Below are 57,671 nucleotides of genomic sequence, written 5' to 3'. Positions count from 1 at the left end.
GCGTGTTGCTGTAAATAGGGCTAGTCTATTAGGTACTTTTTGCGTTGTCATGGCGCATCACCTCCCTTTTAAGCTATTTCGAGCTTAAGGATATTTCCCCATATTGCATCACGACTTACCCTAATATAGGTTATACTAATTATGAATATCTTACCATTAACGATATTAATATAAATTATTGCAATTAACCAATTGCTTAACGTGAGGGTGAATAAAATGTTTGATTATCACAATTTAAATGACGTCGAATTTGAAGATCTATGTAAAGATGTAATGGAGAAAAAACTCTCCACTTCCTTGCGTTTATTTTCGAGGGGAAGAGATGGTGGTATTGATTTAACAGACAATACTTACACACATAATATTATCGTGCAATTCAAGCATTACATTAGAAGTAGCTATTCCAATTTACGAACGTCTCTAAGAAATGAATGTGGATGGTCACAGAGTTGTTCATTTGGTCATTTCTTTCATAGCTTCATTTCACTTCAGTAATCCTATAATAATTGATTCACACAAATATCTCATCAATAACATGTACACGTGAGTCAATAATTAGCTCTATACCCAAGAAGTAACCGCACTGCTCCAACCGCCTGCACGCGTTGCTGTTTCGAAGATTACACCTATTATTGAAAAATCTATGATGCATTTCATTCTTCTCTCGTTGCATATCTCCTATCAAATTTAGCTTTATTCCACCCACTCAACTACTTCCTGTGCGCATCGACGTGTCTTTTCAGCTGGGTCATGTAATCTATAGCCAAAAGCAGCCATAACAGAAACACCAAAATGTTCAGGGTCCATTATTCCTTCTGCAACTAATACATCACTGATCTTCTCTCTATTAAATCCTTCAATTGGGCAAGAATCGATACCAACCCATGCGGCAGCAGTCATCATGTTTCCTAATGCAATATAAGTTTGACGGCAGGCCCATTCGAACATCACTCTCGGATCATCTTCAATCGCAAACCCTGTTTTCAAAAAATGGTCATAGGTGGTCTGCTTCCCCTGTGCAGTTTCGGGTGACAACTTCTGAACACTCTCCATCATTCCCTGAATATAATCAGAACTTGCAACCATATCTTTCGGCAATCTTGACAGAATAATCATAAAATGACTTGCTGTTGATAATTGTCTTCTAGCGCCTGAAGCATACTCCGCTAACTTAGCACGAACGTCCTTATTTTGCACAATGACAAATTTCCAAGGTTCAAAGCCATACGAGCTTGGAGATAATCGACCTGTCTCTAATATGTACTTAAAGTCAGCATCACTTATTTTCTTATTAGGATCAAAATCTTTAGTGGCGTGTCGAAATCGGAACGCCGATAGAATCTCATTTTTCTTTACGTCTATATCACTCAATATATAAACTCCTTTACTCATTCTTAAGTTTCACGCTTCAACAGCTATATTATCACATTTTTCAAAAAATACATTTGTTATACCTCATCACTTTGATCATCTGAATCACTCAATAGCTCATGAAGTACCATCTTCTTATTTTTGAGAAAATGCTCAAATTCAATCTTTTCATAGTCCCTATGCGTATCATAACAACGCAGCACACAGCTCGGTTCCTTATTTTCAATTAAATAAGTGGTGTTACTCCGGCCTCCTATTCCCTCTCGGATGGAACACCTCCTCTTTCTCCTCAATAAGAAAAGTCGATCTAAAGATCGACTTCTTACAATACGATTTACGATTTGATTTATATGATTTTTCGAACAAAAAGGATGCTATTGCCGTACAATGCGGCTGTTTGTATGATTTTTCACACAAGTTTGATCCAATGTATGATTCATACAACCTTATATACGTTTTTTCACACAAAGTTCCACCTCATTTCGAAACCACATCATTAGATATCAATATTGCGGACATTCGGCCGAATATGCTCTTGATGTTTATCGAAAAAGATTTTTTTTAAGATGTTCGAGTCCATATCTCCATTCTAATAAAATATATACTTTCTTATATTTCAAAAAACTCCCGCTAGCATAAAGCCGCGGAAGCCTCTAATTAATTGAATCACCTTTAAACGAAAACATATTCTCCTTCACCAATCTGAATGGTCTTCCCTTTTAGTGCTATCGAATCCGTTTCACAAATCACCTGCTTGAATTGGTTCTCGTCTCCTTGTACGAAAGCAAACGACTTATCACCAATCGTAAGGCTGAAGGTATCGCACTCTGACTCCGTCACAGGAAGTCCGAATATCGTCCCCCAATGTTTAGCGGTAGCTGCAGGATTGGAGACGTGGAATACAGCGCGCACGATTTCGACATGCCCCGCAGGATGGGGCTGGATAACTCCAGATGATGTTAATCTTTCCAATCTCTCTGCATCTGTTCCGCTCCATTGAATGATGAACGGATAGACCAGTCCCTCAAAGTCGCCATCAATAGTCATCATACGCCACTCTATTAATCTGCCCTCGTTATCTAGACGCTTACCATCGATTATAGGAGATAATGATAAGCCTGCTACTTTGAGGGAAGCAGCTATTTCTTCAATATCATCCGTCCGGATAACTACTCTGCTTAAGATTTCATGCTCCGGTAAAAGTCTTACCGCATCTTTCACCACAAGATTATGTTCCGTTGCCTTTGCTAACTCTAGGTTCTCAATGCCCAGAAATTCGAGATAGGTTAGCCCAAAATAGCTTAAGGCATTGTAGGTTCCCCAATCTTTATGCGAACCTCCCTTAAAAGCAACCAAACCATGATCTCCGAAGATTTCAACCGGTTTGGCCAGATCATTGACGTAGTGCACTAAATGATCCCATTTCACCGTTGCCATCATTATTTCACTCCCAGCTCAGTAGTACGCTTTACGGCTGCTAGTACACTTCTTTGCAAGCCGGCTGCGAAATCACTGTTGTTCAATTCGTACAAGCCATGCATCCCGACACCACCAGGTGAATTATTAATATCAAGAAGTTGTCTTGGATGCAGCCCTGTCTGCTGCAACATAGCTACCGATCCCATCATATTCTCCAGTGCAACCTTCCAAGCTTGCTCACGCGGTAGTCCGGCAAGCACACCTGCATCCACAAGAGATTCAATGAAATAATAGATATAGTTAGGGCCAGCCACACCAAATCCAGTGAAAACATCCATTAATGCCTCATCCAAATATTGTACCTTTCCAAATCCGAGTAAGAAATGCTCCACTTGATCACGAGTCGCGTAAGCATTTAACGCTACTCCGCTATATCCGTACCCTGTATCAGTCAATGTATTAGGAATGACCCGGATAATGGGCCGGTTAGCTCCAAAATAACCAGCTAACTGATCATTCGTCACACCCGCTACAATCGATACAATTGCAGCAGCAGATGAAGCGAATTGTTGGACGATTTGTCCAAGTGAAGTTAAATCATCCTGTGGGCGAACTGCAACTACAATTATATGTGCTGTAGACAAGCTATGCTCTTGCGAACTCCCCGTATCTACTCCGTATTGGGTATTCAAAAACTGGAGACGGGACTCATTAATGTCTGAAACACTGATTTGGTCAACGGATAGGGTGTTATTGGATATACATGCGCGAATGATAGCTTCCGCCATCTGTCCACCACCAATAAAATGAATCTTTTCTTTTGTCACTCCGTTCACTTCCTTCATTAATTGTTCTCCCAAGCTTCAGGCAGGATGAAACCATCATATTTCTCTATTCCAACAATATATTCTTCAAACTCTTTAGATTCATAAGCTGCTTTCAAGTCTTTAGCCCACTGAGAATCTTCATCCTTTTTATTAACCGATACGATAATTCTATGTTCCATGGGCGTATTTTCTATTTTCAAGGCATCCGTAATCTTTCTGTCCGAATTAGCAATATAATTACCGTTTACAACACCATAATCAACATCTTGAAGTGAAACTAGGATTTGTGCCGGGTCCAATATTTTGATATCAATATCATATTTATCCGATTCTATACTGTTAATGTTAAAATCAGCTACGCCTGCCCCTTCTTTAATTTTGACCCAACCCAATTCTTCCAGAATACGCAGTGCACGTTCTTGGTTCACCGGATCGTTCGGAACAGCTACGGTTGTACCATCTTTAACATCGTCTAGTGTCGTATGATTTACAGAATAAAGACCCTGTGGAGCACCTGGCACATAAGCGATTCCTACCATATCCGCATTAATTTCTTCGTTGATTGCCCCCATATACACTGTACTTTGGAATATACTTGCGTCAATAGAGCCTTCCTTCATCGCTGGATTAACCTGCATGTTTTGCGAGAAGGTTTTAATATCAACGGTATAACCTTGTTCCTCTAGGATCGGTAGAATCGATTGACGAAATTGTTCCTCATAGGTTCCCACACCAAATCCAAAGGTAAGCTTCTTCTTATCTCCAGTATTATCCGCTTGATTATTACCACAAGCTGTCAACACTGCTAGAACACCAATCATCAATACTATCATTAACTTTTTCATATCTTCTTCTCCTATTCAAATACAGATTTTTTTAGTTGTTCCAACGCGTCATCCGTCACATTTAGTGGAATTGCGCAATTGGGAGAAAGAATAAACGGCTGATCTTTCATTAACGTCAATGCTTCTTCAGCCTGCTGCTTAATTTCTGCAATATTGTTTACAGCAAACAACCCATGATCGACTCCACCTACTTTAGTCGCTTTAAGGTTTGCATCTAAACCTGGGTTCCCCTCGGCTATAGTATCCCAACTGATCCCATCAATCCGATAATCGTTGAATTTCTCAGGTTGGGCATGGGCACCGCAAGTATGAAGAATGTTTTTGCCATAGCTTGCGGCTTCTAAAACGATAGAATCATAGGGTCTCGAGAACTCATCAAACATAGCTTCATCGAATAATCCTGGGTGAGCTGTGCCCGTCACTGCGTAGAACAAACCGTCAGAACCTGCTTGCTGCAGCTCTTGTACATAATCAGCTAACGTTAATGAAATCGCATGTAACGCATGGTGTGCTGCCGCTCGATGTTCCTTAAACAAGGATTCCAACGTTACAGGGTGCTCAATGCCAAACACCGTTTTTGTAACATAAGCAGAACGGCCTGCAATAAATAGCAATACAGTTAATGGTGAGAACACCGTTTGGATTAGAGGCGTATCTGGTAAGCCTTGACGAATTTGCCTAACCGCATCTAAATGCTCTGCCAAGGGTGCTGTATGTGCAGCCTTTTTGACTTCTAGATCCCATAAATTAGCCGCTGCTTCAATGACAGTCGTTTGCTGCCTCGGAAATACGGTCTCATAATCCGTAAAGTCGTATTGATTACCCCATGCTTCCGCTAAATAAGTCGCTCTTGGATTAATCTTGACCCAGTCCCAATCATATTTTTTCGTAAAAGAAATTGTAGTTTGTGCTAAATCATCAGCATTTTGTTCTTTGTCGATAAAATGGCGCCATCCACTCACAATTGGACGATCTGCTCGTTCTCCCGATAAAATCGCTTTAAATCTATCTTGCTTGCTCCATTCACTCATCTGTCGATTCCCTCCTAGAATATATAATGGCTAGTAACGGCGAATTTTTCTAGCTAACGTGTTGCCTAAAGATTGAATGCCTTGCACTAAAATAATAAGAATAATTACGGTAGCTACTACGACAACAGTGTCAAATCGTTGGTATCCATATACGATAGCCAAGTCGCCGACGCCGCCGCCCCCTACCGTTCCGGCCATTGCAGTTGCACCTATCAAACCAATCGTCGCAGTTGTCAAAGACAGGATTAATGATCCAACGGCCTCTGGCAACAAAAAGTACCATATGACTTGAAACGGAGTAGCTCCCATCGCCTCAGCAGCTTCAAGAATTCCTGGGTTCACTTCAAGCAAGGAGTTCTCTACCAAACGTCCTATATAAGGTGCGATATAGATAATGAGCGGTACGATCGCTGCGCTTGTCCCAATCGAAGTATGAACAATCAATCGTGTGAAAGGCACAATCGCAACTAGTAGAATAATAAAAGGCAAAGAACGAATGATGTTGATAATCGGATTTAGTATGGCGTAAAGCGCTTTGTTCTCCAACACCCCACCAGGACGAGTGATTACAAGAAATATCCCAAATGGGATCCCTATCAGGGAGCCCACAAACAAGGAGATGCCTACCATTTGAATCGTTTCTATAATCGCCTTCATAAATTGCTCACCTGTTACTGTTGTCGAAAACATTAGATTCTACCTCCTCTACGCCTACTCCATTTCTTGTCAAGAAAGATAAAGCATTGTTAATCTCTGATGTCTCACCATCGAATTGAATAATCACTGTTCCCAATGTTGTTTCTTGAATCTCCGTCGTATTCGCAAATAAAATATTGACCTTTATATCATAGGAGCGAATCATCTCAAACAGGATAGGTTCAGAGGCCCTTTCCCCCACAAAATTAAGTTTATAAATCAGACTTCCGGGTTCTGTTTTGATGGATTTTTGTACGCTTGGTGTAATGCTATTTTGAATAACCGTCTTCACGAAATTTTGCGTAGCCTGATGTTTGGGACGTCCGAATACATCGAGAACGCTTCCTTGTTCAATAATCCGGCCCTCTTCCATCACCGCCACCTTGTTACAAATCTCTTGAATGACAGACATTTCATGTGTAATGATCATCACTGTAATGTTATATTCAGCATTGATTTTCTTTAAAAGCTGTAGAATAGAATGTGTCGTCTGTGGATCTAAAGCAGATGTCGCTTCATCACAGAGAAGGATAGACGGATTCGAGGCAAGCGCTCTGGCAATTCCGACACGCTGTTTCTGTCCACCTGATAATTCACTCGGATAACTCCCCGCTTTGTCACTTAATCCAACAAACTCAAGTAGCTCCAGTACCCGCTGGCGTATTTCATTTTTATTCTTTTTTAGTAGAACGAGAGGGATCGCTACATTATCAAATACTTTTTTAGATTCTAATAGATTGAAATGTTGAAAAATCATGCCTATATTCTTCTTAGCAGCTCGTAGCTCTTTATCGTTGTATGTTCCCAAATCATGCCCAGCAACCATCACCTGTCCTTTAGTGGGTCTTTCCAAATAATTGACTAACCGAATTAATGTGCTTTTCCCCGCACCACTATAGCCGATAACTCCAAATATATCGCCCTTTTCGACCTTTAAATCGATCCCTTTCAGCGCATCAATAGTGATCCCTTTCCGAGTGAATGTTTTGTAAACATTCTTTAATTCAATCATTTACATTCCCCCCAGTCATATTTAGGATTTAGGATTCTCTATCAGCTTCAACAGTGCTTGTTCTGCCAATGATGCAAAATATTTAGCAGCTGGTAATATCGCAGCCTCATCAACATCGAATCGAGGGTGATGCAAAGCATAGGCCGGTCCGGTTCCTATATTTACAAAAGCACCCGGTATCCGCTGTAAATATAATGAGAAATCTTCTCCTCCCATTTGCGGTGGGATATCGTGTACATCATATCCAGCATGCAAGGCGATTTCTTTAGTAAAGTCAGCCCATTCGCCATCATTTATAGTTGCTGGTGGACCTGGATACCAATGCAATTGTGCCTCTGCTCCAGCTGCTGCAGCAATCCCTTCAATTATTCGAGTCATTTGGATGGGAATGAGGCGACGAATCTCTTCATTATGAGTTCGAACCGTACCTTCTAATTCAACCTTTTCCGGTAATACATTCCATGTGAAGCCCCCGTTAATTCTGGTAACACTTAACACAATCGGCTCCATAGCACTGTTTTGGCGGCTTATTATGGTTTGTAACGCTGTAATGATTTGAGCCGCAATCAGAATGCTATCCACACCTTTTTCAGGAGTAGCAGCATGAGCGCCGACACCTTTTACAGTGATTTCAAACCGATCGACACCTGCTGTTAAAGCTCCCGTTCTTGTTCCAAACACACCTGTAGGTAAGTCTGGTGAATTATGTAAACCAAATATAGCAGCTACATCTTCGAGACCTCCTGATGCTAAAACACTTTCCGCTCCGTGTCCTGTTTCTTCTGCTGGCTGGAACAACACTCTAACCCTTCCAGGTAATTCACTTTCACGATCCTTCAACAAGAAGGCAGCACCCAAAATAGTAGCCGTGTGAAAATCGTGACCACATGCATGCATTTTCCCAGGAATCTCAGAGGCAAAAGGCAATTCAGTTTGTTCTTCTATCGGAAGTGCATCAATATCACAGCGAATGGCCACAATGGGACCGTCACCCTGTCCAATTTCTGCGATAAGTCCGGTTTGTAACGGGAGGTCTAGAATATGAATATGGGCATTTGTCAGCCACTTCCGTAGTTTCTCTGTCGTTTTAAATTCTTCATATGCTAGTTCAGGCTCACGATGTAAATTTCTTCGAACGTCTATTAATTGATTTGCTAAAGCTTGATCAACCTCATTTAGTGGATTCATAGGTGAAGTGCTCCCCTTTCGTTATGCTTCCAATTTTTCTTCAATCCCTTTAATACGCTCGAGCGCAGTAGATAGACTGCTTAAAATGTGATCACGCATGGCTTTTTCTGCACCATCTTCATTTTTGTCAGCTATCATTTGCAAGATAAGATCATGTTCTACATCTGCCTGCGTGTTCCAATCCCCATGCATGGAGACGAATCGACAATAGCGAAGAGAATGATCTCTTAGTTGATTCAGAACTTTCTCGAATGTTGTAAGTTCACTGATTTCAGATAAATAATCATGGAACTCAAAGCCGTAGGATACAAAATTCTGACTGTCGCCAAGCTGAAAGGATTGTTTCATTTTTGTGATCAACGTCGTTAAATTGACAATATCCTTATCTGTAGCATGCTTAGCTGCACTTCTTGCAATATAGCCTTCAAGCATGCTGCGAATAAGAAATATTTCTTCAACCTCTTTAAGGGTTACTGAAGCTACCCGTAGCCTTCCATTCGGCTGCCGCACGAGAAAACCCTCGATCTCTAATCTCTGTATTGCTTCTCTTAGTGGCGTGCGACTGACCCCGATTAGCGCTGCTAAATTTTCTTCATGTACAGGTTGATTCGGCTCTAACTCACTATCAATAATTTTTTCTTTTAATGCATAGTAGGTATTATCCTTTGACAACCTTCGTGATCGTATCACCATATCTTTACTACTCCTCATCAATCATCTGTGAGGTACGAACCCAACAATATATTTGTATAATTGTATACAATTATTAATTTGAAATTCAGTACCACTCTTTATCTTTACCACGTTGCTACGCCTAGCCTATATTACTTTTATAAAATCTAATATGTTGAATACATTGTTATTTGTAAATTTATTTCATCCCAATCAAGCTTTTTTATACTATATTCCTATTATTCCACCTAGTCAAGTGGGTATTAACAAATAAGTGCACTCTCAACATAAAAAAAACTACAACCACAAATGAAAAGTCCCCTATAGAATAGACCTTTTATAAGGTCTATTCTATAGGGGACTTTTTAAAGAATCCTTCGGGTTTCTTTTTACGACCCATTAATATTTTTGGAGGTGTGTCAGTTACCACTTGCATGCTGTATTAGTTACTCATCATCACTTTCATCATCTGAATCACTGAATAGCTCATGAAGTACTGACTCTCTATTTTCGAGAAAACGTCTAGTGATGATGTAGTGTAATGTATCTTCATACCTAATTTCCCCAACGGGGTGTTCATCGAAGTTAAGTATCTGTGCATCTGGGTAACCGAGAAGGATCGGAGAATGAGTTGCTATGATGAACTGGGCTTCATTTTCCAAATCCTTCATGATACGTAATAATGCTAATTGCCGTGCTGGTGAAAGTGCTGCTTCTGGCTCGTCTAGTAAATAGATTGCCTTTTTCCCAAAACGATTGTTAAAGAGAGACAGAAAAGCCTCACCATGTGATTGCTCATGTAAGGATAGCCCCCCATAAGATCTCAAACTCTCTGGCATAGTATCTAGATGAGATGCAAATTGATAAAAGGTTTCCGCTCTCAGAAAAAAGCCGTTTGTAATCTTGGGCATCCAAGACAAGCGTATATGATCACCTAGGACAGATTGAGCAGCATCTACCTCATAGGTGTTGTTCCTTCCACCACCTGCCGTATTAAACCCACATTGATAGGCTATTCCCTCTAGGATAGTCGATTTTCCTGAACCATTTTCTCCAACAAGGAAGGTAATATTGCTCTTGAATTCAAGAGTGTCCAGATTCTTTATAGCTGAAATAGAAAACGGATAGTCGCTATCGTTAATGTCATTTTTCCTCATAATCTCTAGACTTCGTAAGAACAAGATACCCTCTCCCCACCATTTTTCTGCCATGCAGAAAATATAATCATTGTAATATACTGATCTTCTTATGTTACCATAGTCGCCTTCTACAATTTTACATTAAAAAACCGACTTCTCTGTGAACTGCACCCCGATTGTTAGACAAAACTAACCATTGGAGGTGCAGTTTTTCTATGACCAAGTTCAGTACAGATCAAAAAAGACAAGCAGTCTGCCGTTATCTAAATGGAGTAGAAAGTCTTAAGACGATTGCGAAATCAATCGGTGTCCATCATTCCGTATTCATCAAATGGATTAAACAATATGAACATCATGGTGATGAGGCTTTTAAAGAGGGCTATACACTGTATTCTGTACAGGATAAACTAGACGTACTTCATTATATGAACGAGAATGGGACGTCAGCGAGAGAAACGGCTGCTATATTTAATATTGCTAGCCATAGTACCCTTTTAAGCTGGCAAAGAAGCGATGCATACTACAGTTTATATAGACATAGATGGAAGAGTGAGCCCTTTTTCAGAACAATGGACCATCGATCTGAATGATTGTGGCATACCGATTCACTATACAACCCTAGCTACATTGAGGCATCTGTTTACATGCATCCACCTTTGAGGTTCGAGTCTTTAACTAAACCATAAGATTCATCCTATTCTCGAGGCAGAAAAAAGACGTATGTTCTTATGACAGAACATACGTTTTTTTAATGTTTTTACGTAGTGAATATTTACAGTCTGCAGAGAAAATCCTCTTTAGAAGGAATCCTTATTTATGAAACTCGAACGATCGTTAACGCCGCACCTACACCGCCACCAAGGAGCGTTGCCGCACCTATTAGACCGAATAATTGCAATTGCACAGTAGTTCCTGCCCCTAGAACCGTTATAACGGTACTATTAAAGCTTGATAAGTTTATGAGTGGATTGACAATCGAAGGCGTCAATGCTGTGCCATTAATTAGAAGCTGTGAATTTACAGCTAAAGCTGCAGTCAGGTTGATTTGATAAGATATCATATACGTTCCAGCAGTTGGGATCGTGATGATTGTACTCGCTCCATTAATTGTTATTCCGTTTAAAATATGATCATCAGGAAGCGGAATACTAGTACCACCAAGGAGAACTGCAATTACTGCACCAGAAGTATTAGCAGCAAAAGCATTTACATCGGTAAAGACATCTCCCGTGGCTCCGGTATCACCTGTTGCTCCGGTATCTCCAGTTGCTCCAGTATCACCTGTTGCTCCGGTATCACCTGTTGCACCTGTATCACCTGTTGCTCCGGTATCTCCTGTTGCTCCGGTATCACCTGTTGCTCCGGTATCGCCTGTGGCACCTGTATCACCAGTTGCTCCGGTATCGCCTGTTGCTCCGGTATCACCTGTTGCTCCGGTATCACCTGTTGCTCCGGTATCGCCTGTTGCTCCGGTATCACCTGTTGCTCCGGTATCGCCTGTTGCTCCGGTATCGCCTGTTGCTCCGGTATCGCCTGTTGCTCCGGTATCACCTGTTGCTCCGGTATCACCTGTTGCTCCGGTATCACCTGTTGCTCCGGTATCACCTGTTGCTCCGGTATCTCCTGTGGCACCTGTATCACCAGTTGCTCCGGTATCGCCTGTTGCTCCGGTATCACCTGTTGCTCCAGTTGCACCTGTATCACCAGTTGCTCCGGTATCACCTGTGGCTCCGGTATCGCCTGTGGCTCCGGTATCGCCTGTTGCACCTGTATCACCTGTGGCACCTGTATCACCTGTGGCACCTGTGGCTCCGTCTGCTCCGGTTGCTCCTGTTGCTCCGTCTACTCCGGTTGCACCTGTTGCTCCGTCTACTCCGGTTTCACCTGTTGCCCCAGTCTCACCTGTTTCACCAGTTGCTCCAGTCTCTCCAGTTGCACCTGTTGTTCCGTCTGCTCCGGTTGCACCTGTTGCTCCGTCTGCTCCGGTTGCACCTGTTGCTCCATCTGCTCCGGTTGCACCTGTTGCTCCATCTGCTCCGGTTGCACCTGTTGCTCCGTCTACTCCGGTTGCACCTGTTGCACCGTCTGCTCCGGTATCACCTGTTGCTCCGGTATCGCCTGTTGCTCCGGTATCCCCAGTTGCTCCGGTATCACCAGTTGCTCCTGTTTCACCAGTTGCTCCGGTATCACCTGTGGCACCTGTATCACCTGTTGCTCCGGTATCACCTGTGGCACCTGTGGCTCCGTCTGCTCCCGTTGCTCCGGTTGCACCTGTGGCTCCGTCTGCTCCGGTTGCACCATCTGCTCCCGTTGCTCCTGATGCACCTGTTGCTCCATCTACTCCTGTTGCTCCATCTGCTCCCGTTGCTCCTCTTTCACCTGTTGCCCCAGTCTCACCTGTTTCACCAGTTGCTCCAGTCTCTCCAGTTGCTCCTGTTGCTCCATCTGCTCCGGTTGCACCTGTTGCTCCGTCTGCTCCGGTTGCACCTGTGGCTCCGTCTGCTCCGGTTGCACCTGTTCCTCCGTCTGCTCCGGTTGCACCTGTTGCTCCGTCTGCTCCGGTTGCACCTGTTGCTCCGTCTACTCCGGTTGCACCTGTGGCTCCGTCTGCTCCGGTTGCACCTGTTGCTCCGTCTGCTCCGGTTGCACCTGTTGCTCCATCTGCTCCCGTTGCTCCTGTGGCTCCGTCTGCTCCGGTTGCACCTGTTGCTCCGTCTGCTCCGGTTGCACCTGTTGCTCCATCTGCTCCGGTTGCACCTGTTGCTCCGTCTGCTCCGGTTGCACCTGTTACTCCGTCTACTCCGGTTGCACCTGTTGCTCCATCTGCTCCGGTTGCACCTGTTGCTCCATCTGCTCCGGTTGCACCTGTTGCTCCATCTGCTCCGGTTGCACCTGTTGCTCCGTCTGCACCTGTTGCCCCGTCTGCCCCGGTTACACCTGTTGCTCCGTCTGCTCCGGTTGCACCTGTTGCTCCATCTACTCCGGTTGCTCCTCTTTCACCTGTTGCCCCAGTCTCACCTGTTTCACCAGTTGCTCCGGTTGCTCCTGTTGGAACTATTGGTAAATTAATAGCGACGATTGTAGAACCTTGAGTAACCTCAATATCTAACGTCGTAGATACAAAGGATAATGTTTCACCCACTAACATCGTTGCTACATCACCCAGCGGACCTTCAATAATGAACAAAGGCTCTTGTGGATCAAATTCTCCAGTTGGACCTGTTGGGCCTGTTGGGCCTGTTAGACCCGTAGGTCCTGTTGGTCCTGTTGGTCCTCCAAATGGACCTGTAGATCCTGTAGGTCCTGTTGGTCCCAACAATGTAGGAGCAGACAGAACGGCTTCTAACTTATTCGTTAAGATCCATTCCTTTTTAATCGTTTCTCTTAGTGTGTCACGTACACTTTCATTTACATTTAAAAGATCTGCTATCGTTGCTCCAGGGCCAGTAATACCAGGTAATGTCCCCAGAACATATTGAAGCTTCTCCCCCTCTGCATTAATAATGTGACTCAGTCCTAATTCTTCCATCGCTATTGATGATAATAGCAACGTTATTGCATCGTCACGTGTTACTGAAATGCTGGGAGTAATATTCGGAATATTAGCTTGTGACATATTTATAACTCCTTTACTTGTGGGATGCTCTATCATATGTAAACTATCATTCTGTTGTTTGTGTTTTTTCCATAATGGGGAAGATATCTTCTTGGATACTAGATTTATATTTTAATCTTGTCCACTATCACTGGATGCACTATACTACTTTAGTTATTCACTCTTGAATTGCTCGTAATATAAGATCTAATTTATCCGTAAGAATCCATTCCTTTTTTCCAATTTCGCGGATTGTTTAGTTAAACCTAATTTGGATATATCTAATAGCTCATGAACGGCATTACGAAAGCGGAGATTAGAATTATTACGGAAGAGCCGATACTGTGCTAGCAAGTGCGACTGATTATAGCTAGCTGGAAGAGGACCATAATAGTTGATGATTTGTACACTACCCAACCAATACTTATTTTTTTTTACACATTTCGTAATAATTCAACACTTTCTCCCTCCACTTCTTCATCAGCATCAAGCCAGAGCACCCAATCTCCTGTGCTCTTCTCTAGACCATAATTACGTGCAGCCGCGAAGTCATCATTCCACTCGTAAGAATAGACTGAAGCATTGCGCAAGTCTTTCCTCTTCATTTCGTACGATCATACAGAGTGTCAACTTCTTAAGTTCCTCCGAATTATTATCCACGATTGTATATCCTCCCATTTATTCATAGTTCGACATTGAGAATAAGCAACACAAAATGAGTTAGAAATTAGAGACTCATGTAATACTAAATATATGTCTAGGGCAGTTTTCTGTTACTTATGACATTTGCTCATAGAGCACGGGGTTGTTACCAAGCAACAAAAAGAGACCTCTCACAAGTTCAATGAACTCATGAGAAGTCTCTCTGTGTGAATTGCCATTCAGAAGGAAACTGAGGCTGGATATGAATACCTTCTTTATTACCCTGTAGTCCAAATAGACCATCAATCAAACAGCGATAAACTCATGGAACGGTTCCTGTATTAAATAAATGGCTGGAACGTCCAGCAGTATGCGGAATTTGTCTATATGCACCTCTATAATAATTAGGTATGAATACAGCCAATTGACCTCGTCTAATAATGTACTCTGAATTGGGTCCTGGAATCATTTTTCGAAGTAAACGATAGGCATTATCCTTCTCTCCTACGGCGTACAACCCATAGATATAAAATGCTGCAGCGTGATTATATACCGCCCCATTCTCTGCGGTTCCTTGATGTTTCTGCGTTACTTTACCTACATCCTCTCGCATTGCTGTATAAGATGGTGCTAGCTTCTCAACTCCATAAGGTGTTTCTAATTGCTCCTTAGCAGCTTGAATCAGCTTACGCTGTTTCAATTCAGCATCCTCATGTAGAATAATACCATCCGGCATGGCACCGTTCACACTCTGTTGGCTTAACGCATCCCCTTTCCTCTTCCGCCCATTGACCAATGACTAATAACCTAAAAACCCAACCTCATTATCCATTCAACAAAGCGCTCCTTCTCCTCAAACTGCGGATAATGAGCTGATTCTTCAAATCGTACGAATTCCTTTACTGGTGCATCTAGTATATCGAAGTAATCTTTTGCCGATTCCATAGATGTCATGTAATCATATTGTCCCATAACAAAATATGTGGGTATTTCCAAGCGCTCAACAATATCGGTGATATGGTTTGTTAATACTTCCTTCATCAAGAATCGTTGTGAATTGGATATCCCCTTGATTGAGCGAATCACATCGAGCCCATTATTCTCAGGATTCAGCAGTAACCCCAAGTAATAATCTTTGTTATCGTTGATGAGTCTTGCTGAACCACCATATTTCTGAACAAGATTTCTGGGTGTGTACTCCTCCCCTCGTTCGATAGGGTCTCGAAGAAGCTCTAAACTTTCCACTTCATCCAAGTTTCCCGCTTGCTGTGCCTGTTCAATAGTGTATTCCAAGCTATCCAGTTCACTCTGAATCGTATCCGCCATTTGTCCTATTCCTATGTATGCTTTGAATTTATCAGGCGCTTTAGCAGCAGCCTTCATCCCAATATAAGTTCCGAACGAATGTCCAATCAGCAGAGCTTTATCTTGATCTAATTTCGTTGTAACATAATCTGTTAATGCCAGTAAATCATCAACAAGTAAATCGGTTGTCAGATTCGAATAGTCCTCAAAAAAATGATATGACTTCCCACTTCCACGTTGGTCATAATGAACGATAGTAAAATGCTGCTCAAGCTCCTCCTGATATTTTCTCACATACGGAATCTCGGAGACGCCTGGACCTCCATGTACAAAGATCATGATCGGATTGCTCCGATCGACTCCTCTAATCATGATCTCATGTCCTTCACCGTTGATTTGGACCTGATCTAGTACACTGATGCTGTTCTTGCCTTTAATTTGTGGTGTCCATGTAGGAAATACCAAACCTAGTACAGCTATTATAATGATGATAAACAAGCTACGTTTTAATATTTTTGACATCTTCCTGCGCATGTAACGGCTCCTTAAAGTTGGATAGTATCCATCTTTTTAATTTGTATCTAAGATATGTACTCTTACAGTATAATACATATTCAAAATATTGTACCCCCGCCGCAAGAGTTAATTTCCAGAAACGGGGATACGGTATTCAGACAAATATATTTAAGTCTGATGAAACGGTATTAGTTAACTTTGGTAAATAACCATTTCTGCGCGTCCGTTCCGTTGTCTGTCCACTGTTGGACCGCTGCGCCATCTGCCGAAGAAGATCCGGATATATCCATTGCTAATCCACTTACTTTGGAAATAAGCTTGTAATAGCCTCCTCCTACATCAATTATACTCCACCTTTGGGCATTGGAACCATTGTTTTCCCACTGCTGAAGTTGTACACCACTTGAGGTTGAGGAACTTGGCACATCCAACACTTTTCCACTGTGTACAGCCGTAAGCTTGTAGTAGCCATCTCCTGTACTTTCCACCTTGAACTTCTGATTGTTGGTACTAAAGTTGGTCCATTGCTGAATTTTCGCCCCGTTCGCTGTGGAAACATCCACTACATCCAGCACCTTACCACTGGTCTTGGAGCCTAAAATGTAAGTACCATCGCTGATAACATTTGACGAAGAACCTGCCTGATACACACGTACATAGTCAACCATCATTTGCGCTGGAAATGAGGTTGAACTATTGGGACTTCCGGGCCAATTTCCACCCACGGCTAGATTTAGAAGAATGAAGAATGACTTTTGGAATTCCTCCGTATTTCCAGTTCCATTCTCGATATAGAAGGCATTAAACTGGGTTCCGTCCACAAACCACTTTATATAACTCGAATCCCACTCAATGCTGTACACGTGGTACTGGGAAAAATCAAGATTTCCGGATACTTGTCCATATTCGGCGTGCCCATTGGCATCCCAGTGCACAGTGCCATTGACATTGGCGTTATTGTTTACACGTTCCATAATGTCTATTTCCCCACTTTTGGGCCAGCCCACTGAATCAACATTCGTTCCCAGCATCCAAAACGCCGGCCAGAGTCCCTGTCCTGAGGGCAGCTTGATTCTTGCTTCGATTTTTCCATGGGTAAAGCTTTTCAATCCCTGTGTCTTTATCCGTGCAGAAGTATAATTCATACCCCCATAAGATTCCTTTTGCGCCTTGATTACGAGATTTCCACCAGTAACCTGCAAATTCTGTGTTCGGTTCGTATAATATTGTAGCTCATTGTTTCCCCAGCCGCTGCTACCGGTACCAACTTCAGCCTTCCAATTTGCAGTATTCAGTGAAGTTCCATCGAATTCATCGCTCCATGCCAAATTCCAACTTGTAGCTGCATTTGATTCCGTAGTAGGTAGAAAAGTTATCAAGAGTATGAATACCAACAATAGACTTAGCAATTTCCCTCTTTTCAACATCATTTCCCTCTCCTTCTCAAATGAATTTTTTAATAACTTAGGAGCGTATGAGACAACACTTTGCTCATGATGAGCCTTTTAGACATCACCTCTCTTATTTCATGATTATTTCAATGCACGCCGCGCGGTCGCGCACTTGAAACCGGATTAATATGTTACGAAGCCTTAAGGTATGCAGAGAAGGTTTTCCATTGATTATTTCCCTTAATAGCTATAAATGATAGCGCTACCATTTCTGTCTTTACCTGATTATATACTTGTTCACCTTCTTTTCATACCTAAATTTGGCTATTATCCATTAAAAGTATCATTTTGATACTCATACCTTTCGAGTGAATGACTGCCTTACTAAAAAGACACTAACGAGGAGTTAGTGTCTTTAATGGTAATAAGCACGAGAATATTTCGAGTGGTATGTTACTTTCTTCAAAAGTTGTATTACTTCAGTCACGTTCAAATACTATAGCCCCTTAGGACAGCGCCAACATCGCGTTCATATCCTCTGCGGCTGAAGTAATCAACTTCAATCCAAAAGTCTCTACCAGAACATCCAGCACGCCGGGCGAAATGAACTCAGGTGGCTTCGGTCCAATGCGGATGTCCTTAATACCGAGGCTGAACAAGCCTAGCAGGATAGCAACTGCTTTTTGCTCAAACCAAGACAACACGATGCTGATGGGTAGTTCGTTCACGGTACATTCAAAAGCATCAGCCAAAGCCAGAGCAATTTTTACAGTAGAACCGGAATTGTTGCATTGTCCAAGGTCAATATAACGCGGAATGCCCGTATCTCCCACCGTGCCATAATCTACATCATTAAAGCGGAATTTCCCACAAGAAGTGGTTAAAATGACAGTATCGTTCGGCAAGGATGTCGCTAACTCACGGTAATAATTACCGCCTGGACCTGGTGCATCACACCCTGCGATGACGAAAAAGCGACGGATATGCCCGGCTTTGACTGCTTGAATGATCTCGGGAGCGAGTCCGATCACGGTCTCATGGTGGTATCCAGTCGTGAGAACACTCTCTGACTCTACATCTGCCGCAGCTAACGATAGAGCACGCTCAATTAGTGGAGAGAAATCGTCATCCATAATCTTCGCAACACCTTCTAGCCCCGCTACTTCATAAGAGAAGAAGCGATCCGCATACGTTCCTTTAATCGGCATTACACAATTCGTCGTTGCAAGAATCGCACCGGGAAAGCGCTCGAATAGTCTGCGCTGATCATACCACGCTTTGCCGATGTTGCCTTTCAAATGACTGTACTTCTTCAACGCAGGATACCCATGAGCAGGTAGCATTTCCGAGTGGGTATAGATGTTGATACCCATTCCCTCTGTCTGCCGTAGCAACTCCTCCAATGCATACAAATTATGTCCTGTCACCACAATACATTGACCTTCAATTTTATTCTGGCTGACTGTAATCGGCTGCGGAATACCAAAGCGATCTGTATGCGCGCGATCTAGCACATCCATGATCCGCACCGCTGCATTCCCGACCTTCATGGCCATCTCCAGATGCTCTTGCGTATTAAAGTTGGAATTGGTCAAGGTCATGTACAAGGCTTCGTGGGTGATCCGATCCACTTCTGGATCGCTATATCCTAACTGCCTAGCATGTGTAGCGTAGGCTGCAATCCCTTTTAACGCAAAAATCATCGTATCCTGCAAGCTCGCTATCGTTTCATTCTTGCCACACACGCCAACTATCGTACACCCACCATTCGGTGTCTGTTCACACTGGTAACAAAACATATCCATATCCTCCATATATCCATATAACTGGTATTTTCGTTGATATTCATAGCGTAACAGAGCTACAAACATAAGTTTGTGCTTACAATCACAAACTATAAATACACGCAGATGGAACTTGGGAAATTGTCGACCATCGTGGACTTTACCGATCGTTTCGATGGCTTGAGTAGGATGTTCCGTGGATTCCACTAATAATAGATCTTTGGGGATACGAAGACAGCATCTACTCATACATTTTTTTAATTTGTAGCTTAAGATATACGTAGAACAAGAGCACGAAATATGCAAACGAGACCGATAATGTTACAGCCGATTTCAATGCTGATTGCTTATCATAGTTCATAAGAGTAGTGAACGTTTCAACGGCAGGAGGCAGCACCCAGAACAGTAACGAGAATCCCGAACCTGCAGAATTAACTAGACCTTGCATCGCCAACGTTACGATTAATACCAAAAGCATCCCACTAATCGAGAGGCTTGTATTTTTCACAAAAGTCTTATTAAAGAATAGTGCTATGAGCATTCCTAACAGGGACATTTCAATATGGACTGCGAATGCTGTCAACCACTGCATCCATGTTACCGATTGATCAAACATATTCGTGACTATAGGATATACCATTGCAAATAAACTTAAGGAGGTACAAAGCAAAAAAATCATTACTGTTCTCCCGACTAGATAGGTTTGAATACTACCTGCATGCAAAGACGTAATCTGCTCCTGAACCTCATTCATTGAAGAAAGAAAACTGGAACATAACCAAGTAGAAATAAAATAAAGAAAGATTGAGGATATAGCATAGCTATCCATTACTGGATTAGGTCTATATGAATAAAGCATCATTACACCTATGAAGTAGCAAAGAAAAATCGGGAAATATCTATAGGATCGAAAATAACTCTTAAACAAAAATACAATCAAACTCACCGAAAATTCACCCCCTTTCCTCTCGATGATGAATAACCTTTCTTATGTCAGTGGGTTTATAATCTCGTTCTACTGAAAGGATGGAGTACTTCCGTTCTAACAGACAGTACAGCACGAAGTCACTATTTTCCTCTTTTACGATAAGTTCGTTGCCATTCTTTAACTTTTGAATATACTCTAGGGGCAACCAATCTGTGACTTCATTACTTTCTTCAGGTTTCGGGTTTGAGAACACTATTCTGACTGCAGATTCGATTTCTCGTAAGTATGGATTATCTGATTCGACCACTCCACTATTAATAACGATGACACGGTCAGCAATTTGATTCAGCAAGTCCGTTTCGTGGCAGGACATAATAATCGTAATGCCCTCTTGTTTAAAAACACTCAGCATTTCAGCCAGATCGCTCTGAGACGCAACATCCAATCCCGAAAGAGGTTCATCCAAAATCAATACGTCTGGATTGCCCAAAACAGCCTGCAACAAATTAACCTTTTGCGTCATTCCTTTAGAAAAATAGGCGATACTATGAGTTTCTCTCAAGTTGAATCTATCCAGTAGACCACCTATTCTTTCATTGAGATAAGGTTTAGAAAGTTTCTGTATCCTTCCCATTGTATATAGGTACTCTTCAGCAGTGAACTTTGGCTTAGGAAAGTGTTCCGGAGCAAACCCAACACGTAATGGAGAAGACGGATTATAGATCACTTTACCCGTAGAAGGACGAATAAGACCTGCAATTATCTTTAGCAAAGTGGTTTTACCCGATCCATTACACCCCAGAAATGCAATAGACTGATTGTTAAAAATGGAGAAGCTTATATCCTTGAGAATAGGCCGATGTTGAGTATAAAACTTATTAATATGATCAAGACGAATGATAGTATCCATTGGATCCCCCCATTAGAATATAACTCCCACCTGAATATTTATAACCCTACCTCATTCATAGAACGATTGATCGTTTTTAATTTGATTGTAGGTTCTGTCAAATTCATCAGTCAATCCTTTCTTATATTTGAACAAAAAGCAAGCCATCCCCTTGGCTGTATCTCAGGGAATGTCTTGCTTTCTTATGCTCTAAGTCTCGCGCGCTTTATCATGCTCTTACTCTGCCGTTATTGACGCTCTCATAGCATCGAGATCCGATCCTGGATACGTGGAAATAGTCTAAATGCATTCTCGTAGAATACCTTCTCATGATGCTGCTCCGGCACGAGCCGGCGGATGAATTCCACATATAGGTCGATCGGAGCGAGCGGCCAGTCGGTTCCAAACAACATTTTCTCGTAATGATCACAGTACACGAGCGCCCGGCGGAAATGGTCCATGTACAGCGGTTCGTTCATGAACCGTTCGAAATGGGGTCGATCACCGACGACAAGGCCAGACAAATCCGCATAGACGTTAGGGTTCTTGGCCACTACTTCGGCGGCATCCATCACCCAAGGATCACCCAGATGACAGATCATGAAGTTCAGATTGCGGTGCTCATAGGCCAATTCATCTACGGTAAGCGGATGGGAGTACTTGAGCAATCCGTTCATTGAGTAGGTATCGCCCGTATGGATTACCACTGGCATATCGTACTTAGCAGCCAATTCATAGATCGGCGTGTAGATTTTGTCATAGACGTAATGATGATAGTACCCGGCATATATCTTGATTCCCGCCACCTCGGGAGCTTGCAGCCTCGCTTCGATCAGGTCCAACTCCTCCAAAGCGTGCTTGCCCGCGAGCCTGTTCGGATTGATACCAACACATTCCATTAGGAATGGCGGAACACTGTCTTCCAAATCTAGGCCCATTGGGTTGGGTGAACTGGAATCGGGAAATGCCCCCTTCGTCTGCTCGCTGACACCCATTCCAATGCCGAGAATGACGTTGTTCTTGTCAAACTCCGCTTTGAGTCCTGTAGCGGTATAATTGACTTTGGAGAGATCGATCGCTGTTTGATGAAATTTGTCGATGTCTGAAAGATGAATATGGATATCAATAATCGGCATGTGCGGACTCCTCTTTGTCGGTAGGGCTTGTAAAGGTCAGCTTCAGAAAGTCACGGACATCCTCCAGATTCAGATCCATACGACCCAAGATTAGAAAAGTCGGCTGTGTCCAGGTGGTTTCCCCATTCTTAAGGGAAAGATGGTGATTCACGCTATGACAGAACACCTTGTTGTTCACATACGCTGATGAGTTCTGATTGTAATCACTATTCACTACATGCAGCATGTTCTGACGAGATACCGCGCCGATTCGTAAGAGTCCCTTGGACTGAAGATTGACTTCCAGATTCCCGAGAAGGAACTTCTCCTCTCCTGGGTTTTCCAACCATCCTTCGGAGAAGACAGGCGAAGGCTTGAAGAAATTATCGTCCGAGAGCGAATAATGCGGTAAAACTACGCCACTTTCATTGGTAACCGAATGCAGCACACAGAGAACAGGGACACCGGGCAGCATAAGGTAATGCTGGTTTATCGTGATCCCCCGGTTCGCTTCCTGCTTCTCGATGACTGTGGTCATTCGGAGTCCCTTCCAAATGTTTCCATGCACATCACTCCGCTCCGCCCAGGTCGCACTTCTTCGCTCCTGCTGTCGGCTAAAGCCACCTATGCCGTGGATACCCACGCCAAGTCCACCGTACCATGGATTCCACCAAGAACGCGGGGCCGCTTCCGGATACGAACTGTCCAACCATTCTTCGCCTTGATGCTTCAGGGAATGCACAACGCTACCGAATCCGGGGGCAGCCGCTATGGAGAGGACTCCGTTGTTCACCGTGTACACGGGACCTGTCGTACTTTCCTCTATCTCACAAACAACGCTTGACTCCGTATGAGGAAACCAAAGAGCCGACCGTTCCTGAACCCGATCCTCACCGCGATAGATGGCCCGGATCTTACAACCTGATTCTCCATTTCCCGGATCTTGCTTTTCCTCAGGGGAGAACTCAAAGCTTGCAGAACGAAGATCCTGCTCCCTTAACAACTTCATGTCGGCAACCTTTCGCTCCGTTCCCTCACCGTTTTGCACATACAGTTCCAAGCTACCTGCGAGCGGAACCATCTTTCTTTCGATAAGTTCTACGTTCAAAGGCTCAGCCACGAATGGATTACTACCGCCAAGCGTCAGTTCTAGATGATTCTCCAGCACGGGTACGATCGGATTCCGCAACTTCCGAGCGAAGGAACGGAAATCCCACCACTTGGCGAAGGTGTTCAGTGCAAATACAGTCGCCTTCGTCCGCACGACGGCTCCGCCGGAAATCCGACCAAGATCATGTTCCAGCCCAAGTGGATATTCCGGGCGAAGCAGCTTCAGGGAAGGGTCCCAACAAATACCGCAAGCGAAGTTCTTTTCCTTGTTGAACAGCCAGTTCTCCGTGATCTGGGCACTGTCCCAAAGATTCGGATCACTGGAATATGCGTCGCCCATATCCATATAATCGCCCTGATATGGCAAGATGAGTCGATTGCCGAAGAACCCGAAATTCGTCAGGAGATACATATTCTCTTCCAGCTCTTTGCTACTAGTGTTGCAGATTTCATGATGGAATTGGGCAATACCACTTGAGAACAACTTGGCGACCGACTTTATTTGCAGGCCAGGGAAGTCTCCCGATTCGTAGAGGGCTTCAAGAACTTGACTCTCCCCTTCCGAGTAGATCTTCACTTCTTTGGCCTGCTTCTTGGAGAATTCTTCTGCAAACGGTTTACCCAGCTTCGGATAGTTCCACCAGAAACTGTGATGCGAACCAGGATATTCGATCCACATGTTATTCTCGAGCTTGTTAAGATGGAGGGAGAATGCGCCGTTCACGGCGACCCATTGTTCCCCGCATTCCCCACCAAAGCGGCCGTGTGTTCCCTTCATCAGGACGGATAGCTTGCTTGTGAAGGAGACCACCTTACTGTCTGCCGGGACAGCCGTCACCTCAACCTCTCTCGAGTAGAGTCCGTAGGACCGCAAGGTCAAGGTTACCGGGATAGATGCTTTGCCCTTAGCTGGAACTGTGAAGCGTACCGCACGCTCAGCCCATTCCACGCATTCATCCTCTGGCCATTCAAAATCGAACTCCGCTTCCGAAGCAAAATTGTTCTCCACATTCAGATACAGCTCAGTCGGAATACCCGGATAAAGCTCGCTAACTGGTAGCGCTATCTTCATCTTTACCGGGAATTTAGGAGCGATACCTATACGGAACTCGGCTCGCTTACCACCAATAACCCATTGGCTCTTGACAACAGGATGGGTCTTCTTATCATTCTGCTCCTCCCGGACCGGATCAAGTTCGAATTCCCCCTCCACGATGACCGTTTCTCCTGGAGCGATTGTTTGAACAGTAGCCAGCGCAAATCGGATATTCTTATCGTCCTGCCCCATGATCTCAATCGCCAGCTCAGAAGCCGAACAGTTCTTGATGCGATAGCGAACCTTGTAGGCGCAACCGAACACAAGATCGTGATCATCGATTTCGGTGGAGATTGTATAGTCAGGCGTGTCGAGAGCTGTCAGTCCGCGACCTGTCTTTTCAAATTCCGCTCGCACGGAGACATCTCCCTTACTCCACGTGTAGTCAAAGTAGTCGAATCCACGCTCCCGACGACCATCCGGCTCGATGACGAGCTCGCGGGTGCTATCTGCATACCAATCCAGCTCTTCAAAATAAGGAGCGAGTGCTTCGGTTTGCAATACGGTCGGAATGAAGTTCATCAGGTGGACGTAATCTTCATTCTTTTCCCAGAAGAACCCACATTTCTTATACATGGGCACGGCTTTGGTGTTGCCAGCCCAAGTAAATAGATCCAGCCGTGGCCACTCCGCTTCCACTGTCTTGCGGACAGCATTCAAGATGAGATTACGACCAACCTTGTAACCGTGATAATCAGGTCGTACATTCAATAGCGGTACATACAAGGCCCCTTCGTCTTGACGATAGTGGGCGAAACTACAGAAGCCAATAACCTCTTTCCCATCGACCGCAAGAAACTCATGAAGATTGGACGAAATCTCCATCTCCCGACGTACAGTCTCCTCCGTACTCTGCTTGGTGCCACCTCCCCAACTTTCGTTGCTCAGATTCCACATATCAGCGATCGCTCCAGCGTAGGAAGGATCGTATTCAATAATGCGAATTTGTTCTACGGTATCATTTGTTGTCATTCTCTCATCTCCTTAGCTTCATCTAAAGGTATGTACTCTTCAAATTTATCCTCCACAAATGGAGTTGTGTTTCTCGCCACAGGTTACTCTGGCGAACTCTATAAACAATACTCATATCATACTATAAAATGGAAGTCTTTAACTACGGATAAAACAATTTAAAAAGAAATAGACCGCTCTCATCCAAGATAGCGATCCAAAAAGGATGTCATCGTTTTATCCTCTCAGTTACGGTATAGGTTCATATAAATGATGCTCATTTATTTTTACGTCTCAAATTCAGAACGGCCAATCCGAAACAAACAACCGTAGTTAAGATTAGATACAATATACTGGTCCAAGCGGTTACCTCATAATCTCCAAAATAATAGGTTACTCCCATCATTTTCTCAAATTCAATTAACGTCCCAGCAGGTGCTCCCGCGAAAGCTTCAGAGAGGGGTACATCCATAATGGCCTGGCGAAAAATCGATACGGCATGTGATACTGGAAATACTTTGATCACGAACTGGACTCCATCCGGCAAAGCACCAATAGGTAGGTATATCCCTGTTAGAAATCCGATCATTGTACCGATGACCGTACTAGCTGTAGCAAAGGCATTATTACTTTTAAAGAAGGAAACAACAAAAAATATGATAGCTGTATTCACAAAGGTACATCCTAGTATGAGTGCGATAACTTTGCCTAACGCCACTATGGACAGCAATTTCCCACCGTTTGTGACGATATAAATTTCTACTAATACAAGTGCCACAGCACTCATAATGCAACCGATCACAAACGCACTAATGACATATCCACCGGCAATACTGCTTCTTCTTACAGGCGAGGAATGAAAGTCCTTGTTAATTTTCTTCTCTCGATCGCTGACCAGCGTTCCAAAGGCACCCATTGTCGTTGTTACAGATGTCACTGCCAACAGACCAGCCATAATCCAACTATCCATAAGAAAGCGAATATCCGCTATGTCCGGATAACTTTTCGCCCACACATCTCCCAGAAACAATGCGTACAGACCAATAATAATAAACACAGCCAGCAGCGAAAAGAAGACGGCACTTTTATCCCTAAAAAAGAGGAAGAGATTTCGTTTAGCAAATCCTATCATGGTCTAATCTCCTTTCCAGTTATCCCGATAAAGGCATCATCCATTGTTCCATTTAACACTTCGAATCCTTTAATATACGGTTTACATTGTTCAAGAATCGGCAAAGCATCCAATGTGGAAGGGATTTTAATCGATATTTTATCAACGTTTCGGGTGAAATCGATCTGTGCTTCTGTCAGAAAATCCACTGTTTCTTCAATATCTATCGGAAATAGATTTAATTGATCGCTGGCATATGTATTTTTCAATTCTGTCGGAGTTCCTTTTGCCGCAATGCTACCATTGTCAATCACGACGACATAATCCGCATCGGCTGCTTCCTCCATATAATGTGTAGTCAGAAATACGGTCATGTTATTTTCTTTTTGTAGCTTTTTAATAATCTCCCACACATTTTTCCTCGTTTGAGGATCAAGTCCTGTTGTTGGTTCATCTAGTATTAAAATTTTGGGAGTATGGACTAGTGCGCGGGCAATATCGGCACGTCTACGCTGACCACCTGATAATTTACCGTAAGGACGGTTCAAAAACTCGGTTACGCCAGCGGCCTCTGCTGCTATTCGTACTGACTCAGCTAACTTCTTCCCTTTCGTACCATAGAACCCTGCCCGAATCTTCATGTTCTCTTCCACTGTTAACAGCGAATCTAATAATCCATCTTGAAATACAGTACCAATAGCTGAGCGAATCTTATCATCATCTTGGCCTAACAGGTACCCATCTATGGATATCGTGCCAAAGTCCGGTTTTAGAAACGTACAAATAATATCAATGGTTGTTGACTTCCCCGCTCCATTCGGTCCTAGAAAAGCGAACATCTTCCCCTTCTCAACGTAAAAACTGATATCCTTAACTGCCTGAACCTTGCCATATGATTTACTTAAGCCAGTCACTTCAATAATAAGCTCCATAACTAATTCACCTCTCATCCATCGTCATAACTCAACTTTACTACAAGTATAATCCATATATTTCCGTAAAAAAAGAGACTATAATCACCTTGCTTCAATATTTTATCCTGATTGGTGTCGTCCCCTACCCCATTGGGATTGAATAATAAGTCAGCAGGCTATCATTCTCATTTGAACACATCAAAAACTTTGCTTTCACCATCTTCATACTGGAAAATAACAATTTGTAAGTTTTTCATATTCCAGTCTGAGGAGCGTAGATATATAAATGAATGATCCAACTCTACAATTTTGTTACTCGTAAGATAGTGTAAATCGAAATATTTATCGTATTGCTCATTATAACCAGGAACGGGTTCAATAGTTGTAGGTCTATACATGCTTGATGGCTGTTGTCTAGTTCTTTTGATTACTCTAGTACTAATATCGTATTGATGAGTATATATAAAGTCATTATACATATCATCATTTCCAATAAAGATTGTTGTACCATCTTGCGATACAGATGCTAACATCATTGAGATGCCATATGACTTACTATGCTCATATGAAATTCGATTAGTAACTATTGAATCTTGCATATTATATACCACTACTCCAAATGTACCCTGCATAACCGCTATGTTGTTATCGGCATATAAAAGTCGGGGCATTTCGGCACCAATGTTCATTTGTTCAATATCAGACATGTCTACCGCTAATTCTTTAGCATTACTCTTAGGATTTGTAACTAGTGCAATTCCTACAATAATGACAGTTATCATTGATATAGCAATCACCCGAAAGGAAGATTTTTTGTAATTCAACACATTTTCAATCCGCCCTTTTACATTGCCCTCGCCAAATGCAAGCGGGCTTCCATTGAAAATATGCTTTCTGGTAGCAAGTGACAATAACGAATAAGCATAAGGCTTTTTAATATCTTCATTCATTTCTTTCAGTACCTGTTCATCACAGGAAAGCTCCATATCCGTACTCATTAACATAAACGCAATCCACACAAGAGGATTAAACCAATGTATGGATAATATTAAGAAGGCTACTATTTTAATGATATGGTCTTTTCGATGAATATGAGTCTGTTCATGTAGCAAAATATAGCCTCTTTCTTCAACGTTAAGTCCAACCGGTAAATATATCTTTGGTCTTATTAAGCCAAGCACAAATGGTGTTTTCAAATTCTTCGCTTCGAAGATATTCTTCTCTATTAATTGTGCACTTTTAAGCTGTCTTTTTAAGATAAAAGTAGATACCAGGCTATAAACAAGCAATGCTATTATTCCTAAGACCCAGACGTATGCCCCTATTTCTGTATAAATCTGTAATGGATTTACACTAGCGCCAATACTCGGTGCAGGAAGTGATTTACTTACAAAAGAATCAACTACTTCTATCCCGCTATTAATCTGTGGAGATTCCTGATAGATAATATCATGGGGGATAGGAACAGTATTCGTATTCCGTGGCATCAGACTAAACATACTTTCAAAAGAGAATGGAATGATAAGACGAAATGCCACCACACCCCAGAGTGCATATGAGATAAACTTCGGAGCTTTTTTGAGTGGAAACCTGATAAGTATCACCAAAAGGATAACATAGCTTGCTGTAAGGCTCATATTTAAAGCAGTAAGAAATAGTTCACTCATTGCTAAACCTCCTCATGCTCGTCAATCAATCTTTTCAACTCTTCCGCTTGATGCTTACTTAATTTCTTTGCTCCAATAAAAGTAGTTAGAAATTTAGGCAAGGACCCACCAAAGGTATCCTCAACAAAACGTATACTTTGCTTAGCGTAATATCCATCCTTTGTAATTAGAGACGAAACCACAGCATTTTCATTTTGAAAAATGTCCTTTTCACATAACTTTTTCAGTACTGTATATGTTGTTGACTTTTTCCATTTCATTTCTTTTTCACATAGCTTTACAAGATCGCCAGAGCCAATCGGCTCATTCTGCCAAATTAAATGCGCAAACTTTTCTTCACTTTCTGTTAGTTTATATTCTTTCATAATAAACCTCCTTGGTCTATATATTATCGACCTACTCTTAATCTAAACCTTATAGACCCAGATGTAAATGAGTATTATTATTTCCAAACAAGCAGAAACGGCTTGCCGTCCTTTTTTAAGGACGGTATCCGTCTCTGCCGAAATATAAGAAATAGAGTATCATGTGAAACTTATACTTCCTTATATTTAAAAAAAAGCGAATCCTATCGATCATAAGTTGACCGAAGACTTCGCCTTTTGGAAGTTAGCATCCATAAGCTCCTATTCATTCACAACATTTTTATTGTTAAGATTTTTAGCTGCTATCAATTTGTACTGCAGATTAAGTTCATCACGGTAACTGTCGATGTATTTCAATCCATAAACACCAGAAATAGAATACCCCATCAGAATATATTTTTTTTCACATCGATAGCCTGTAGCGCCTCGTGGATTTCCTCTGTGACGTTTTCAATCGTACGTTCATCCTCAATTATATCGCTTAGACCATAGCCTAATGGTTCGACTACCACTACACGATACTTAGAAGATAGCTCCTCCAATATTTTTGTATAGCAAATTCCAGGAGCAATATCTCCATAGCCCGGTATCCAAACAATAGTCTCCTCACCCTCGCCCACTGTATAAAGATTCATCTTTTTTCCTCTAACATCAACAAGCTTTCCGTAAGGTTTAATTTCCTCACTGTTAACGTTTCCTGCAGCATTAGAGGAGTCCAAATCCTGATTACCTGAACCCTTTGGAGCACAACCTACCATAGTTAGTATTATAGTAAGTATCAATCCAAGTGTAATTATCTTTTTCATTATTAATCTCCTATTTACTTTTTATTAGAGGTTGTTCAAAAAGTCACCTTTTTGAACACGCACTTTTAGTTTTATTTAATTCCAGTATAGCGTTCGCCTGATTTGTAAGATGTTTACTATGTGTATTTCCTTGTAACATAGTTCCATCCTCCTTTAATTACCGGTTCTTACCTTCCCTCCTTACTTTATAATCTTACTTTACATCCCCAATATGAAACCTATGACTTTTTGAATTCAATAGTAAATTTCATCAATCTACTTATCTTAGGCACACCAAAAAATCCCAGCTGCAGTTGAACAGCCGAGATTCTTATACCATCTTTTTATGCATTAACCTAAAGGTTTGTCAGAAAGAGCCCCCCTCGATAACTCTTGCACCGATAGGATCAGGTTTTCTTTGAACTGCACGAACTCCATGGTTTCTTGTTCAATTTCCTCACCAGTTTTCTTGTTGATATTTTGCATTTGATTAATTGAAAGTTCAAAGATTGGAGATACGATGTGATACAAAAAACAGCAAAAGCAAGGCTATACCTGAACGATTGAGGTCTAACCTCGAAGGTATAATTAAGAACGAAGATCTCTCAGTTGATGGAAGTCAGCTAAGGGATACATTCATATTTGCAAAGATAAAATGACTAATAAACAGTCATACAATGTTAACTTAACTATATTTGGATTCAACTAACGCAGAACGATAGTTCATCGGGTAAAAGAAAAAGAGGGGCTAATTCCCCCTCTTTACTATTTCCGTCAATATATCTCAACTATTAGTCTTTCCTGACCAACAGTGAACAGCACTCCACATGTGTGGAGTGCTCATATTTGACAAGCCGTCTGTGATTTTTAGCAGGGAAATCTGCCGCTGAACCACTTGTTATGGAATTCCCGCCTAATATTGTCACAAGCTCTTTCACTAAACCTTAATAGCTTTCCAGCAAGCTTCAAGAGTCTGTTGTATCTGATATTCATCTAAAGAATATTTACCTGCCAAATAACCTTTTATGACAGAGTTGATCATTCCAGTGAAGAGTTGGCAACATAATATGATATCCATTTCCCGAATAACACCCTCTTTTTGTCCCTGTTCAATGATTGAGAAAATTTCGATGGCCGAGGGATCTAGCCTATTCCTCAATTCTTCGGAGATATAGGGTGACTCGCAATAATTCTCAATAAACGAAAGTTCCTTGGGGTAGCTAAGTGCATAATCCATCGTGCTTTTTAGCATACCTTTTATTCTTTCATAGACAGTCAGACTGGGATCATTCCCCATCATAACTGCTTCTCCCATATGAGTACGAGCATTCATAAAGAGCTCACTAACCAATTCCTCTTTGCTTTTATAATAATTATAAAAGGTGCTAGAACCTACATTTGCCCTCTTAAAAATTTTCGAAAAGGTAACGGATTGCAAGCCCTCTTCAATAATTAAATCAAGGGTTGCAACCAAAATGTCTTCACGTTTAGTCATTTTGCACCTCACTAAGGAATTATTATTCTAATTAATTATACAACTTGATTAATAGCGTGTCAATTAAGGGAATGAATATTCCGTAAAAATAACGGTTATACGTTTAAAATCAACTATTTAACGTACAAAATCCATAAATTTAGAATATTTTTTCTGATTTCATTGACTTTTTTACATTTAATTCTTATAGTGGAGTAGAATAAATATTCCAACGGAGGGGATAAACAACACAGAAACTCAAATTTTATATCCAGGAGGTTTTAACAATGGTCGATTACAAAGGCAAGGTGGCACTGGTTACCGGTGCTTCAACAGGTATCGGCAAGGCATACGCTACGGAACTGGCTGCTAAAGGTAGCCATGTGATTGTGGTGGCGCGGTCGAAGGATAAATTAGAGACCCTGGCAAAGGATTTATCATCTAAATATGGTATAAAGGCATATGCCTTACCAGCTGATTTATCCAACCCAGGTGCGGCGCAACTGTTGGCTGAACAAATCGCCGAGCTTGGCCTGAACGTGAATATTCTGATCAATAATGCAGGTTTCGGTACACATGGTCGTTTTGAGGAGATTTCAAGCGAGCGGGAACTGGAAATGATTAATCTAAATGTATGTTCACTCGTAGATATGACGCATCAATTTTTGCCTTACATGCAGCATCAGAAAGATGGAATTATTGTGAATATAGCTTCGCTTGGTTCCTTTCAGTCGATCCCTTATATGGCTACTTATGCCGCCACTAAAGCGTTTGTTCTTTCCTTCACCGAGGCGATCTTTGCAGAAAACCGCCACCTTGGGGTACGCATCCTTGCTTTATGCCCGGGAACAACCAAGACAGAGTTTTTCGATGTGATCGGCACAACGGATATGCCAGCAATTAATGGCACTCCCGAGTCAGTTGTGAAAGCTGGTTTCCGAGGGATAGAGAAAGGCCGTAGCTATACCATAGATGGCACCTCAAATTATTGGTTGGCTCAAAGCAGTCGTTTTCTGACACGTAAATTTACTGCCATCGTAACCGAGCGTATGACGCGTCCAGCTTCATCTAAGACTGCCGCTTCAATACCAGCTTCGGGTAAATCCAAATAAGAGGTTGGGCGTGTGGAAACTCAAAAGTGAGTTGTATCACTATTATATTCTAGGAGGTAGAATGATGAATTCGAAAGCCATACAAAAAAGAACCCTTGGACGTGAGGGATTAGAGGTTTCAGCATTAGGTCTTGGAACTATGATGATGCCAAATAACGAGGAATCGGTTCGCGTCATTCATGAAGCACTGGATATCGGCGTCACTATGTTTGACACAGCGGATATTTATGGTGAATTTGCGCAAGCGCGGTTTGGAGAAAATGAGAAGTTGGTAGGGCGGGCGCTTAAGTCTAGACGGGATAAAGCGGTGATTGCCACGAAATTTGGTGTAACGCATACCCAGGGGCCCAAAGGTGATCGGGCGTATATCAAAAAATCCGTGGATGCCAGTCTTTACCATCTCGGATTGGATTACATTGACCTCTATTATCAACACCGCTACGATCCGAATACCCCTATTGAAGAAACCATTGGAACGATGGCCGACTTAGTCAAAGAGGGGAAAATTCGTTTTATCGGTCTATCCGAAGCACCTGCTGATATCATCCGTCGTGCGCACGCCGTGCATCCCATTACGGCAGTGGAAACGGAGTATTCTTTGTGGAGCAGAGAAGTGGAAGATGAAGTACTTCCGGTTCTCAAAGAATTGGAAATTGGTTTTGTACCGTATAGCCCGCTGGGACGGGGATTCCTGACAGGACAAATTAAAAAGTTCGAGGATTTAGCAGAGGATGATTATAGACGAAATTATGAACGGTTCCAAGGCGATAACTTCATTAAAAATATGGAAGTCGCAACGCTGATTGAAGAGATGGCTACAAAAAAAATGTGTACATCTGCTCAACTTGCATTGGCGTGGCTGCTCGCCCAAGGAGACTTCATTGTGCCCATCCCTGGAACAACGCGAATAGACCGGGTGAAGGAGAATCTTGGCGCTCTGCAGGTTCAACTTACTCCAGCGGATTTCGAAGAAATTGAACGTATCTCTCCAAAAGGTTTCGCTGCCGGGGGGCGTTTCTAAATTCAAAGTAGCCATTCACGCGCTAACATTGCTTATGAAAAAAACTCCTATATAGGAGTTTTTTTGATTTTTACAAATACGTTCAAGATAAGTCGCCAATTACTGTAGAAGCAGGTTCGAAGTACTGATAATAGAATCATCTCTACCTTGTAATGTTTCCATTTGAATAAATTATCTTTCGATCCCATACTGTTTTCCCAACCGATGATTTCCAATCCATTTTCGCCGCTTAGCCCACAGCATCAATGAACTGACATATAGGCGTGCTTGAGCAATACTGCCACACCTCATTTTCGTACCATCAATATTACGCACTCCACATGTGTGGAGTACTGTTCAGTGTTGGACAGGTTTATGTTGTGCCCCTAACTGTAGCATATAATAGAAAAACACTGATTATTATCTCAGTGTTTTTCTCGTTTTAATTTTTTAGTTAGCAATATCTTCTTCTGCCTTTGATATTTCGAATAGCTCTATTAAGGGTTCGTCGACCATAGTCCTGCGTGTTTTAATAGAACACGTGGATGAAGTTTTAACTGTGCAACCATTAATTCTGCCAAATCTTCTGCTTGCATCACATTTTCTGGATTGCCGTCTGTTAAATTTAACTCAACAGCCATATCTGTTGCAACCGTACTCGGTGTTAACGTTGTAACGCGAATATTTTTCTTACGCACTTCAAGCATTAATGACTCACTTAGTCCAATAACTGCAGCTTTTGAAGCCGCGTATGCACTTGTAGTTGGTGCACTTCTTTGGCCAGCTGTTGATGAGATGTTAATGATGTCGCCTGTGTTGCGCTCTATCATTTCTGGTAATACCGCACGTGTTGTATAGTACACACCTTTTACGTTGACATCGATAATATTTGTCCATTCTTCAGGCGTTAAGTCCATGAAGCTACCGAATTTTGCAATGCCGGCATTATTTACTAAAATATCGATTGCACCGAGCTCGCCACGAATTGATTCAACCGCTGCTGTGATAGAGTCTAAATCCGCTACATCCGCTGCCGCGATTGCCACCTTCACGTCATACTGTTTAAGTTCCTCTGCAACTTGTTGTAAATTTTCAAGCGTACGTCCAACAAGACCTACGTGAATACCTTCTTGCGCGAAAGCTATTGCTGTGGCACGTCCAATTCCACGCCCTGCTCCTGTAATTAACGCTACTTTTCCTGTGATTGTTTGCATGTTTTTTTGCTCCTTTAGATGAGATAGATTTATTATTGACGAAGTAGAGTGTATTAAACCAAGCAGAAACGGCTATGCCTTCCTTTTTCGAGGAGTTTATGCTTCCGATGCTAGCGATACTTCGTATCGCTTTAAGGTACCCGTCTCTGCCGAAATATAAGAAATAGAGTATCAAGAATCAATTTCATAATTACGCAACTCGATTTAGCTGGATCGGCGATTATGAAATTGATTCAAGTAAAACTTATACTTTCTTATATTTTAATAAAATAATAATTAAGTTTGATTCGTTTTATAAAACCGTTCTAGTGGTATAATTAAATACGCTGTTTCACTCAGAAATGCTTGCCTCCCAAAACAGATAAAGATTTGTCTTTAAGACTAACTTCATTCTACCTTCAATTCTCTACATTGTGAAGAACGCACTTTTTTGAGCGGAGGTTACCAAATGGTTACTACCTATGATAGAAATAGAAAAAGGAGTTAATACCCATGTCAGATACATTAAGAAAAGAGATCAAAAAGAGAATATTAAGTCATGATTATCATTGTGAAAAAGAACTTACCTTATCGATTATTAGTGGGAAATGGAAAGTTGTTATTTTGTGGCATTTAGGTGTAGAAGGGACACATCGATTTAGCCAACTTCAAAAACTTTTCCCGAAAATATCCCATAAGATATTAACAAACCAATTACGTGAATTACTAGAGGATGGAATTGTTCATAGAGAAGTCATTCCAGATATTCCCCCGAAAGTCGAATATTCAATGACTGAACTTGGGATGACGTTATTACCAATCGTTGAAATGATGTATGAATGGGGGAAAAAACGAATGGATCAAATCAAACTAGAATAACCATACATTACTAGTGTTCAAAGGCCACTGGATTTCAATCGGCATGAACTCCCGGAAGTTCAACACTTATCTCTAGAAAGCCGCCTACTATGGAAGCACTTGTGCTACCACCCAATTGCTCGGCTAGAAGCCTGACAATGGACAACCCTAGACCTGTGGTTCTGCTCTTTGCTTTATTGGCAGTAAAGAAACGTTCAAAAATCCGATTAACATCCAGTTCAGAAGTATTCTTCACGTGATTTCTAAACGATATGACCGCATTTTGCGCAGTCCGTATTTGTACCTCTATATCTCCATCGGAATGCCCGACGCAGTTGCGGATGAGGTTCTGAATAATTCGGTTGACCATTTCTTTATCAGCATAAGCAAACACAGGTACATTTCCCTCAATATGAACCGCTATATTGTTTTCTTCAAGCCAACCAAATACCAAAAGAAGACAAGTATGAGTTAATTGAACGCATTAAAAAACTTAGTGAAGAAAGAGATATATTTCACCTCTACAATAATATGTGGGATTTAGGACAAATCCACCTTGATTATTATCTTGGCGGTAAGGAATATAATGAAACGCTAGCGGAAACAGATGGACATGGGCGTTGGTTCGAATGGAAACAAAAATAATTAGTTCTCTATAATCACTTTTGGTAATTCACCAAATTGCTCTATATAGAGTGAACCAAAGTCTTCAAATTGCCATATGCCGTTATTTTGAGTCATGTGTACTTGTAATCTTAAATCTTGACCTAATGCATAAGCAACATTAGCAGTGAAAGTAAAGAAAAGTTCTTTGTTCTGCTCATCCATACGCACGTCACTAGTACCCCAGTAGAAAGGTCGAGAGTATTTCATTTTATTTTGTGTTATATACTGAAAGCTTTCTTTCTGCGATGCCTGTTCACTAACGCGCTTTAATAGATTCTTCCAAGATTCTTCGGTTGCATCAATAACATGTTGGCTGTCTCCTACTCCATAGAATAATATAACTTCTAACACTCTAGCTTGTTCTTCAACTAGTTGATCTATATTGAGGTAGGTTTCATTGATAATTTCAGCCTCTACTAGCTTTCCTATTTTTTCATCAAGATCGATTTTAAAGGTAAGTTGGTGTGCTTCAGGTGAAGGGCTAAATACTATTAAATGTTCGGAAGTATTTGAAGGTTGAAAATCACTGTGGACAGTCAGCTCTTCAAGTTCAGTTTCACCTTCCTCTGTATGAACGAGAAAATGTAATGGGAAAACATCCTTGTTTTCGGTGACAACAAAAACGCGAATATTCCTCGTTCGATGTTGATGTTTATAAAACTCATTTTGGTTTTCTCTCAGAATAAAGAGATCGAAGCCCTCGAATTCGATGGTTTCCCATTCCCAAGCTTTCACGTCTTCTTCTATATGTGTGGCTATTTGTGAGATTACATTCATATCGCCGTCCGTATTAGAATAAAGTACATTAAAGTTGCCAATATACCTCTTAGCGTTATCATTGGTTTGTAGCAAGGCTTCTCCGTCAGAGTGTAGGGTCAGTGACCCATATCTCGACTTTCCTTGAATCTGGAGATCTGTATACTCTTCTTTTTTGACGTAAATTTCAGATGGTTCTATCTTCTGCATTAATAGAGCCTTGGGAATTAAAATATCCTCATGTGGGGAACCTGACTCCGACTGTATTTTGTTCGAATTGTTATTGATCAGTTCTATCTCCTCTATGGAGGGAGTATTAAGGGCAACATCTTTACTACATCCAACTAAAATCGTAACAATTAAAATCAAGCTGATCCAGCCGAGTGAATTTCTTGATTTATACATGGTATCCCTCCTCTACTCCGTTAGAGTATCGATCTATTATTCATTTTATCATTGAGTGTCTTCGTCACTTCTGTATTCTAAAATATCACCAGGCTGACATTCTAAAGCCTTACAAATCGCCATGTTATTCACCTCAGACTATGAAGTCATTTTCTGATTTTATATCGATGGCTTCTTGTAAAAGCCTTTGAAGAACAGCAGCGAAGACCGCAATCACCATTGAAGCAAAAATAATGACCAATCCGATTACTATGATACCTGGAGCGTCGTCCATCTCTGCCATAAGATAAAAGAGTGGCATGCCTAGAACATACAAGATACTAATTGAGATTGCACAGTATTTGATAGTCTTTAATGCCTTTACAGATAAATCCGAAAAAGCTTGATTCTTATCAATATAGCTTAAAAGTTTAAAAGCTTGATACAGAGCAAAGTAAAAAGGTATCGCCGTTGCATACAAATCGATTAAAATGAGATATTTCAAAAAAGTCATATCTGGATACAATTCTACTGCAAAACTCGCTATCTCAGGCACCACAAATATGCACAAAGCAAGAACTGGAATTCCAATAAGAATAACAGCTATCTTTAAAAAGAGTGTTGTTCCTCGTTTCATAAAATGCACCTCACTAATTTATTGTTCATTTGACTTTAACATGGAATTTATCGTTTCACAATAAATTTTTACCGAATTGAATCATATTAGTGTTTTTTTGAACCTGTGTGTTTAGTTTCACAAAAAATATAGAGCATTCCTCATTACAAAGAAATGCTCCATGACTTTAAGCTATTCTATTAATAACTTGTTCAACTAACCTGTCGATCCATTGCTGTCGGCAAGTCTTCCCCTGATGTTTATCAAACTATTGTGTCCCGTTAGTTGAATGGTTTACTTAACTGTTCATTTTAGGTATTAATCTTATTCTTATACTTTCAAAAGCAGCAACTTTCTCCTGTACTTCTTGAGTATGAAAGTATTCCGCACTTCTTATCATGTAATCCTCGAAATAATCCAATAGTGCTTTGTTTTGAGAACTTTCGCTTCTTATTTTTTCAAGTACTCCAGTTATTTCAGCTATTATTTCTATCCCTTTCCGTTCTTCATCTTTTAATTTATTAAAGCTTAGATACAGTCTTTCATCTTCAACCGCAATCGAGTCAGAATTATTCTCATATAAATAATCAAAAAATGACGAAAAATTAGCAAGCATATCAAAGATGTTGGGGTTAGTACTTATGCTGCTAATTTGGTTATAGTTGTTATATGAAAATAACGGTCCATACAACAGCGTTAATTCTCGATGCATATTACTTAGTTCTTGAAAATCTCTCGCCAAATAATTAACTGGTCTTCCTACCTCGCCAAAGTATAATTTTCTATCAGTGATTACTTGAGTGAGTGACCTATCAATGGAACCAGTTTTATTATGTGAAAGATAATCACTTAAAGCAACGCTAACGGCAACCTCATAATTCTTTGTTTTTTTGTAATTAATTACATTCATGCTTACGGATATCATTAACAATGCAACGGCTAGTATGGCTACAACCTTGCAGATTTTCAAATATTCCGCCCCCTTATCTCTAATAACTTTGCATCTTCTTAACTTGTTCGAACCCTCTTGATTGTGACCAGAACCCGTTGTCGTTCATATCTTCACTTTTCTTATACGTTCACATTCACTGGAAAGTTCTGTTTAACTGCCTTGTGTCGATATTGAACTAATCTGCACGTTAGCGTAACGAAGGGCTGCCGTTTGGCAGCCCTCATGAAATTGAACTATCGTACCCTTTAGCTTAACCAAGAAATAGTATGGGGGGTCATTTTGCCAAAGTTCACTTTACCATCCATTCACCTATTCTTTGCTAAATTTTAATTCTGACTTATTACTAATTATTGTACCAGTGTTCATACCCTCAAATATTTCTCTCATTGAGCCAATTTTATCAAAATCGAAAACATGAATCGGTAATTGGTAATCTCTAGCGAGTATAAATGCTGACTGATCCATAACCTTTAAATTAAGATGTAAAATGTCGTTATAATGCAGTGACTCATACCTTTTTGCATCTTTATTAAACTTGGGATCTTGATCGTAAACACCGTCCACACCTTGTTTTGCAACAAGAATTGCTTCACAGTTAACCTCAATTGCTCTTTGTACCGAGGGATAGTCCGTAGTCACATAAGGTTGTCCATTACCACCAGCAAATATTACTATATACCCTTTCTCTAAATGATGAATCGCTCTTAATCTAATATATGGTTCTGCCACGGAAGTAACTGGTATTGCCGTCATAACACGTACTTCAGAACTTGTTTTTGCTTTTAAAACACCTCTTAGCATTAAACTGTTTATTACCGTAGCTAATGTTCCAATGTTATCTGCCTCTGCTCTTTCTATCCCCCAATTTTCTCCCATATTCCCTCTAAAAATGTTTCCTCCGCCTATAACAAGAGAAATTTCAACCCCGAGACTTAGAATTGTCATGATCTCATTTGCAATATGTTCTAATCTTTCTGGATCGAAACCAAACTCATTACTTCCAGCTAATGCTCCACCACTTAGTTTTATAAGAACACGTTTGTACCTCATCTCATTCACCTCCAACAAAATAAAAACACTAAAGCAATGACTGCTTTAGTGTTTTTTAAATAAAGGAATATGGTTTAACTGATCTAAAAAGTTGTTCGTCACAGACAACACCATATTCCAACACCTTCCATTTCTATTATTTATAATATAAGACCGTAAGACAAAGTGCAATATAGTTTTATTTTTGATAGGCTTTTATTTGTGTATGGCAGTGCATAGCTATTAAACTCTTCTGCCCGTTAGTTTAGAAAAAGCAGCCGATCACAAGAAGCCGCGGTTCTTGTAGCCGCCTGCCATCCTGGCACACCAATTTGGCCTAAACCGCGTAGAGAAGTCCGTTATCGATGAGCAGGAATGGCAATATCATAATCCGAATTACTCGGATGTCCTATTTTTAGATGCAGGTTTTGGATTATTTCCCTCTAAATCGACCACAAAAAAACAAGCCGGGCAAATCTCGGCTTGTTTAGGCGATCGTTTATTCGGAGTACTGTAGGGCTCCAACATATTTCCAGATCATTCATTGCTTAGGCAGCACTTTCAGGCGCTCAAACTCCTTGATGATTTGGGCATCGCCAAGAAATATGTTTTTTCCTCCAAGCTCGGAACCCATGGCCAGCTTATCCCCGGATGCTCTATGGATGCTGACCGAATCGCCGGTAGAAAAATTAACTGACATTCCATGGGAGAACGTTTCCGGAAATGTCCGGGGCAGCGTAACTTCAACGCCTTCTGCGGTGATTTTCTTGAGGATGCGGCAAACCGTTCGGATCCCTTCCTGATCCTGCTTATTCGTTCCGATCAGCGGTTTATACATGAGATCCCCATCCTTAATATCTACAGACACGACCGTATCGGTAGAGCATGAGGATGCCATCTCCTGAAAGCTGCGCTCCTTGGGAAGCGCCTTTCGTTCTTCTTCATAAGACGGTCGTTCGTAGGACAGTCGTTCTGATTGGCCGTTGTTGTTTTGGAACGGACTGAGATAAGCGAAATCCAAAACGCCGTACCCCACGTCCCCGCCAAAGCTCAACGAATCCCCAGGATATGGCGTCTGGTTGTCATGCGCATATGCCAAATCTTTTCCCGTCAGGAGCTTATCGGCAAGGAACACAGTAGAGCTGTCTTTCAGGTCGATAAGTGTCAGCAGGCCGCTGCGTTTGGGCCGGACTACCAGAAAATCGGTACCCACAGCCTGGACGCCGAACACGTCGTCCTGCTGGGTCAGCTCAGGCAGATCATACGTTGAGACGACTTTCCCTTCATCGTTATATACCAACACGATCTTGCCGTCCGTCAGGACCGTATATTCAATCCAGCCGTTTAGATCATAGACCTGATAATACGACGTATTTGGCTCATACCGTTGGTCATAAGACGCATGTTTCTGCTCGACGATCCGGTTATCGCGGATCAGAAGAGTGTAGACTTCATAATGGGGATGGGGACTGGCATATCTATCCTCTAATGTCAGCACCGTATTCTTACCTTGCCTGCTAAGGTACTGAACAATAACCGTACCCTGCAACTGCGCATCCAGCTTGCCGATGGGAAGTACATCGGACTGTTCGTCTTTGCCCATATACAGGTCATGGGTCGTATGATTCAACCATATCGCAAACGGGTTCAGCTTGAGGTAATCGTTCGGCTTCGTCATGCGTACGTTATGTGTGGCCGCCTCCCATTTAACTTCCGCTCCAACAGCCTCCGAGAAAAAGCGCAGCGGTACATACACACGCCCATCAACCATTCGGAGGGGCGTGGACAGAGCGACTGGTTGCCCATTTACTGCTGCGCTGGTCGAGCCGAAGGGAATTTTAACCGTGAGTTCCGGATACCTCATCGTCACCGTTTTGGCCTGTGTGTTCCAGGACACCAAGGTTCCGAGTAGTTCCCCGATATCCCGGACAGGCAGATAAACCGTACCTTGGTCTAGGAAAGGAGGCGTTTTCGTCTTTGCCACTTTTCCGTTAATCGTGATGTTGATGTCGTTTTTTACAGATGTAGCGTGGGCTTCGGATTTGTCCGCCGATACGGGTAGCGCGATGACAAATGCTGCAGCCGTGGCTAGAAGCGTCGCCGGCAGAAATAAAGACCATCGTAATTTGAAGCGCATCTCGCAGGAAAACTTGGTTTTTAAGTTTTTATTCATCTGTTCATTCCTCCTTTAAGGTGGTTTTAAAAAATTAAATTCTATTGCCCATTTATTTTTGGCTTTTTATGGGTACTCAGCCGGAAAATATTGTGAGTGTTGGACCGTTTCTCGAAGCATTTTCGGACTTATTGTGTTTCCTTTGGTTCTTGCTTTACTTTCACAGTGGTGGGCAAGACGGCAACCACGTGGGGGAACGACTCCTTGATGCTGCAGCATGGCTCCCTGAACCTTTAAAAAAATGAATGAGCTGCGTCTTATTTACTTTTGCCTTTTTACAGTAACTGCAGATTTAATTTTCATGGGAGCTTAACTTGCTACTTTATTTTCTTGTTTTTCCTCTATATAATTCCCCAGCATATATACCATCTTTCCATACTATCTCGCCATCACCTGATAAAGCCTCAATTTTGAGGGGATCTGGTTGTCCAGGGGCTTCTTCCAAATAATAGAAATAGGTAAACCAATATCGTCCTTGCTCTGTTGAAATAATTTTTGCTTGTTGATTTAATGTGTTTTGTCTTACCATCACATTTTTTGTTTCGTCATCAGTAATTAACCCTGCAAACGTCAGTATTGGAATGTTAGGATCATTAGTCATTCCCCAAGTAAAACCATCCTTTGGATTTAGTTCGGCATTCCCACTAGTGTTCCAGTATTTTTTTTTATTAGAGAAGAATGCATGGCGAAATCCCGATTCGTCTTTATACAGGACAATCATTCCCTTTTCCACATCTTCTTGATAAAGTAACTCAAACGTTTTAGGCTGTGTTTTCTCTAATAACATGTCAATTTTATCCTCTCTCGAAATTGAGCATCCTGTAATAAAAATCATTAAAATAATAATGAAAGATATCCTTCTCACCAAAATCAACACCACTTTTCTTAGAATCCCTTTGAAACAGCAACTCCTGAATGTTGCTATATATTTTGACGTTAGCACACGATAAAAGTTCCACCTTTTCACAATTTATTTGTACTGTCCTTAATACGCTATCCTGCCCGTTAGCTGAGCGGGTTTCCAGTAATGCAAAACAAGCGATGGATCGGTTCCACCGCTGTTCAATCGCATCCCTTTAGCATTATAAGCGAGATTTATTACATCTAACGATTAGATTCAGAAAACTGAATCGATTGGATCATTTCAGTTGACGGGTCAAATTGAATTGATACAAAAACCCCAAACTCGTTACCTTCTTTGCTTCTAATCCATAGTTTGAATTTCTCTTCAGACTTTTTTGGTGTTAAATTAGTACGACCAATGTGCTTATAATCAATTATGTCTGCTTTGTAATGTTTTTGTGTTTCCTCTACTGCAATTTTACCCCATTTTGCGTATTCAGGTGCAGCTTCTACTGAAACAGTAGAAATAATTAGAAGAGTTAATAGTGATATCATCAATTTTTTCATAATAACCGCCCATCTGGAGAAGTTTTCAATAATATCTCCTACATTATCCAGATATATTCTTAATCAAACCTGCCCGTCAGCCATACATGCAGCCTAAGAGCGGGCTGCACCACAGAGGATGAAAATGGATACCTCTGTCTATACTGTTTGTACGGCTGGCGAAGAAGGTCGATAAGCTATGGTGCTATAGAGCCCAACCGTTAGTCTGACTCCGACCACCACGGTGCATCACAGAATGTCGCACCCTATATGGGTAGCACTCATGGGGGATTAATCCTTTTTTGGTTGTTGCACCAGCCTTGCCTTTTTGTTTGTTGTATATGATGTTCTTTGTGCTTAAAAGATCTAACAATCTCTATATGATTACTCAAGGGGCTCAGCCTTTTTTAAAAAAGTGTTATTCTCGGTCTACTTTATTATGCTCTTTTTCAGGGTTTGAGCTAATTTAATTTTCATGGGAGCTTAATGAAAATAGGAGCAGCTGCCACAGCAACCTGCTCCTTTAACTTACGTATCCCGTTATCGAGTTAGCTTAACTTTAATGTCGGAGGCGAGGAAGGAGTAGCCCAGCCTACTTCTTCTTGTTTAAAGGAATCTCAGCAATTACCTTGTTTCCCAAAAGCACAAGCAATGTAGAATCGAATGCCGATTTCCGCACCTCTTCATAATCTACGCCCTTCTTAATGGCATATTCAAGACTAAGGGTTCTTTCCTCTTCGGTGCTAAAATTTCCTGAATCACTGCCACCACGTATTTTCATTTTTACATACTTTGTATTGGGTTCCAGCTCCATAAGTGATGCAAATGCGTTATTTGGTCTTACAGCAAAATTTAATACTTCGCCGTGATGAAACAAATGATGACCAGGCGAATCCCCAAAGAAATCCACCATGTGACTTTTTGCAATAAGCTAGCTAAACAATATGTACTTTATCTCACTATTGTGAAGTTTTCCTCACCTTCACTAATAGGCAGATTAATAATAGTCAATTTCTTGACAGATGCCCGTTTCAATGACTGCATACAATTGACCAGAAAAGAAATTTGCAACTCTTCCCCTTGTAACTCTACTTCCACACTTCCATCTTTTGAATTTTTTACCCATCCCGTTAATTTCATTCTTTGAGCAATACAATGTATTTCCAAGCGAAACCCTACCTTTTGTACCCTTCCAGAAAAGGTCACTTTCTTTCTGACTATAGTGCTTGATACAAATGTCGGAAGCCTAATGCGATTTGCATGCCGAATGACATATCCATCTCTTACTTTCTTGAATACACTCATTCTTTCGTGCCCCTTTTTATAGATATTTCATTTTCAGATTGTTGAACACTTTTCAGCTAAACTTCCCATTGAAAAACGGCTGCCAATCGGCAGCCATTTATTCTTGAACTATTGTGTCCCGTTAGCGTAGTCCTACAAGATAAGTACGTTTAGTATTCGTATCCCTTTGCCTTTGCGAATATCTTAATATCAGTAATAGCTCCTGAGTCATCTTGGCTTACATTTCGTAGTGTTCCTTCAAGGGTAAAACCAGCTCGTTCTGCTACTCGGATGCTAGCTACATTTCCGGAACTACAACGAAGCTCAATTCGTTTCGCCTCTAAATGATTAATTGCAAAAGACGTAATTCCGTTAACTGCCTCCGTCATTAATCCCTGTTTTGTATGTGAAGTTCTCAGCCAATATCCAATTTCAAACTTACGAATATTCCAGTCAAAGCGATGAAGCCCACTGCTTCCAACAAATTGACCCGTGTTCTTATCAATTAAGTGTAGAACTAAATCTGTCCGTTCCAGAAAGTTAAGTCTAGCTTTACGGACATAAGCTTCTGACTCATCAAGTGTAGGAAGATTCTTTACAAACGGTAACCACGGACGCATCTCATTTACACTTTCAGTTATTGCCTCGTTGATTAAGGTTCCATCTCCGAATTGAGGAGCACGTATGATTAATCGCTCTGTCTCAAATGTTTCTGGAAATGATAGCAAAATGGGGTTACCTTTCATGTTAAATCCTCCTTTTTCTACTACACAACCGTATTACTGATCATTTTTAGGAAACCATTCTTATTCGCGGTATCAATTAACCGTTGAATGGATTGTCTTGCGATATCGCTAAATAAATACCATTGGTTTTCAGTAGCATCATAAATTAAAACTTCTGGGTATCCCTTTAAGCTTTCCTCTGGAAAATATTTTAATAAAGTATAAATATCAAAACGCTTTAGACTATTACCTTCTAGGTCCAAAAAATCATATTGACCTTCTTTATAATAAGATCCAGGAGTATCGATGGTATACATCCACGAATAATTTGCAGGAAATTCGACTTTGCTGCTTTTGTTGTCTACAAAAATATTATAAATGGTTTCGTTATATGCGTTCCCATTAATTTGCTGTACTACGCCGCCCATAGTCATATGGTATTCATGTTGCAACGCTTGTACTTTTACATCATCGATGACCAATGCCTCGCAATCAACAGTAACTATGGAGTTTCTGTAATTGACCTTACAGCCGAATGTTTCTGAGAGGAAGCGAAGTGGAACCATGGTACGGTTATCCTTTATATATGGTTTTACGTCAAGCAGAGACGTTTTCCCGTTTTTTATTACGGTATTGCTATGCAGGTTTAGCATTACTTGCATATTGTTTTTAGTAAGGGTAACTTCAGAATCCGACCAATCGACATTAGCTCCCAAATTTTCACTAATAACACGCAAAGGCACCATTGTACGGCTATTCCTAATTTCGGGTTCCACCTCGGATGGAATAACAACATTGTCAACCTTGATTTGAATGTTAGTTGCAGCTGCATAAGTAGGTATGGAAGTAATCACTAATAGAAATACAAGAATAATCCCTGAAAATATTCGTTTCATTTTTAAATAACTACTTTTTATTTGTACTAAACCAACAGGTTAGCTAATCGCTTTGCAAATGTCATATTCGGTTAGATCGATATCTAATTCCATTCCTAGCGCTAACTTAGCCAACTGGACTCCGATATAAGGGCCCATCGTCAATCCGGAGGCCCCGAGACCGTTTACCGCAAGAAGTCCCTCCCAATCTGGAATGGCGCCTATGACCGGAAGAAAATCGGCTGTAAAAGGACGGAAGCCTACCCTTACTTCCTGAAATGTGCTCTCTGCTAGATCAGGTGCGAATGTAAGACTTTTCGATGTAGGGACGGATAATAAGCCGCTCTGTTTCTAAGCGCATCGTAGATAATGCTGTTTCCAACTTCGATATCCCCTAATCTATAGTAGTTGTACATGTATCAGACTAAAGTACGTAATTTGGCATAGTTACTCCTTCTTCTTGTTATAGACGGTCTTGGAATCATTTAGTTACGAAAAACGGTCTGTTTACGAAAAAAACTGCCGATCCATTGGACACGATAGCGTAATCAATCATGTTTATGCTCTTCGTCCTCATGAATAATCCAACTCACTGCCTGAATGCGCCCCTGGTATCAACTTCGCAGGTACTACCCCTGGTCGAGAAAAAAGGACCCACTCCAGATCGGATGGGTCCTTGCTTCATTTTCTTACGGCTTGGCGGTTCCAGTAATCTTCTCGAAATACGGGGCCAGCTTGGAGCCGAGCTGCTCAAACTGCTGCTGTTCTTCTTTGGTCAGCTTCTCCTCATGTTTGACCCCATTTTCATCGGTCATCTTCACCTTTAATTGCATCAACTGCTTGAACAACTCCATATACTCCTTGAATTCGTCTTCCGTAAGCTTGCCTTTTGCTGCTTGAAGCATTCCCTCAATCTCTTGATAATCTTCTTGTGTACCACCGCGCTGTTCAATGGTCGCAGAAGAACCGAAAATATCATCGGCCAGATAGGAAGCAGCAAATACGGCAGACGGAATCAGGATTGCTACTGCGACAATACCTGCCAGCATGCGTTTTTTCATGGGAAATCTACCTCTCTTTTCGTTTAGATAGTGTTGATAGGACTGTTGGACACGTCCATACAAATCGGGTGGGCAGTGCATCGAATCTGCTGCCTGGCGTAGTTCTTCACGCAATTGCTTGTCAATGGACATACACGTCTCCTCCCGTCATTTCGTAACGTTTCCGGAGTTCTTTCAGTGCCAAATGATGCCTGGATTTCACTGTGCCCACAGGGATCTGCAGCATGTCTGCGATTTCTACCAGAGCATAGTCGTGAAAATAGCGCAGGATGACGACCACACGTAGTTTGTACGACAACTGGCGGACAAGGCTGAACAGTTCATGCTGCATTTCGGACTGCAGGACATCTTTGTCCGTCCAGTCGAACTGCTGTTGACAAGTCATCTGACGGTTTCGTTCAAAGAGGCGAATTCTCCTCCATGTCTTTCTTTTCCAATCCTGGACCTGGCGTACAGTGATCCCGTGCAGCCAATACCGGAACGGCCGGTTCGAGTCGTACGTGTGAGATGACCTCCACATGCGCATGTAAATTTCATTCACAATATCCTCAATGTCCTGTTTGTTGTAGACGAGAAAAGCAACCGTCCGATAGACGTCTTGATGAGTCGCCTGATAGACAATCTGAAAAGCCGACTCGTCGCCCAACGTTGCTTTTTCAAGCCACGGAAGTAACTCTTTATCATTCATGGGGGCCCCTCCTTGACATGTTACAACCCTTAATTCGCTCTCACGGGGAAAAAGGTTCAGTAAGAGATTAAACTTTTTTGACGATACTCGTCAGGTATATCGCTAATTTTTTACACGTTTGGTGAGGTAACCCCTATTCGAACAAACCTGCCTGTTAGCGGAAAAGACCTGCCGATCCATTACTGTCGGCAAGTCTTCCCCTGATCTGTATTGAAATATCGTGCCCGTTAGTTGAACGAGGTTTGAACTGTCATTTATGTTTTTTCATAAAAAACGCCCCCGAATCAATAAGTCAATTGGGGCAACAGGAAATAAACTTAAATTACACCATCCTTATCCTTTTAAATATTAATATCAATTATTATTGCTAGCTTAAGGGAACCTCATCAAGTGGCTGAAACATGAACGGCATCCCATTTATGTAGGCTCTCAATATTGCTTGTGCATAGGGTTGCTCTTCGATCAGACCTTCAGTCTCAATCGCAATCTCCGCATGGAAGCTGTATGCCTCGATGATCGACATGATGAAGAAGCACTCCAATATCGGAATGGAATTCTCGTCCATTTTTCTGACCTGCTCATACCCATCTATGAAAAGCTCTCTTTGGGGAGGAAGTAACCCCATGATCGACTGGGCCATGTCATAGAGATGATAGCCGAAACCACATCTACCGAAATCGATGGCATACGGTTCGTCGTCGTAAAAAACGACGTTGCCATTGTGTAAGTCTGCATGGATCATCCCATAATTACTTCCAGTGGGTTCCAGCCTTTCGAGATGATTTGCCACTTTAGCTGCGGCCGTGGTGTACAATTCAAAGGCTTCATCTGAAATGAAATGTCGGTAATGCCTCTGCAAATGCTCCCAGTCCCTTAGAAAGCTCTCTCTACCCCAAGAAGGGCGCGCAAAGCCTTTGTATGGACAAAAATCGGAGCTTGCCTCGTGAAGTTGCGCCATCAGTGCCCCCATTTTTCGGATGCTCTCAACCGTAAGCGCCCTCTTATCCAAGCGCTCACCCTCGATCCATCTCAACAAGGTCGCATAATATCGTTGCCCGCCACTTGTAGCGGTATCTGTGATGAAAGCCCCTTCTCGGTTCAGTACGGCTTCGGGCACGACAAGACCTTTATATCTAAGAGTCGCCAACCATTCAAGTTCGGATACGGTTTCCTCGCGCGACTTACTCAACGGGTGAATGCGGAGCAAGAACTTCTCTCCCTCGCCGCTCTCTATGCGGAAAGTAACATGCTCAGATATTTGGATGAAATGGATGGAGCTCCAGTCCACCTCATATTCCTGCAAAACGTTAAGTGCCGATTGTTTGGTTTGCTTCAGCGTAAGACTCCGATTTGTATCGCTATCGATTCGAAAGCCGGTATCCATAGTAAATCCCCCCTTTTAACGTTCTCTTATCATTGTAATAAACAAGATTCCTGCTATTAGAACTATACATCTAGGTTTGCTTCTGAAGAGAGGTTTTAATCTACTTGTATTGAATTATAGTTTACCGTTAGTTTTACGGGAAATTCCTTGTTTCATAATGTTTTTATTAAAAAAAGTGACAAGTCATCATCAACACTAACTTGACTTCCAGGTTCAACTGGCATGTTATTGTACATTATTCCTTTTCCATCGGGGATAAAACCACGCTTTATGTACAGCCTTTGTGCAGTTCCATAGTCAGCATACAGTCCAAATCCAATACCAATAGTTTTGGATATAGCGAAAGCATCTTCTTCAAGAGCCTCAATTAATACACTTCCTATCCCACGTTTCCTGAATGGGGGGATGACGTCAAAATTTTGAATTTCAGGTATATCGTTTTCAAAAAAATAAGGATATTGCGATTTATATACTACATGTCCCCATCCTACAAACTCATTCTCATAAAACACTAAGAGTGTAACTCTTTCATGATTTTGGTTTTCTTCCCAACAACTCTTTACATAATCAAGAGGTTTGCTTATGTCATGACTAGATAATCCCATATGTATAATATCAATGTCGCTCTGTGTCATTCGACGGATTTGTAAAGGTAAACTCATAGCGTATTTTCCTCCCAAGTAATTAGATGAAACTATTATATATAGTAACATAGTAATTAGGACTAAACTGGTAAAGAACAATTATTGTTAAACTATCCTACCCGTTAGCCATACATGCAATTCAACTGTCCACTGGCATACATTAAAAGTGAATTGACCAGAGTTTATAAATCAAAAAAGGAACAATTTAGAAAAAAAGTGTAGCCTCCTCCGTGAAAATCCTTTATTCTATTATGAGCATTAAATGATCTGAGAAAGGGCTGATAATGTTGTACGTTCCAAAAGCTTACCAAATGAAGGATAAAGAAACCATCCTTGAATTTATTGAACAAAATAGTTTTGGTGTACTTATTTCACAAGCAGGTAAGATAACAGCAACGCATCTTCCTTTTCTAGTCAGATCGGAAGGTGATGAAATCTACCTCTATAGTCACATGGCTAAAGCAAATCCGCAATGGATGGAGTTGAAGGAAGAGGTACTAATCATCTTCTCCGGACCTCAAAGCTACATAACCCCCTCTTGGTATGCTGAAAAACAGGTACCGACATGGAACTATGTCGCTGCTCATTTATATGGTCAGTTCCAACTCCTCACCAGTGCGGACGATGTTATGGATATCCTGTCTAATACAGTGAATCAGTATGAAGCAGGTTTCACTGAACCATGGGACTTGAGTGGCGTTAGCGAAGAACATGTTAATCAACTCGTTAAGTATATCGTTGGATTTAAAATAAAAGTTACACATTGGGAAGCTGCTTGGAAGTTACATCAGGACTATACTCTAGAAACCGTTAAGGGCGTTATACAAGCTCTGGAACAACTCGATGATGATAACTCAACAAAGTTAGCCAACTTGATGAGAATAAATAATACTCATATTACGTAATTCAGGAAACCTCGGAGCTCTACGGATGGATGATTGAACTAACGTTTCCCGTTAGATCAATAGTTTTCTATAAAATCATTATTGGATTACAGTATTATTTTCATCAAATAAAGTTATTTCAGCATGGAGAGTTTCTTTTAATCCACTTGGTAGTTTCTCGTACTTCACGAACTTTTCGTCCTTAGAAACATCTGTTGTAATAACAAATTCTTCATGTGTTAGTTTGACTGACAAATGGTCTATTTTTAATTCGGGGTTTTTACCAATTAATATTCCATACGCACCTTTATTTGTTTCTATTTTTTCATAGGATACTACATTAGTGCCATAACCTGACCGTTCAATCTTGAGATTACCGTTCAATCCTTTAATCAATTGCGAATATCCAATATTATCATTTTCCAACTGAAATAAAGCGATATAGGAATCTGAATTATCTAATCGCACAACATCTACAACATTAGGTATAATTTCTTCTGTACTTCTTCTATTTAACCAGTCTTTCAAATTAGATTGTATGGATAAATTATCGTTATTAACTTGGTACTGATTAAAATAATACAATGAACATCCAATACAAAGCACTATAAGAAATAAGGCATAATACATTATCTTTTTGGTTTTAGACAATCAAAACACCCCCATAAATTAAGACGCTTTATAGCTAGTATAAGTTTCTCCTTTATATTCAACTACACTGCCCGTTAGTTGAACGGATTTCCAGCAATGAAAAACAAGCGATGGATCGGTTCCACCGCTGTGCTATCGTGTCCCGTTAGTTGAATTGAAATTTTCAATATAAAAAAAGATATGAATATTTTTTTATATCATGATAACATCCAATATGTAGAAAATAACAGATAAGAAAGGAAGAAAATCAAGCTATGGATATTAAAATCGAAACTCTACCGAATTATCGCATTGCGTATGTACGACAAATTGGACCCTATGGTCCTGCCAATGTTCAAGTAATGCAAGAATTAAAAAGATGGGCGATGGAGAAAAAATTACTTACTGAATCGGCTATATTATTCGGAATTCCACACGACAACCCGCAAACAACACTTCCTGAGAAATGTAGATATGATGCATGTATTGTGATTGCAAAAGATAACCAAATTGATGGTTTTGTCAACGAAAGTGAACTCTTTGGTGGAGAATATGTTATTTTAAAAATCAAACATACAGCAGAAGATGTTCAAAGAGCCTGGTCAGAAATTTTCCCAGCTATAAACGAAATGGGATTTTACCCTGACGACAAGCCGATCTTAGAAAAATACTCTGGTAACAACAATGACTTTTGCGAAATATGTGTTCCAATAAAACGGTTATAATTAACGAAATCTCCGTTATTAATAAAACTGTAGCCGGTCGTGCTGACCAGCTGCCTTTTTGTGCTTATTGAGCAGTTTAACTCTTAGCGAATAAAGATAGTTGCATGCGTAGACTTTTTTTATCAACCTTATCCACAGCAGTTCGAGGGAGTGTATCGAGAACAAATATCTTAGTCGGCCATTTATACCGTGCAAGGCTAGGTTCGCAAACTGCCCACAACTGTTCCAGTTCTAAGCTACCGTAGTCTCGCAGAACTATACAAGCAACGAGCTCCTCTCCTTCGTCGGGTAGTGGAAGTCCAATAACAGCCGCTTCCGCAACCTGTTGATGTGCCATGATCACTTGTTCCACTTCAGGACAGTATACGTTAGAACCACCTACGATGATCATATCCTTCAGACGGTCTAATACAAATAGATAACCGTCAGCATCCAGACAACCCTCATCGCCTGTTCGAATCCACCCCTCGCTCATAGTTTCACTAGAAGTCTCTGGTTGGCGCCAATACCCTAACATCGTCTGAGCACCGCGAACAACGATTTCACCAGGCTCATTTTCTACTGCCTCCCGTCCATCAGCGGTGATAACTCGAACCTGAAAGGCTTGTTCTCCCTGAATGGCTAGGTCGGCGGGACGACCTACTGATCGAAGACGAATCGGATCATCTATATGATGTATTGGTAGTAATCGACTTATCGCCATCCCACATTCCGCTTGTGAATAGTTGTTGACGATCAACGCTCCTGGGAACTGTGCAACCGCACTCTCTAGAGTAGCCGGTGAGATGACGGAGCCACCACAACCAATTATCTTGAGACTTTGCAAATCTCTACCGGTAGCGGAAACCTCGCTGGTTAGGTCACGAAGCAATTGTCCGACCGTGCTGAGGTGCGTAATCTGTTCGCGTTCAACTGTCTCAACTATACACTGAACGTTAGCCGGATATTCATCGAGAAAGACCAGACATCCCCCAGCTGCCATGGTCGCCCACAGTTGGAATTGCCCGACTAGGTGCGATAGATTAAGCACTAGCACTCGACGCCCAATATCATATCCGAACCCAACGGAAGGAGTTAATTGATTCCAGGCTGCCATTCCACGATGCGAATGCATTACCCCCTTCGGTCTACCTGTAGTTCCTCCTGTATAAATAAGTACGGCTGTATCATCAATTTTACGGTCACACGTACCAATTGATGGTGATGTAAGATCCTTTTGTAAAAGAGATCTCAACAAATTAGAACTCGAACCTTCTTCAGTGGCAAACAGTGTCGGAGAGTTCGAGAGAAGTTTTACAGCGGAGTAGGCGGTTTCGGCGTGACGATTGTCATGGATTAGGAAGTTCGGTTCAGCGTCATCAAGAATAGCTGCAATTTCCGGAGGGCTTAGCAACGGTGAAATCGCAGTTGGTATGACACCAATCCCAACCGCAGCATAGAGCACAACAACCATCTGGGGATCAGGATCCCCGAGAATAGCAAGTCGATCTCCTGGCCGAAGACCCTCGACATAGAGAGCACTCCCGAGCTTTTCAGCGTGACGATGAAGCTCCCCATAAGAAATAGTCTGCCCATATCGTAAAAGTGCTGGCGCATCAGAAAACAAACTTGCTGCCAATGGTAGTCGTTCAAATAGAAACAATTCAATTCCCCCTTAATCTAGTTGAACACTAGGATTAGTGAGATTATAGCATATTATTGAAAATAATAGACATAACACTTTTCTATTACTTTCATTAGCTCACCTAATAAATCACTGAACTAATCTCCCTCTACGAAGAAAGCATTAGCTCTCATTTCCTCCTGTTTTCTTAAGTTTTCATAGCATCATTGGTATTTGAGCATAAGTGTCTCATGAAGGACAAAACGGTAAAAAGCCTAAAATGAATAGTAAACCTCTTCACCTTCAAGAAAATCACAACAAAGCGTCCTGCACAACTTTGCAGCGTGTTCTTTAATCCAACCATTCTTATTAGGATCGTGAATGAAAAAGACATAACTAATGAATATATCCATAAAGATTTGCCCTTCAATATATCGGATATCAGAAAAGGAAAACTCCGTTTTAGATGCGTAACCTTCCAATAATGTCTTTCTGAACTCGCTTTTAAGCATGGAAGAAGCACTTCCCACATCAAACAAGTAATAACCATATCTGAAAAGACAAAAATCTATAAGTATCGGGTTTTCTTCTGACACAATGACATTTCCCAGTTGCAAAACAGCATGAACATGCCCCCATGAATTTTCCCTTGAGTCAAGTTCTTTTAGCTGTTCTTGGACTAATGTAAGTACTTTTTTGATAATATCGAAATTATTTTGATTGAGGAAACCTTTGTTTACTCCTTGTTGAAGTTCTGTTAATACCTCATCGATCCTTTCAGCATTATAAACAGGCCGATGTAATTCCACTGGTTTCAAAGTCTGTGAAAACTCATGCAATTTAGCTAAATTTCCACCTAATCGATAGATGATTCGGTCAATATGTGCTTCAGCTAACGAAAGAGTCGAACCATCAATCCATTCAAGAAGAGTTGCGAAAATGGGACCTAACTGGTCAGAATGATATTCTGTAACTAGTTGGCCCGCTTTGTTTACAACAGGTTTCTGAGCACCCCTCTAGAAACCGTTAAGGGCGTTATACAAGCTCTGGAACAACTCGATGATGATAACTCAAAAAAGTTAGCAAACTTGATGAGAATAAATAATACTCATATTACGTAATTCAGGAAACCCCGGAGCTCTACGGATGGATGATTGAACTAACGTGTTCCGTTAGCCTAATAAATACATTAGACCAGCAACTGCAAACGAAACGACTCCTGCTAAAGCAGACCATGTAGCAACTTTCTTCTTTATTTCACGTTCTTCCTTAGGCTCTGAGTAAAAATTACCTCTTTGTTGGTAGCCAGTCGTCCATGCTCCAATGCAAAGACCAGAAACAAAAATGAGAATAAACCCTAGATAGATAAAAAAATTCATAATTCATCTTCCTTCCCAATCACCCTAGTTTTTAATAAAACGTTTATTACAGGGAAAGGTTGCAAGCGAGTAAGTGAAGTTCTTTTACGTTAAACTGCCCGTTAGTTGAGCAAATAAAAAAACGGCTACCGAAGCAACCGCTATTCCACTATCGTGTCCCGTTAGTTGAACAAACAATGTCTATATATTGCTCTGTGACGAGTCCGGAGTTTCCAAAATTATGAATTATATATTTCTCTGTTTAGATTCACAATATCTTTATGTGAAAATCCAGCTGAAAACTTCTCCATGACCTTATCCCGTAGGAATGGTGCTTTTTCTTTATTTGCCTTTTTCAATGCTTCCGCTAGTTCCTCTTTTGTTAGTTCTGTACAGTATGCAGGAGTTCCTGGCTGTTGTCTCCACGAATCACTTAAAGAACCACTGTCTACTGCATCGAAGCCTAGCTCGTTTACTACGTCCATGATTATTTGTTTTTGTGATACGTCATTACCAGCAATCGCCATGGCAATGCGACCACTAGTACCTTCGGGGGTTCCTTTATTTTCTAAAGTATAAGCTAATTGATTGTTGAAAGCTTTAACGATAGGTCTTCCTAATTGATTTGAAACCCAAACACTTTCAACGATCCCGTTCTCAATTTCTTCAATTTTATTGTCTCTAAAAGGATAATAATTCGAAGTGTCTACAGCGATTACTTCCTCTCCAGCTTGATCTACAATGTTACGAATGCTAGGCATTACATGAACAGGGATAGATATTATAAGAACATCAATATTTGTTATTACATCTTCTACACTCACAGGTGTTCCAGCAATCTCTTTTCCTTCTAAACGTTCAATTCCTCGAGCATCTGCAATTTTGACATCATGTCCATTCTTAACTAATTTTTTAGAAATAATTGTCCCTATTGGTCCTGCACCTATAATTCCAAATCTCATTATTGTTCCTCCTAAATATAGTGTTACTTCTTTTGTGACTTTTTAAAGTATTGATTATATAATAAGCTTAATACTCTATTTTTTGAAGTAGGCAATAAAAATTGACGTAGTACACTTTTTTGTACTCAACAGAAAATAAAGGTGATATGATGGCTAGAATATGTAAGGATGGATTTGAAAAAGAGTTTATTAAGGAAAATAGAGACCTCTATGGGATTGCTTATACTCAAAACATGCTATCGGGTCGTTGGAAATGTCTCATACTTTGGTTTCTAAAATCAAAAGAATATCGTTACAATGAAATTAAAACTTTTTTATGGGATATTTCACAAGGCTCACTTACAAAACAACTTCGAGAACTAGAATCCGATGGTTTAATTGAACGTAATGTTTTTCCAGAGGTACCACCACGCGTTGAATATTCGTTAACACCAAAAGGGAAAGAATTTATTCCTATCCTCGATTTGATGGAGGATTTCGGGAAAAAACATGGAGAAAAATAGAATAATAAACGCATATAACTGCGGACCTTATATCCAAATATGTTAAAGCGATTGAACTACTCACCACTTAACCGACCTTACGGTCTGTTTGAAGTGGGAGATTCCTAAGAACACCAACCTAACGGTTCGTTTTTGATTAGGCGATCCCCGTCATTCCAACGGTTAGAAGTCTTATGGCTTCAGTTTTAATATTGATTCCTGCGTTAATATCTCTTTGATGATGGGTATGGCACTCTGGGCAGTCCCATTCACGTAGTCTGATATTTTTAACGTCTATGTTTTTGTAGCCACAACTTGAGCAGAGCTGGCTGGAAGGAAAGTTTCTAGCAACGGTAACGACTTGTTTTCCCGACCATTTCGCTTTGTATTCAATCATACT

Annotated in this window: 55 protein-coding genes and 6 pseudogenes; 10 read left to right on the top strand and 51 right to left on the bottom strand. The window is 41.3% G+C overall.

Features of this window, described 5'->3' with window-relative positions:
• Nucleotides 1-216: 216 nt before the first annotated feature.
• Complete coding sequence (locus AC1TO9_RS16785) at nt 217-495, top strand: restriction endonuclease (protein ID WP_482059915.1); 279 nt, start codon at nt 217-219, stop codon at nt 493-495.
• A gap of 198 nt (nt 496-693) precedes the next feature.
• On the opposite strand, the gene AC1TO9_RS16780 is transcribed toward AC1TO9_RS16785, so the two are convergent.
• The 10 genes from AC1TO9_RS16780 to AC1TO9_RS16735 form a co-directional block, all read right to left on the bottom strand.
• A complete protein-coding gene (locus AC1TO9_RS16780; protein ID WP_482059914.1) occupies nt 694-1,371 on the bottom strand; it encodes an NAD(P)H-dependent oxidoreductase in 678 nt (225 codons plus the stop codon).
• A gap of 672 nt (nt 1,372-2,043) precedes the next feature.
• Nucleotides 2,044-2,811, bottom strand: coding sequence for a VOC family protein (locus tag AC1TO9_RS16775; protein ID WP_482059913.1), 768 nt, complete (start codon nt 2,809-2,811; stop codon nt 2,044-2,046).
• Nucleotides 2,811-3,635 carry a pyrroline-5-carboxylate reductase gene (gene proC, locus AC1TO9_RS16770; protein ID WP_482059912.1) on the bottom strand — a complete coding sequence of 275 codons (825 nt, stop codon included), beginning with the start codon at nt 3,633-3,635 and terminating at the stop codon, nt 2,811-2,813. The genes AC1TO9_RS16775 and proC overlap by 1 nt, the downstream gene beginning before the upstream one ends.
• The gene (locus AC1TO9_RS16765; RefSeq protein WP_482059911.1) at nt 3,635-4,462 is read right to left on the bottom strand and encodes a MetQ/NlpA family ABC transporter substrate-binding protein; all 828 of its coding nucleotides are present in this window, start codon (nt 4,460-4,462) and stop codon (nt 3,635-3,637) included. The genes proC and AC1TO9_RS16765 overlap by 1 nt, the downstream gene beginning before the upstream one ends.
• A gap of 11 nt (nt 4,463-4,473) precedes the next feature.
• A complete protein-coding gene (locus AC1TO9_RS16760; RefSeq protein WP_482057979.1) occupies nt 4,474-5,493 on the bottom strand; it encodes a uroporphyrinogen decarboxylase family protein in 1,020 nt (339 codons plus the stop codon).
• A gap of 30 nt (nt 5,494-5,523) precedes the next feature.
• Complete coding sequence (locus AC1TO9_RS16755; RefSeq protein ID WP_482057980.1) at nt 5,524-6,183, bottom strand: methionine ABC transporter permease; 660 nt, start codon at nt 6,181-6,183, stop codon at nt 5,524-5,526.
• A complete protein-coding gene (locus AC1TO9_RS16750) occupies nt 6,158-7,201 on the bottom strand; it encodes a methionine ABC transporter ATP-binding protein (protein WP_482057981.1) in 1,044 nt (347 codons plus the stop codon). The genes AC1TO9_RS16755 and AC1TO9_RS16750 overlap by 26 nt, the downstream gene beginning before the upstream one ends.
• 21 nt (nt 7,202-7,222) lie before the next feature.
• Nucleotides 7,223-8,389, bottom strand: a complete 1,167-nt coding sequence (locus AC1TO9_RS16745) for an amidohydrolase (protein ID WP_482059910.1) — start codon at nt 8,387-8,389, stop codon at nt 7,223-7,225.
• A 21-nt stretch (nt 8,390-8,410) separates the two neighbouring features.
• Entirely contained in the window at nt 8,411-9,082 is a 672-nt protein-coding gene (locus AC1TO9_RS16740; protein ID WP_482059909.1) for a GntR family transcriptional regulator, read from the bottom strand.
• Between the two features lie 425 nt (nt 9,083-9,507).
• Nucleotides 9,508-10,242 (bottom strand): AAA family ATPase, encoded by a 735-nt coding sequence (locus AC1TO9_RS16735; RefSeq protein WP_482059993.1) that lies wholly within the window; start codon nt 10,240-10,242, stop codon nt 9,508-9,510.
• Between the two features lie 173 nt (nt 10,243-10,415).
• On the opposite strand from AC1TO9_RS16735, the pseudogene AC1TO9_RS16730 reads away from it, so the two are divergent.
• A pseudogene (locus AC1TO9_RS16730) lies at nt 10,416-10,706 on the top strand (transposase); the annotation flags it as partial.
• A gap of 308 nt (nt 10,707-11,014) precedes the next feature.
• Here the strand turns inward: AC1TO9_RS16730 and AC1TO9_RS16725 are convergent.
• From AC1TO9_RS16725 to AC1TO9_RS16655, 15 genes and pseudogenes are all read right to left on the bottom strand, one after another.
• The gene (locus tag AC1TO9_RS16725; protein ID WP_482059908.1) at nt 11,015-13,816 is read right to left on the bottom strand and encodes a beta strand repeat-containing protein; all 2,802 of its coding nucleotides are present in this window, start codon (nt 13,814-13,816) and stop codon (nt 11,015-11,017) included.
• Between the two features lie 413 nt (nt 13,817-14,229).
• Nucleotides 14,230-14,400 carry a glycosyltransferase gene (locus AC1TO9_RS16720; RefSeq protein ID WP_482057920.1) on the bottom strand — a complete coding sequence of 57 codons (171 nt, stop codon included), beginning with the start codon at nt 14,398-14,400 and terminating at the stop codon, nt 14,230-14,232.
• A gap of 272 nt (nt 14,401-14,672) precedes the next feature.
• Nucleotides 14,673-15,134 (bottom strand): annotated as a pseudogene (locus AC1TO9_RS16715) (GH36-type glycosyl hydrolase domain-containing protein); the annotation flags it as partial.
• 110 nt (nt 15,135-15,244) lie between these two features.
• Nucleotides 15,245-16,264, bottom strand: coding sequence for an alpha/beta fold hydrolase (locus AC1TO9_RS16710; RefSeq protein ID WP_482059992.1), 1,020 nt, complete (start codon nt 16,262-16,264; stop codon nt 15,245-15,247).
• A 182-nt stretch (nt 16,265-16,446) separates the two neighbouring features.
• On the bottom strand, nt 16,447-17,685 hold the full coding sequence (locus tag AC1TO9_RS16705) for an RICIN domain-containing protein (protein WP_482059991.1): 1,239 nt from the start codon (nt 17,683-17,685) through the stop codon (nt 16,447-16,449).
• 470 nt (nt 17,686-18,155) lie between these two features.
• Nucleotides 18,156-19,448, bottom strand: a complete 1,293-nt coding sequence (gene hcp, locus AC1TO9_RS16700; RefSeq protein WP_482059990.1) for a hydroxylamine reductase — start codon at nt 19,446-19,448, stop codon at nt 18,156-18,158.
• 226 nt (nt 19,449-19,674) lie between these two features.
• Complete coding sequence (locus AC1TO9_RS16695) at nt 19,675-20,112, bottom strand: hypothetical protein (protein ID WP_482059907.1); 438 nt, start codon at nt 20,110-20,112, stop codon at nt 19,675-19,677.
• A 274-nt stretch (nt 20,113-20,386) separates the two neighbouring features.
• Nucleotides 20,387-21,271 carry an ABC transporter ATP-binding protein gene (locus AC1TO9_RS16690; RefSeq protein WP_482059906.1) on the bottom strand — a complete coding sequence of 295 codons (885 nt, stop codon included), beginning with the start codon at nt 21,269-21,271 and terminating at the stop codon, nt 20,387-20,389.
• Nucleotides 21,272-21,510: 239 nt separating this feature from the next.
• Nucleotides 21,511-22,386, bottom strand: coding sequence for an amidohydrolase family protein (locus AC1TO9_RS16685; protein ID WP_482059905.1), 876 nt, complete (start codon nt 22,384-22,386; stop codon nt 21,511-21,513).
• Nucleotides 22,373-25,543 carry a GNAT family N-acetyltransferase gene (locus tag AC1TO9_RS16680; RefSeq protein ID WP_482059904.1) on the bottom strand — a complete coding sequence of 1,057 codons (3,171 nt, stop codon included), beginning with the start codon at nt 25,541-25,543 and terminating at the stop codon, nt 22,373-22,375. The genes AC1TO9_RS16685 and AC1TO9_RS16680 overlap by 14 nt, the downstream gene beginning before the upstream one ends.
• Before the next feature lie 256 nt (nt 25,544-25,799).
• Nucleotides 25,800-26,654, bottom strand: coding sequence for an ABC transporter permease (locus AC1TO9_RS16675; RefSeq protein ID WP_482059903.1), 855 nt, complete (start codon nt 26,652-26,654; stop codon nt 25,800-25,802).
• On the bottom strand, nt 26,651-27,565 hold the full coding sequence (locus AC1TO9_RS16670; protein WP_482059902.1) for an ABC transporter ATP-binding protein: 915 nt from the start codon (nt 27,563-27,565) through the stop codon (nt 26,651-26,653). The genes AC1TO9_RS16675 and AC1TO9_RS16670 overlap by 4 nt, the downstream gene beginning before the upstream one ends.
• A 167-nt stretch (nt 27,566-27,732) precedes the next feature.
• Nucleotides 27,733-29,214 (bottom strand): M56 family metallopeptidase, encoded by a 1,482-nt coding sequence (locus AC1TO9_RS16665; RefSeq protein ID WP_482059901.1) that lies wholly within the window; start codon nt 29,212-29,214, stop codon nt 27,733-27,735.
• 2 nt (nt 29,215-29,216) lie between these two features.
• Nucleotides 29,217-29,579 (bottom strand): BlaI/MecI/CopY family transcriptional regulator, encoded by a 363-nt coding sequence (locus AC1TO9_RS16660; RefSeq protein ID WP_482057907.1) that lies wholly within the window; start codon nt 29,577-29,579, stop codon nt 29,217-29,219.
• A gap of 386 nt (nt 29,580-29,965) precedes the next feature.
• Nucleotides 29,966-30,385 carry an alpha/beta fold hydrolase gene (locus AC1TO9_RS16655; RefSeq protein WP_482059900.1) on the bottom strand — a complete coding sequence of 140 codons (420 nt, stop codon included), beginning with the start codon at nt 30,383-30,385 and terminating at the stop codon, nt 29,966-29,968.
• A gap of 476 nt (nt 30,386-30,861) precedes the next feature.
• Here AC1TO9_RS16655 and AC1TO9_RS16650 point away from each other — a divergent pair.
• Nucleotides 30,862-31,023, top strand: a pseudogene (locus AC1TO9_RS16650) (GNAT family N-acetyltransferase); the annotation flags it as partial.
• Nucleotides 31,024-31,301: 278 nt separating this feature from the next.
• On the opposite strand, the gene AC1TO9_RS16645 reads toward AC1TO9_RS16650, so the two are convergent.
• The gene (locus AC1TO9_RS16645; RefSeq protein WP_482057905.1) at nt 31,302-31,859 is read right to left on the bottom strand and encodes a TetR/AcrR family transcriptional regulator; all 558 of its coding nucleotides are present in this window, start codon (nt 31,857-31,859) and stop codon (nt 31,302-31,304) included.
• A gap of 266 nt (nt 31,860-32,125) precedes the next feature.
• Between AC1TO9_RS16645 and AC1TO9_RS16640 the strand changes: the two genes are divergently transcribed.
• Both AC1TO9_RS16640 and AC1TO9_RS16635 read left to right on the top strand, forming a co-directional pair.
• On the top strand, nt 32,126-32,950 hold the full coding sequence (locus AC1TO9_RS16640; protein WP_482059899.1) for an SDR family NAD(P)-dependent oxidoreductase: 825 nt from the start codon (nt 32,126-32,128) through the stop codon (nt 32,948-32,950).
• A gap of 79 nt (nt 32,951-33,029) precedes the next feature.
• Nucleotides 33,030-33,971, top strand: coding sequence for an aldo/keto reductase (locus AC1TO9_RS16635; protein ID WP_482057925.1), 942 nt, complete (start codon nt 33,030-33,032; stop codon nt 33,969-33,971).
• A gap of 476 nt (nt 33,972-34,447) precedes the next feature.
• Here the strand turns inward: AC1TO9_RS16635 and AC1TO9_RS16630 are convergent, their stop codons facing one another.
• A complete protein-coding gene (locus AC1TO9_RS16630; protein WP_482057903.1) occupies nt 34,448-35,164 on the bottom strand; it encodes a 3-ketoacyl-ACP reductase in 717 nt (238 codons plus the stop codon).
• 492 nt (nt 35,165-35,656) lie between these two features.
• Here AC1TO9_RS16630 and AC1TO9_RS16625 point away from each other — a divergent pair, with 492 nt between their 5' ends.
• Entirely contained in the window at nt 35,657-36,022 is a 366-nt protein-coding gene (locus tag AC1TO9_RS16625; RefSeq protein WP_482057902.1) for a winged helix-turn-helix transcriptional regulator, read from the top strand.
• A gap of 34 nt (nt 36,023-36,056) precedes the next feature.
• Here the strand turns inward: AC1TO9_RS16625 and AC1TO9_RS16620 are convergent, their stop codons facing one another.
• Nucleotides 36,057-36,371 carry an ATP-binding protein gene (locus tag AC1TO9_RS16620; RefSeq protein ID WP_482059989.1) on the bottom strand — a complete coding sequence of 105 codons (315 nt, stop codon included), beginning with the start codon at nt 36,369-36,371 and terminating at the stop codon, nt 36,057-36,059.
• A gap of 68 nt (nt 36,372-36,439) precedes the next feature.
• On the opposite strand from AC1TO9_RS16620, the pseudogene AC1TO9_RS16615 reads away from it, so the two are divergent.
• Nucleotides 36,440-36,646, top strand: a pseudogene (locus AC1TO9_RS16615) (DUF2332 family protein); the annotation flags it as partial.
• Here AC1TO9_RS16615 and AC1TO9_RS16610 read toward each other — a convergent pair.
• The 17 genes and pseudogenes from AC1TO9_RS16610 to AC1TO9_RS16530 all read right to left on the bottom strand — a co-directional run bounded on the left by AC1TO9_RS16610 (nt 36,647) and on the right by AC1TO9_RS16530 (nt 50,645).
• Nucleotides 36,647-37,828, bottom strand: coding sequence for a hypothetical protein (locus AC1TO9_RS16610; protein WP_482059898.1), 1,182 nt, complete (start codon nt 37,826-37,828; stop codon nt 36,647-36,649).
• A gap of 48 nt (nt 37,829-37,876) precedes the next feature.
• Nucleotides 37,877-37,951 carry a helix-turn-helix domain-containing protein gene (locus tag AC1TO9_RS16605; protein ID WP_482059988.1) on the bottom strand — a complete coding sequence of 25 codons (75 nt, stop codon included), beginning with the start codon at nt 37,949-37,951 and terminating at the stop codon, nt 37,877-37,879.
• Nucleotides 37,952-37,961: 10 nt separating this feature from the next.
• On the bottom strand, nt 37,962-38,444 hold the full coding sequence (locus tag AC1TO9_RS16600) for a DUF2975 domain-containing protein (protein WP_482059897.1): 483 nt from the start codon (nt 38,442-38,444) through the stop codon (nt 37,962-37,964).
• A gap of 277 nt (nt 38,445-38,721) precedes the next feature.
• Nucleotides 38,722-39,393, bottom strand: a complete 672-nt coding sequence (locus tag AC1TO9_RS16595; protein WP_482057899.1) for a hypothetical protein — start codon at nt 39,391-39,393, stop codon at nt 38,722-38,724.
• Nucleotides 39,394-39,684: 291 nt separating this feature from the next.
• The gene (pyrH, locus tag AC1TO9_RS16590; protein ID WP_482057898.1) at nt 39,685-40,425 is read right to left on the bottom strand and encodes a UMP kinase; all 741 of its coding nucleotides are present in this window, start codon (nt 40,423-40,425) and stop codon (nt 39,685-39,687) included.
• 520 nt (nt 40,426-40,945) lie between these two features.
• The gene (locus tag AC1TO9_RS16585) at nt 40,946-42,577 is read right to left on the bottom strand and encodes a copper amine oxidase N-terminal domain-containing protein (RefSeq protein WP_482057897.1); all 1,632 of its coding nucleotides are present in this window, start codon (nt 42,575-42,577) and stop codon (nt 40,946-40,948) included.
• Nucleotides 42,578-42,899: 322 nt separating this feature from the next.
• Nucleotides 42,900-43,364 carry a hypothetical protein gene (locus tag AC1TO9_RS16580; protein ID WP_482059896.1) on the bottom strand — a complete coding sequence of 155 codons (465 nt, stop codon included), beginning with the start codon at nt 43,362-43,364 and terminating at the stop codon, nt 42,900-42,902.
• Between the two features lie 317 nt (nt 43,365-43,681).
• Entirely contained in the window at nt 43,682-43,987 is a 306-nt protein-coding gene (locus AC1TO9_RS16575) for a DUF3889 domain-containing protein (protein WP_482057895.1), read from the bottom strand.
• Nucleotides 43,988-44,558: 571 nt separating this feature from the next.
• Nucleotides 44,559-44,879 (bottom strand): hypothetical protein, encoded by a 321-nt coding sequence (locus AC1TO9_RS16570; protein WP_482057894.1) that lies wholly within the window; start codon nt 44,877-44,879, stop codon nt 44,559-44,561.
• 38 nt (nt 44,880-44,917) lie between these two features.
• Entirely contained in the window at nt 44,918-45,271 is a 354-nt protein-coding gene (locus AC1TO9_RS16565; RefSeq protein ID WP_482059895.1) for an acylphosphatase, read from the bottom strand.
• Between the two features lie 149 nt (nt 45,272-45,420).
• A complete protein-coding gene (locus AC1TO9_RS16560; RefSeq protein ID WP_482059894.1) occupies nt 45,421-45,996 on the bottom strand; it encodes a GNAT family N-acetyltransferase in 576 nt (191 codons plus the stop codon).
• 20 nt (nt 45,997-46,016) lie between these two features.
• The gene (locus AC1TO9_RS16555) at nt 46,017-46,871 is read right to left on the bottom strand and encodes a copper amine oxidase N-terminal domain-containing protein (RefSeq protein WP_482059893.1); all 855 of its coding nucleotides are present in this window, start codon (nt 46,869-46,871) and stop codon (nt 46,017-46,019) included.
• Nucleotides 46,872-46,910: 39 nt separating this feature from the next.
• Nucleotides 46,911-47,171 (bottom strand): annotated as a pseudogene (locus AC1TO9_RS16550) (NAD(P)/FAD-dependent oxidoreductase); the annotation flags it as partial.
• A 368-nt stretch (nt 47,172-47,539) separates the two neighbouring features.
• Nucleotides 47,540-48,043 (bottom strand): DUF3600 domain-containing protein, encoded by a 504-nt coding sequence (locus tag AC1TO9_RS16545; protein WP_482057890.1) that lies wholly within the window; start codon nt 48,041-48,043, stop codon nt 47,540-47,542.
• Nucleotides 48,033-48,599: a sigma-70 family RNA polymerase sigma factor gene (locus AC1TO9_RS16540; RefSeq protein ID WP_482059892.1), complete on the bottom strand. Its 567-nt coding sequence runs from the start codon at nt 48,597-48,599 to the stop codon at nt 48,033-48,035. The genes AC1TO9_RS16545 and AC1TO9_RS16540 overlap by 11 nt, the downstream gene beginning before the upstream one ends.
• Before the next feature lie 367 nt (nt 48,600-48,966).
• Entirely contained in the window at nt 48,967-49,983 is a 1,017-nt protein-coding gene (locus AC1TO9_RS16535; protein WP_482059891.1) for a phosphotransferase enzyme family protein, read from the bottom strand.
• Nucleotides 49,984-50,135: 152 nt separating this feature from the next.
• Complete coding sequence (locus AC1TO9_RS16530) at nt 50,136-50,645, bottom strand: GNAT family N-acetyltransferase (protein WP_482059890.1); 510 nt, start codon at nt 50,643-50,645, stop codon at nt 50,136-50,138.
• Nucleotides 50,646-50,911: 266 nt separating this feature from the next.
• On the opposite strand from AC1TO9_RS16530, the gene AC1TO9_RS16525 reads away from it, so the two are divergent.
• The gene (locus AC1TO9_RS16525; RefSeq protein WP_482059889.1) at nt 50,912-51,532 is read left to right on the top strand and encodes an FMN-binding negative transcriptional regulator; all 621 of its coding nucleotides are present in this window, start codon (nt 50,912-50,914) and stop codon (nt 51,530-51,532) included.
• 78 nt (nt 51,533-51,610) lie between these two features.
• Here the strand turns inward: AC1TO9_RS16525 and AC1TO9_RS16520 are convergent, their stop codons facing one another.
• The gene (locus AC1TO9_RS16520) at nt 51,611-52,162 is read right to left on the bottom strand and encodes a hypothetical protein (protein ID WP_482059888.1); all 552 of its coding nucleotides are present in this window, start codon (nt 52,160-52,162) and stop codon (nt 51,611-51,613) included.
• 254 nt (nt 52,163-52,416) lie between these two features.
• Between AC1TO9_RS16520 and AC1TO9_RS16515 the strand changes: the two genes are divergently transcribed.
• Entirely contained in the window at nt 52,417-52,866 is a 450-nt protein-coding gene (locus tag AC1TO9_RS16515; protein WP_482059887.1) for an AraC family transcriptional regulator, read from the top strand.
• Between the two features lie 76 nt (nt 52,867-52,942).
• Here AC1TO9_RS16515 and AC1TO9_RS16510 read toward each other — a convergent pair whose 3' ends face one another.
• The 4 genes and pseudogenes from AC1TO9_RS16510 to AC1TO9_RS16495 form a co-directional block, all read right to left on the bottom strand.
• The gene (locus AC1TO9_RS16510) at nt 52,943-54,508 is read right to left on the bottom strand and encodes a class I adenylate-forming enzyme family protein (RefSeq protein WP_482059886.1); all 1,566 of its coding nucleotides are present in this window, start codon (nt 54,506-54,508) and stop codon (nt 52,943-52,945) included.
• 236 nt (nt 54,509-54,744) lie between these two features.
• Nucleotides 54,745-55,419: pseudogene (locus tag AC1TO9_RS16505) on the bottom strand (phosphotransferase); the annotation flags it as partial.
• A 222-nt stretch (nt 55,420-55,641) separates the two neighbouring features.
• Nucleotides 55,642-55,848, bottom strand: coding sequence for a DUF5316 family protein (locus tag AC1TO9_RS16500; RefSeq protein WP_482057886.1), 207 nt, complete (start codon nt 55,846-55,848; stop codon nt 55,642-55,644).
• Between the two features lie 218 nt (nt 55,849-56,066).
• Nucleotides 56,067-56,789, bottom strand: a complete 723-nt coding sequence (locus AC1TO9_RS16495; protein ID WP_482059885.1) for an NADPH-dependent F420 reductase — start codon at nt 56,787-56,789, stop codon at nt 56,067-56,069.
• 149 nt (nt 56,790-56,938) lie between these two features.
• On the opposite strand from AC1TO9_RS16495, the gene AC1TO9_RS16490 reads away from it, so the two are divergent.
• Nucleotides 56,939-57,292: a winged helix-turn-helix transcriptional regulator gene (locus AC1TO9_RS16490; RefSeq protein ID WP_482059987.1), complete on the top strand. Its 354-nt coding sequence runs from the start codon at nt 56,939-56,941 to the stop codon at nt 57,290-57,292.
• A 136-nt stretch (nt 57,293-57,428) separates the two neighbouring features.
• Here AC1TO9_RS16490 and AC1TO9_RS16485 read toward each other — a convergent pair.
• Nucleotides 57,429-57,671 (bottom strand): zinc ribbon domain-containing protein (locus tag AC1TO9_RS16485; protein WP_482059884.1); only part of this gene is annotated, 243 nt, incomplete at its 5' end.

Source organism: Paenibacillus sp. Y916, assembly GCF_056786435.1.
Note: the sequence above shows the minus strand (reverse complement) of the source record. Positions and strands in the feature narration are given on the sequence as shown.

Bases quoted from the DNA above. Each gene is read 5' to 3' on its own strand.
- AC1TO9_RS16785 (WP_482059915.1), top strand. From the start codon at position 217: ATGTTTGATTATCACAATTTAAATGACGTCGAATTTGAAGATCTATGT.
- AC1TO9_RS16775 (WP_482059913.1), bottom strand. From the start codon at position 2,811: ATGATGGCAACGGTGAAATGGGATCATTTAGTGCACTACGTCAATGAT.
- proC (WP_482059912.1), bottom strand. From the start codon at position 3,635: ATGAAGGAAGTGAACGGAGTGACAAAAGAAAAGATTCATTTTATTGGT.
- AC1TO9_RS16765 (WP_482059911.1), bottom strand. From the start codon at position 4,462: ATGAAAAAGTTAATGATAGTATTGATGATTGGTGTTCTAGCAGTGTTG.
- AC1TO9_RS16760 (WP_482057979.1), bottom strand. From the start codon at position 5,493: ATGAGTGAATGGAGCAAGCAAGATAGATTTAAAGCGATTTTATCGGGA.
- AC1TO9_RS16755 (WP_482057980.1), bottom strand. From the start codon at position 6,183: ATGTTTTCGACAACAGTAACAGGTGAGCAATTTATGAAGGCGATTATA.
- AC1TO9_RS16750 (WP_482057981.1), bottom strand. From the start codon at position 7,201: ATGATTGAATTAAAGAATGTTTACAAAACATTCACTCGGAAAGGGATC.
- AC1TO9_RS16745 (WP_482059910.1), bottom strand. From the start codon at position 8,389: ATGAATCCACTAAATGAGGTTGATCAAGCTTTAGCAAATCAATTAATA.
- AC1TO9_RS16740 (WP_482059909.1), bottom strand. From the start codon at position 9,082: ATGGTGATACGATCACGAAGGTTGTCAAAGGATAATACCTACTATGCA.
- AC1TO9_RS16725 (WP_482059908.1), bottom strand. From the start codon at position 13,816: ATGTCACAAGCTAATATTCCGAATATTACTCCCAGCATTTCAGTAACA.
- AC1TO9_RS16720 (WP_482057920.1), bottom strand. From the start codon at position 14,400: ATGAAGAGGAAAGACTTGCGCAATGCTTCAGTCTATTCTTACGAGTGG.
- AC1TO9_RS16710 (WP_482059992.1), bottom strand. From the start codon at position 16,264: ATGTCAAAAATATTAAAACGTAGCTTGTTTATCATCATTATAATAGCT.
- AC1TO9_RS16705 (WP_482059991.1), bottom strand. From the start codon at position 17,685: ATGTTGAAAAGAGGGAAATTGCTAAGTCTATTGTTGGTATTCATACTC.
- hcp (WP_482059990.1), bottom strand. From the start codon at position 19,448: ATGTTTTGTTACCAGTGTGAACAGACACCGAATGGTGGGTGTACGATA.
- AC1TO9_RS16695 (WP_482059907.1), bottom strand. From the start codon at position 20,112: ATGATTTTTTTGCTTTGTACCTCCTTAAGTTTATTTGCAATGGTATAT.
- AC1TO9_RS16690 (WP_482059906.1), bottom strand. From the start codon at position 21,271: ATGGATACTATCATTCGTCTTGATCATATTAATAAGTTTTATACTCAA.
- AC1TO9_RS16685 (WP_482059905.1), bottom strand. From the start codon at position 22,386: ATGCCGATTATTGATATCCATATTCATCTTTCAGACATCGACAAATTT.
- AC1TO9_RS16680 (WP_482059904.1), bottom strand. From the start codon at position 25,543: ATGACAACAAATGATACCGTAGAACAAATTCGCATTATTGAATACGAT.
- AC1TO9_RS16675 (WP_482059903.1), bottom strand. From the start codon at position 26,654: ATGATAGGATTTGCTAAACGAAATCTCTTCCTCTTTTTTAGGGATAAA.
- AC1TO9_RS16670 (WP_482059902.1), bottom strand. From the start codon at position 27,565: ATGGAGCTTATTATTGAAGTGACTGGCTTAAGTAAATCATATGGCAAG.
- AC1TO9_RS16665 (WP_482059901.1), bottom strand. From the start codon at position 29,214: ATGAGTGAACTATTTCTTACTGCTTTAAATATGAGCCTTACAGCAAGC.
- AC1TO9_RS16660 (WP_482057907.1), bottom strand. From the start codon at position 29,579: ATGAAAGAATATAAACTAACAGAAAGTGAAGAAAAGTTTGCGCATTTA.
- AC1TO9_RS16655 (WP_482059900.1), bottom strand. From the start codon at position 30,385: ATGAAAAAGATAATTACACTTGGATTGATACTTACTATAATACTAACT.
- AC1TO9_RS16645 (WP_482057905.1), bottom strand. From the start codon at position 31,859: ATGACTAAACGTGAAGACATTTTGGTTGCAACCCTTGATTTAATTATT.
- AC1TO9_RS16640 (WP_482059899.1), top strand. From the start codon at position 32,126: ATGGTCGATTACAAAGGCAAGGTGGCACTGGTTACCGGTGCTTCAACA.
- AC1TO9_RS16630 (WP_482057903.1), bottom strand. From the start codon at position 35,164: ATGCAAACAATCACAGGAAAAGTAGCGTTAATTACAGGAGCAGGGCGT.
- AC1TO9_RS16625 (WP_482057902.1), top strand. From the start codon at position 35,657: ATGTCAGATACATTAAGAAAAGAGATCAAAAAGAGAATATTAAGTCAT.
- AC1TO9_RS16620 (WP_482059989.1), bottom strand. From the start codon at position 36,371: ATGGTCAACCGAATTATTCAGAACCTCATCCGCAACTGCGTCGGGCAT.
- AC1TO9_RS16610 (WP_482059898.1), bottom strand. From the start codon at position 37,828: ATGTATAAATCAAGAAATTCACTCGGCTGGATCAGCTTGATTTTAATT.
- AC1TO9_RS16600 (WP_482059897.1), bottom strand. From the start codon at position 38,444: ATGAAACGAGGAACAACACTCTTTTTAAAGATAGCTGTTATTCTTATT.
- pyrH (WP_482057898.1), bottom strand. From the start codon at position 40,425: ATGAGGTACAAACGTGTTCTTATAAAACTAAGTGGTGGAGCATTAGCT.
- AC1TO9_RS16585 (WP_482057897.1), bottom strand. From the start codon at position 42,577: ATGAATAAAAACTTAAAAACCAAGTTTTCCTGCGAGATGCGCTTCAAA.
- AC1TO9_RS16580 (WP_482059896.1), bottom strand. From the start codon at position 43,364: ATGTTATTAGAGAAAACACAGCCTAAAACGTTTGAGTTACTTTATCAA.
- AC1TO9_RS16575 (WP_482057895.1), bottom strand. From the start codon at position 43,987: ATGAAAAAATTGATGATATCACTATTAACTCTTCTAATTATTTCTACT.
- AC1TO9_RS16570 (WP_482057894.1), bottom strand. From the start codon at position 44,879: ATGGTGGATTTCTTTGGGGATTCGCCTGGTCATCATTTGTTTCATCAC.
- AC1TO9_RS16565 (WP_482059895.1), bottom strand. From the start codon at position 45,271: ATGAGTGTATTCAAGAAAGTAAGAGATGGATATGTCATTCGGCATGCA.
- AC1TO9_RS16560 (WP_482059894.1), bottom strand. From the start codon at position 45,996: ATGAAAGGTAACCCCATTTTGCTATCATTTCCAGAAACATTTGAGACA.
- AC1TO9_RS16555 (WP_482059893.1), bottom strand. From the start codon at position 46,871: ATGAAACGAATATTTTCAGGGATTATTCTTGTATTTCTATTAGTGATT.
- AC1TO9_RS16545 (WP_482057890.1), bottom strand. From the start codon at position 48,043: ATGTCCATTGACAAGCAATTGCGTGAAGAACTACGCCAGGCAGCAGAT.
- AC1TO9_RS16540 (WP_482059892.1), bottom strand. From the start codon at position 48,599: ATGAATGATAAAGAGTTACTTCCGTGGCTTGAAAAAGCAACGTTGGGC.
- AC1TO9_RS16535 (WP_482059891.1), bottom strand. From the start codon at position 49,983: ATGGATACCGGCTTTCGAATCGATAGCGATACAAATCGGAGTCTTACG.
- AC1TO9_RS16530 (WP_482059890.1), bottom strand. From the start codon at position 50,645: ATGAGTTTACCTTTACAAATCCGTCGAATGACACAGAGCGACATTGAT.
- AC1TO9_RS16525 (WP_482059889.1), top strand. From the start codon at position 50,912: ATGTTGTACGTTCCAAAAGCTTACCAAATGAAGGATAAAGAAACCATC.
- AC1TO9_RS16515 (WP_482059887.1), top strand. From the start codon at position 52,417: ATGGATATTAAAATCGAAACTCTACCGAATTATCGCATTGCGTATGTA.
- AC1TO9_RS16500 (WP_482057886.1), bottom strand. From the start codon at position 55,848: ATGAATTTTTTTATCTATCTAGGGTTTATTCTCATTTTTGTTTCTGGT.
- AC1TO9_RS16495 (WP_482059885.1), bottom strand. From the start codon at position 56,789: ATGAGATTTGGAATTATAGGTGCAGGACCAATAGGGACAATTATTTCT.
- AC1TO9_RS16490 (WP_482059987.1), top strand. From the start codon at position 56,939: ATGGCTAGAATATGTAAGGATGGATTTGAAAAAGAGTTTATTAAGGAA.